The 56,027-nt window shown below is 70.5% G+C and carries 55 protein-coding genes and 2 pseudogenes (1 of these 57 only partly in view); 35 read left to right on the top strand and 22 right to left on the bottom strand.

The window, feature by feature from the left end; translation table 11 throughout:
- Positions 1–265 carry the 3' portion of a DUF3467 domain-containing protein gene (locus tag HF576_RS04430; protein ID WP_168911528.1) on the top strand. The gene continues 56 nt to the left of window position 1, outside the view, so only the last 265 of its 321 coding nucleotides appear in the window; its start codon lies beyond the left edge, outside the window; it ends in the stop codon at positions 263–265.
- Positions 266–450: 185 nt separating this feature from the next.
- Here HF576_RS04430 and upp read toward each other — a convergent pair whose 3' ends face one another.
- Positions 451–1,083, bottom strand: a complete 633-nt coding sequence (gene upp, locus HF576_RS04425) for a uracil phosphoribosyltransferase (RefSeq protein WP_168911527.1) — start codon at positions 1,081–1,083, stop codon at positions 451–453.
- Between the two features lie 234 nt (positions 1,084–1,317).
- Here upp and HF576_RS04420 point away from each other — a divergent pair, with 234 nt between their 5' ends.
- Both HF576_RS04420 and HF576_RS20255 read left to right on the top strand, forming a co-directional pair.
- Complete coding sequence (locus HF576_RS04420; RefSeq protein WP_168912071.1) at positions 1,318–1,749, top strand: nucleoside deaminase; 432 nt, start codon at positions 1,318–1,320, stop codon at positions 1,747–1,749.
- 105 nt (positions 1,750–1,854) lie between these two features.
- Positions 1,855–2,571, top strand: coding sequence for a DUF2306 domain-containing protein (locus HF576_RS20255; RefSeq protein ID WP_168911526.1), 717 nt, complete (start codon positions 1,855–1,857; stop codon positions 2,569–2,571).
- A gap of 19 nt (positions 2,572–2,590) precedes the next feature.
- Here the strand turns inward: HF576_RS20255 and HF576_RS04410 are convergent, their stop codons facing one another.
- The 5 genes from HF576_RS04410 to HF576_RS04390 all read right to left on the bottom strand — a co-directional run bounded on the left by HF576_RS04410 (position 2,591) and on the right by HF576_RS04390 (position 7,002).
- Positions 2,591–3,517: a TIGR03560 family F420-dependent LLM class oxidoreductase gene (locus HF576_RS04410; RefSeq protein ID WP_168911525.1), complete on the bottom strand. Its 927-nt coding sequence runs from the start codon at positions 3,515–3,517 to the stop codon at positions 2,591–2,593.
- A gap of 88 nt (positions 3,518–3,605) precedes the next feature.
- Positions 3,606–4,571 (bottom strand): cation diffusion facilitator family transporter, encoded by a 966-nt coding sequence (locus HF576_RS04405; protein ID WP_168911524.1) that lies wholly within the window; start codon positions 4,569–4,571, stop codon positions 3,606–3,608.
- A gap of 36 nt (positions 4,572–4,607) precedes the next feature.
- Entirely contained in the window at positions 4,608–5,720 is a 1,113-nt protein-coding gene (locus tag HF576_RS04400; RefSeq protein ID WP_168911523.1) for an alpha/beta hydrolase, read from the bottom strand.
- 159 nt (positions 5,721–5,879) lie between these two features.
- Positions 5,880–6,554: an SRPBCC domain-containing protein gene (locus HF576_RS04395; protein ID WP_168911522.1), complete on the bottom strand. Its 675-nt coding sequence runs from the start codon at positions 6,552–6,554 to the stop codon at positions 5,880–5,882.
- A 1-nt stretch (position 6,555) separates the two neighbouring features.
- The gene (locus HF576_RS04390; RefSeq protein WP_168911521.1) at positions 6,556–7,002 is read right to left on the bottom strand and encodes an ArsR/SmtB family transcription factor; all 447 of its coding nucleotides are present in this window, start codon (positions 7,000–7,002) and stop codon (positions 6,556–6,558) included.
- A gap of 69 nt (positions 7,003–7,071) precedes the next feature.
- On the opposite strand from HF576_RS04390, the gene proC reads away from it, so the two are divergent.
- Positions 7,072–7,914, top strand: coding sequence for a pyrroline-5-carboxylate reductase (gene proC / locus HF576_RS04385; protein ID WP_168911520.1), 843 nt, complete (start codon positions 7,072–7,074; stop codon positions 7,912–7,914).
- A gap of 27 nt (positions 7,915–7,941) precedes the next feature.
- On the opposite strand, the gene HF576_RS04380 is transcribed toward proC, so the two are convergent.
- Positions 7,942–8,613, bottom strand: a complete 672-nt coding sequence (locus HF576_RS04380) for a potassium channel family protein (protein ID WP_168911519.1) — start codon at positions 8,611–8,613, stop codon at positions 7,942–7,944.
- A complete protein-coding gene (locus tag HF576_RS04375) occupies positions 8,606–10,018 on the bottom strand; it encodes a TrkH family potassium uptake protein (protein WP_425522981.1) in 1,413 nt (470 codons plus the stop codon). The genes HF576_RS04380 and HF576_RS04375 overlap by 8 nt, the downstream gene beginning before the upstream one ends.
- Positions 10,019–10,111: 93 nt before the next feature.
- On the opposite strand from HF576_RS04375, the gene HF576_RS04370 reads away from it, so the two are divergent.
- Positions 10,112–10,516, top strand: a complete 405-nt coding sequence (locus HF576_RS04370) for an ArsR/SmtB family transcription factor (protein WP_168911517.1) — start codon at positions 10,112–10,114, stop codon at positions 10,514–10,516.
- A gap of 171 nt (positions 10,517–10,687) precedes the next feature.
- On the opposite strand, the gene HF576_RS04365 is transcribed toward HF576_RS04370, so the two are convergent.
- On the bottom strand, positions 10,688–11,509 hold the full coding sequence (locus tag HF576_RS04365; RefSeq protein ID WP_168911516.1) for an ABC transporter permease: 822 nt from the start codon (positions 11,507–11,509) through the stop codon (positions 10,688–10,690).
- On the bottom strand, positions 11,506–12,438 hold the full coding sequence (locus HF576_RS04360) for an ATP-binding cassette domain-containing protein (RefSeq protein WP_205834710.1): 933 nt from the start codon (positions 12,436–12,438) through the stop codon (positions 11,506–11,508). Before HF576_RS04360 ends, HF576_RS04365 begins: the two co-directional genes overlap by 4 nt.
- Positions 12,439–12,544: 106 nt before the next feature.
- On the opposite strand from HF576_RS04360, the gene HF576_RS04355 reads away from it, so the two are divergent.
- The 5 genes from HF576_RS04355 to HF576_RS04335 all read left to right on the top strand — a co-directional run bounded on the left by HF576_RS04355 (position 12,545) and on the right by HF576_RS04335 (position 14,601).
- Entirely contained in the window at positions 12,545–13,474 is a 930-nt protein-coding gene (locus tag HF576_RS04355) for a TetR/AcrR family transcriptional regulator (protein WP_168911515.1), read from the top strand.
- A 114-nt stretch (positions 13,475–13,588) separates the two neighbouring features.
- Positions 13,589–13,780, top strand: coding sequence for a helix-turn-helix domain-containing protein (locus tag HF576_RS04350; RefSeq protein ID WP_019182077.1), 192 nt, complete (start codon positions 13,589–13,591; stop codon positions 13,778–13,780).
- A gap of 83 nt (positions 13,781–13,863) precedes the next feature.
- Positions 13,864–13,962: a 30S ribosomal protein bS22 gene (locus HF576_RS04345; RefSeq protein WP_003792170.1), complete on the top strand. Its 99-nt coding sequence runs from the start codon at positions 13,864–13,866 to the stop codon at positions 13,960–13,962.
- A gap of 64 nt (positions 13,963–14,026) precedes the next feature.
- Entirely contained in the window at positions 14,027–14,320 is a 294-nt protein-coding gene (locus tag HF576_RS04340; protein WP_168911514.1) for a rhodanese-like domain-containing protein, read from the top strand.
- 35 nt (positions 14,321–14,355) lie between these two features.
- Positions 14,356–14,601 carry a glutaredoxin family protein gene (locus tag HF576_RS04335; protein ID WP_168911513.1) on the top strand — a complete coding sequence of 82 codons (246 nt, stop codon included), beginning with the start codon at positions 14,356–14,358 and terminating at the stop codon, positions 14,599–14,601.
- Positions 14,602–14,763: 162 nt separating this feature from the next.
- Here HF576_RS04335 and aspS read toward each other — a convergent pair whose 3' ends face one another.
- Positions 14,764–16,104, bottom strand: a complete 1,341-nt coding sequence (gene aspS / locus HF576_RS04330; protein ID WP_168911512.1) for an aspartate--tRNA(Asn) ligase — start codon at positions 16,102–16,104, stop codon at positions 14,764–14,766.
- 181 nt (positions 16,105–16,285) lie between these two features.
- On the opposite strand from aspS, the gene HF576_RS04325 reads away from it, so the two are divergent.
- From HF576_RS04325 to ccsB, 6 genes are all read left to right on the top strand, one after another.
- On the top strand, positions 16,286–16,891 hold the full coding sequence (locus HF576_RS04325; RefSeq protein ID WP_168912069.1) for a DedA family protein: 606 nt from the start codon (positions 16,286–16,288) through the stop codon (positions 16,889–16,891).
- A 42-nt stretch (positions 16,892–16,933) separates the two neighbouring features.
- Entirely contained in the window at positions 16,934–17,563 is a 630-nt protein-coding gene (locus HF576_RS04320; RefSeq protein ID WP_168911511.1) for a histidine phosphatase family protein, read from the top strand.
- Positions 17,560–18,171: a TlpA family protein disulfide reductase gene (locus HF576_RS04315; RefSeq protein ID WP_168911510.1), complete on the top strand. Its 612-nt coding sequence runs from the start codon at positions 17,560–17,562 to the stop codon at positions 18,169–18,171. Before HF576_RS04320 ends, HF576_RS04315 begins: the two co-directional genes overlap by 4 nt.
- Positions 18,168–19,034 (top strand): cytochrome c biogenesis protein CcdA, encoded by an 867-nt coding sequence (locus tag HF576_RS04310; protein WP_168911509.1) that lies wholly within the window; start codon positions 18,168–18,170, stop codon positions 19,032–19,034. The genes HF576_RS04315 and HF576_RS04310 overlap by 4 nt, the downstream gene beginning before the upstream one ends.
- 22 nt (positions 19,035–19,056) lie before the next feature.
- Positions 19,057–20,703 (top strand): cytochrome c biogenesis protein ResB, encoded by a 1,647-nt coding sequence (gene resB / locus HF576_RS04305; RefSeq protein WP_168912068.1) that lies wholly within the window; start codon positions 19,057–19,059, stop codon positions 20,701–20,703.
- Between the two features lie 110 nt (positions 20,704–20,813).
- Positions 20,814–21,887: a c-type cytochrome biogenesis protein CcsB gene (ccsB, locus tag HF576_RS04300; RefSeq protein WP_168911508.1), complete on the top strand. Its 1,074-nt coding sequence runs from the start codon at positions 20,814–20,816 to the stop codon at positions 21,885–21,887.
- Between the two features lie 66 nt (positions 21,888–21,953).
- On the opposite strand, the gene HF576_RS04295 is transcribed toward ccsB, so the two are convergent.
- Together HF576_RS04295 and HF576_RS04290 are read right to left on the bottom strand one after the other, a co-directional pair.
- A complete protein-coding gene (locus tag HF576_RS04295) occupies positions 21,954–23,987 on the bottom strand; it encodes a YhgE/Pip family protein (protein ID WP_205834694.1) in 2,034 nt (677 codons plus the stop codon).
- Positions 23,984–27,028, bottom strand: a complete 3,045-nt coding sequence (locus tag HF576_RS04290; protein ID WP_168911507.1) for an MMPL family transporter — start codon at positions 27,026–27,028, stop codon at positions 23,984–23,986. The genes HF576_RS04295 and HF576_RS04290 overlap by 4 nt, the downstream gene beginning before the upstream one ends.
- Positions 27,029–27,167: 139 nt before the next feature.
- Between HF576_RS04290 and HF576_RS04285 the strand changes: the two genes are divergently transcribed.
- Positions 27,168–27,854 (top strand): TetR/AcrR family transcriptional regulator, encoded by a 687-nt coding sequence (locus tag HF576_RS04285; RefSeq protein ID WP_168911506.1) that lies wholly within the window; start codon positions 27,168–27,170, stop codon positions 27,852–27,854.
- Here HF576_RS04285 and HF576_RS04280 read toward each other — a convergent pair.
- Entirely contained in the window at positions 27,832–28,839 is a 1,008-nt protein-coding gene (locus HF576_RS04280) for an o-succinylbenzoate synthase (RefSeq protein ID WP_168911505.1), read from the bottom strand. The two genes, HF576_RS04285 and HF576_RS04280, sit on opposite strands and share 23 nt — an antisense overlap.
- A 172-nt stretch (positions 28,840–29,011) precedes the next feature.
- Here HF576_RS04280 and HF576_RS04275 point away from each other — a divergent pair, with 172 nt between their 5' ends.
- From HF576_RS04275 to HF576_RS04260, 4 genes are all read left to right on the top strand, one after another.
- On the top strand, positions 29,012–29,347 hold the full coding sequence (locus tag HF576_RS04275; protein WP_168911504.1) for a PadR family transcriptional regulator: 336 nt from the start codon (positions 29,012–29,014) through the stop codon (positions 29,345–29,347).
- Between the two features lies 1 nt (position 29,348).
- Complete coding sequence (locus HF576_RS04270; RefSeq protein ID WP_168911503.1) at positions 29,349–30,329, top strand: permease prefix domain 1-containing protein; 981 nt, start codon at positions 29,349–29,351, stop codon at positions 30,327–30,329.
- Positions 30,330–30,408: 79 nt separating this feature from the next.
- Positions 30,409–31,209 (top strand): LLM class F420-dependent oxidoreductase, encoded by an 801-nt coding sequence (locus tag HF576_RS04265; RefSeq protein WP_168911502.1) that lies wholly within the window; start codon positions 30,409–30,411, stop codon positions 31,207–31,209.
- A gap of 83 nt (positions 31,210–31,292) precedes the next feature.
- Positions 31,293–35,009, top strand: a complete 3,717-nt coding sequence (locus HF576_RS04260) for a homocysteine S-methyltransferase family protein (protein ID WP_168911501.1) — start codon at positions 31,293–31,295, stop codon at positions 35,007–35,009.
- 93 nt (positions 35,010–35,102) lie between these two features.
- Here the strand turns inward: HF576_RS04260 and HF576_RS20860 are convergent, their stop codons facing one another.
- The 4 genes and pseudogenes from HF576_RS20860 to HF576_RS04250 all read right to left on the bottom strand — a co-directional run bounded on the left by HF576_RS20860 (position 35,103) and on the right by HF576_RS04250 (position 38,646).
- Positions 35,103–36,311 (bottom strand): hypothetical protein, encoded by a 1,209-nt coding sequence (locus HF576_RS20860; protein ID WP_425522980.1) that lies wholly within the window; start codon positions 36,309–36,311, stop codon positions 35,103–35,105.
- Positions 36,312–36,323: 12 nt separating this feature from the next.
- A pseudogene (locus HF576_RS20855) lies at positions 36,324–36,704 on the bottom strand (ATP-binding cassette domain-containing protein); the annotation flags it as partial.
- A gap of 366 nt (positions 36,705–37,070) precedes the next feature.
- Positions 37,071–38,081: pseudogene (locus HF576_RS20850) on the bottom strand (ATP-binding cassette domain-containing protein); the annotation flags it as partial.
- 1 nt (position 38,082) lies between these two features.
- A complete protein-coding gene (locus HF576_RS04250) occupies positions 38,083–38,646 on the bottom strand; it encodes a hypothetical protein (RefSeq protein WP_168911499.1) in 564 nt (187 codons plus the stop codon).
- A gap of 76 nt (positions 38,647–38,722) precedes the next feature.
- On the opposite strand from HF576_RS04250, the gene HF576_RS04245 reads away from it, so the two are divergent.
- Together HF576_RS04245 and HF576_RS04240 are read left to right on the top strand one after the other, a co-directional pair.
- Complete coding sequence (locus HF576_RS04245) at positions 38,723–39,631, top strand: 1,4-dihydroxy-2-naphthoyl-CoA synthase (protein ID WP_168911498.1); 909 nt, start codon at positions 38,723–38,725, stop codon at positions 39,629–39,631.
- Positions 39,632–39,635: 4 nt separating this feature from the next.
- Positions 39,636–40,790, top strand: coding sequence for an AMP-binding protein (locus HF576_RS04240; RefSeq protein WP_168911497.1), 1,155 nt, complete (start codon positions 39,636–39,638; stop codon positions 40,788–40,790).
- 6 nt (positions 40,791–40,796) lie between these two features.
- On the opposite strand, the gene HF576_RS04235 is transcribed toward HF576_RS04240, so the two are convergent.
- Positions 40,797–41,189 carry a VOC family protein gene (locus HF576_RS04235; RefSeq protein WP_168911496.1) on the bottom strand — a complete coding sequence of 131 codons (393 nt, stop codon included), beginning with the start codon at positions 41,187–41,189 and terminating at the stop codon, positions 40,797–40,799.
- A 104-nt stretch (positions 41,190–41,293) separates the two neighbouring features.
- Here HF576_RS04235 and HF576_RS04230 point away from each other — a divergent pair, with 104 nt between their 5' ends.
- Positions 41,294–42,274 carry a 1,4-dihydroxy-2-naphthoate polyprenyltransferase gene (locus tag HF576_RS04230; RefSeq protein WP_168911495.1) on the top strand — a complete coding sequence of 327 codons (981 nt, stop codon included), beginning with the start codon at positions 41,294–41,296 and terminating at the stop codon, positions 42,272–42,274.
- A gap of 182 nt (positions 42,275–42,456) precedes the next feature.
- Here HF576_RS04230 and HF576_RS04225 read toward each other — a convergent pair whose 3' ends face one another.
- Positions 42,457–42,747 (bottom strand): DUF4229 domain-containing protein, encoded by a 291-nt coding sequence (locus tag HF576_RS04225; protein ID WP_168911494.1) that lies wholly within the window; start codon positions 42,745–42,747, stop codon positions 42,457–42,459.
- Positions 42,748–42,846: 99 nt separating this feature from the next.
- Between HF576_RS04225 and HF576_RS04220 the strand changes: the two genes are divergently transcribed.
- Genes HF576_RS04220 through HF576_RS04210 form a run of 3 tightly spaced genes read left to right on the top strand, consistent with a single transcriptional unit; the run spans position 42,847 to position 46,089 of the window.
- Positions 42,847–43,347: a PLD nuclease N-terminal domain-containing protein gene (locus tag HF576_RS04220; protein WP_168911493.1), complete on the top strand. Its 501-nt coding sequence runs from the start codon at positions 42,847–42,849 to the stop codon at positions 43,345–43,347.
- A complete protein-coding gene (gene menD, locus HF576_RS04215; RefSeq protein WP_168911492.1) occupies positions 43,313–45,199 on the top strand; it encodes a 2-succinyl-5-enolpyruvyl-6-hydroxy-3-cyclohexene-1-carboxylic-acid synthase in 1,887 nt (628 codons plus the stop codon). The genes HF576_RS04220 and menD overlap by 35 nt, the downstream gene beginning before the upstream one ends.
- 26 nt (positions 45,200–45,225) lie before the next feature.
- Complete coding sequence (locus HF576_RS04210; protein ID WP_168911491.1) at positions 45,226–46,089, top strand: polyphosphate kinase 2 family protein; 864 nt, start codon at positions 45,226–45,228, stop codon at positions 46,087–46,089.
- 30 nt (positions 46,090–46,119) lie between these two features.
- Here HF576_RS04210 and HF576_RS04205 read toward each other — a convergent pair whose 3' ends face one another.
- Entirely contained in the window at positions 46,120–46,878 is a 759-nt protein-coding gene (locus HF576_RS04205) for a class I SAM-dependent methyltransferase (RefSeq protein ID WP_168911490.1), read from the bottom strand.
- A gap of 81 nt (positions 46,879–46,959) precedes the next feature.
- Here HF576_RS04205 and HF576_RS04200 point away from each other — a divergent pair, with 81 nt between their 5' ends.
- The 5 genes from HF576_RS04200 to HF576_RS04180 all read left to right on the top strand — a co-directional run bounded on the left by HF576_RS04200 (position 46,960) and on the right by HF576_RS04180 (position 51,852).
- Positions 46,960–47,352 carry a PadR family transcriptional regulator gene (locus tag HF576_RS04200; RefSeq protein WP_168911489.1) on the top strand — a complete coding sequence of 131 codons (393 nt, stop codon included), beginning with the start codon at positions 46,960–46,962 and terminating at the stop codon, positions 47,350–47,352.
- On the top strand, positions 47,349–48,242 hold the full coding sequence (locus tag HF576_RS04195) for a permease prefix domain 1-containing protein (protein WP_168911488.1): 894 nt from the start codon (positions 47,349–47,351) through the stop codon (positions 48,240–48,242). Before HF576_RS04200 ends, HF576_RS04195 begins: the two co-directional genes overlap by 4 nt.
- Before the next feature lie 63 nt (positions 48,243–48,305).
- Complete coding sequence (locus tag HF576_RS04190; RefSeq protein ID WP_168911487.1) at positions 48,306–49,352, top strand: ABC transporter ATP-binding protein; 1,047 nt, start codon at positions 48,306–48,308, stop codon at positions 49,350–49,352.
- Positions 49,349–50,146 (top strand): ABC transporter permease, encoded by a 798-nt coding sequence (locus HF576_RS04185; RefSeq protein WP_168911486.1) that lies wholly within the window; start codon positions 49,349–49,351, stop codon positions 50,144–50,146. The genes HF576_RS04190 and HF576_RS04185 overlap by 4 nt, the downstream gene beginning before the upstream one ends.
- Positions 50,147–50,175: 29 nt before the next feature.
- Positions 50,176–51,852 carry a DUF885 family protein gene (locus HF576_RS04180; RefSeq protein WP_168911485.1) on the top strand — a complete coding sequence of 559 codons (1,677 nt, stop codon included), beginning with the start codon at positions 50,176–50,178 and terminating at the stop codon, positions 51,850–51,852.
- 362 nt (positions 51,853–52,214) lie between these two features.
- Here the strand turns inward: HF576_RS04180 and HF576_RS04175 are convergent, their stop codons facing one another.
- The gene (locus tag HF576_RS04175; RefSeq protein WP_168911484.1) at positions 52,215–53,513 is read right to left on the bottom strand and encodes an isochorismate synthase; all 1,299 of its coding nucleotides are present in this window, start codon (positions 53,511–53,513) and stop codon (positions 52,215–52,217) included.
- A 22-nt stretch (positions 53,514–53,535) separates the two neighbouring features.
- On the opposite strand from HF576_RS04175, the gene HF576_RS04170 reads away from it, so the two are divergent.
- Genes HF576_RS04170 through HF576_RS04160 form a run of 3 tightly spaced genes read left to right on the top strand, consistent with a single transcriptional unit; the run spans position 53,536 to position 56,008 of the window.
- Positions 53,536–54,180: a DUF402 domain-containing protein gene (locus tag HF576_RS04170; RefSeq protein ID WP_168911483.1), complete on the top strand. Its 645-nt coding sequence runs from the start codon at positions 53,536–53,538 to the stop codon at positions 54,178–54,180.
- Positions 54,181–54,190: 10 nt separating this feature from the next.
- Positions 54,191–54,943 (top strand): class I SAM-dependent methyltransferase, encoded by a 753-nt coding sequence (locus tag HF576_RS04165; RefSeq protein ID WP_343234160.1) that lies wholly within the window; start codon positions 54,191–54,193, stop codon positions 54,941–54,943.
- Positions 54,944–54,952: 9 nt separating this feature from the next.
- Positions 54,953–56,008, top strand: coding sequence for a polyprenyl synthetase family protein (locus HF576_RS04160; protein WP_168911481.1), 1,056 nt, complete (start codon positions 54,953–54,955; stop codon positions 56,006–56,008).
- Positions 56,009–56,027 lie beyond the last annotated feature (19 nt).

Genomic DNA, 56,027 nt, shown 5'->3' with positions numbered 1-56,027 from the left:
CGGCGCGTATGCGGACTTCGCCAACGTCTGGCACACGCCCACCGTGTTCGTCATGGACTTCCTGACGCTCGCGCAGCCGCCCCGGGAGCAGGTCGACACCGACACCGGGCAGCGGCACACGATCGTTCCGGCCCGCGTGGTCAGCCGCATCCGGATTCCCCCCGAGCAGGTGTTCGAGCTCGCGAAAGCCCTCACCCAGCAGCTGGAGTTCTGGGAGCAGGAGACGGGCAGGCGTTCGTCGCAGGAGCCTCCGCTCGGCGATTGAGCCGATCCGGCGGTGCGCCGCGCCGACCCCTAGACAACTGCCCTGGTCGTGTCAACCCCGTTGGGCGGCTGATATCGCGCGCGTAGCCTGACGAAGCGTCGAGGGGCGTGGGTGCGGCATCCGTTCGGCGAGGGGCGGATGTCGCGCCCGCGCTCCTCGTTCGCATGGGGCCGGGCGAGGCTTCGTCAGACGGTGCCGTAGAGCCGGTCGCCGGCGTCGCCGAGACCTGGAACGATGTAGCCCTTCTCATTCAGGCGCTCGTCCATTGCCCCCAGCACGAGCGTCACGTCGCGGCCGTCGACCTGCTTCTCGATCGCCGCGACGCCCTCGGGCGCGCCGAGCAGGCAGATGGCGGTGACGTCCTGCGCTCCGCGCGCGAAGAGGAACTCGATCGCGGCGCCGAGGGATCCACCCGTGGCCAGCATCGGGTCGAGCACGAAGCACTGCCGGTCGCTGAGGTCATCGGGAAGACGCTCGGCGTATGTCGACGGCTCGAGGGTCTCTTCATTGCGCACCATGCCGAGGAATCCGACCTCGGCGGTGGGGATGAGCTTGACCATGCCCTCGAGCATGCCGAGCCCGGCGCGCAGGATCGGGACGACGAGGGGGCGGGGCTCGCTGATCTTGACGCCCATCGTCGTGGTGACGGGTGTCTGGATCTCGATCGGCGACACGCGCACGTTGCGCGTCGCCTCGTAGGCGAGCAGCGTCACCAGCTCTTCGGTCAGCTGGCGGAAGACCGGCGATGATGTGCGCTGGTCGCGCAGCACCGTGAGCTTGTGGGTGATGAGTGGGTGATCGGCGACGTGCAGGCGCATAGGCCAAGGGTAGTGCGTGCCGTCCGGTTCCTCCGCGTCGGTCCCCTGTGCGAAAACACCAGCCGAGAGCGGCGACACGCCGGCGGCGGATGCCTCGGCCCGGCGTGTCCCGTGACCGACTGGTGTTTTCGCGACGGAGCGGTGGGACGTGGGCGGGGACGTGGATGGGCCGGGATGAGACGGGGTGGGGGATAGCCTCGTGCTGTGAACCTCGACCCCGCCGATCTCGCCGCGATGGACCGGGCGCTCGCGCTGGCCGCGGCCGCGGGGGAGTCGGGGGACGTGCCGGTCGGCGCGGTGGTGACGGATGCCGCGGGCCGCGCCATCGGCGAGGGCCGCAACCTGCGTGAGGCCACGCATGACCCGACCGCCCACGCCGAGGTCGTGGCTCTGCGCGCGGCCGCGGAGGCGACCGGGTCGTGGAACCTGGAGGGCTGCACGCTCGTGGTGACCCTCGAGCCGTGCCTCATGTGCGCGGGCGCGGTGCTGCAGTCCCGCATCTCGCGGCTCGTGTTCGGCGCGTGGGACGACAAGGCCGGCGCGGCCGGTTCGATGTACGACGTCGTGCGCGATCGGCGCCTGCCCTACCGTGCCGAGGTGGTCGCCGGCGTGCGCGAGGCCGAGGCATCCGCTCTCCTGCGCGCCTTCTTCGACGACCGGCGCTGAGCGCGCCGCGTCGGGACGGCGCGCACCGGGGTGGGGGTTGACCGCCGGGGATCGGGGGGCCTGCCCCCTGCCGGGCCCGTGCGCGCCGCCCCTACCGTGACAGGCGTGACCAGGCTCATCGAACCCGTCCGCACCGGCCCCGTCGTGGCACGACCGGGTGGCACCCGCTCCCGCATCGGGTGGGTGTTCGTGCTGCTCACGGCGCTCGCGATCGTCGCATACGCCGCGGTGCCGTACTTCACCGCCTCGCTTCAGGATCTCGCCGCGAGCGGTACGGCGGGACTGGCAGAGGCATACGCCGACAAGCCCGCCTTCGTGCAGGGCGCCCTCTACGTCCACATCGCGGGCGGTGCGACGGCGCTGGCGCTGGGCGCGCTGCAGTTCTGGCGCGGCCTGCGCAACCGGGCACCTCGTGTGCACCGGTGGACCGGCCGGGTCTACCTCCTCGCCGTCGCCGCGGGCAGCGTCGGCGGGCTCGCGATCACGCCCTGGAGCACCGCCGGCTACGTCGGAGTCTTCGGCTTCAGCGCGCTCGCCGTGCTGTGGCTGATCACCGGCTGGCGCGCGTACCGCGCGATCCGCCGCCACGATGTTCGCAGCCACCAGGCGTGGATGATCCGCAACTATGCGCTGACGTATTCGGCGGTGACGCTGCGCATCTGGCTGCCGCTCCTGCTGCTCGCGCCGCTCGCGTTCGGGCAGGAGCCCGACTTCGCGAACGCGTACGCCGTCGTCCCGTTCCTCGCGTGGCTGCCGAACCTCGTCGTCGCCGAATGGCTGATCCGGCGGCGCGGGCTGCCGTCGTACCGGCTGCCGGTGTGAGCCGGCGCGACGCCCCGGCTCACACCGGAAGGTGCGGCAGCACCTCCGCGCCGAGGTACTCGACGTGGTCGACATCCTGCAGGTCGAGCAGCTGGAAGTACACCCGCTCGATCCCGAAGGCCTGATACGTGGCGATGCGCTCCGCGATCTCGTCCGGCCCGCCGACGATGTTGGTCCCGTCGCGCACGTCCTCGAGGGTCTTGCCGATGCGTGCGGCCCTCGCGGCGACTGCGGCCTCGTCCTTGCCGGCGAACGTCGACATCGCGATCGACAGGCGGATGGTGCCGGGGTCGCGGCCGACGCGGTCGCACGCGGCGAGGAGGTTGTCGATCCGCTCCTGGATCTGGTGATCCTCGGGAAAGCCGATGTTGTATTCGGTTCCGAACCGCGCGACCAGCTCGGGAGTGCGGCGCTTTCCGCCGCCGCCGATGATCACGGGCACGCTGCTTTGCACCGGCTTGGGCAGGGCGGGCGCCTCGACGAGCGTGTAGTCGCGCCCCTCGAACGAATACGTCTCACCCACCGGCGTCGACCAGAGTCCGGTGAGGATGGCGAGCTGCTCTTCGAGAAGGTCGAATCGGCGATCCGGGAACGGGATGCCGTAGGCCGCGTGCTCGCGGGCGAACCAGCCCGCACCGAGCCCGAGTTCGACGCGTCCGCCAGACATCTGATCGACCTGTGCGACCTGGATCGCGAGGATCCCGGGGTGGCGGAAGGTCACCGGCGAGACGAGCGTCCCCAGGCGCAGTCGCGTGGTCTCGCGGGCCAGCCCGGCGAGCGTCGTCCACGCGTCGGTGGGCCCGGGGAGGCCGTCGCCCATGCCGCTGAGGAAGTGGTCGGACCGGAAGAAGCCGTGAAAGCCGAGCCGCTCGCCGGCCTGCGCGTAGGCGAGCTGGTCGGCGTAGGTCGCGCCCATCTGGGGTTCGGTGAACAGGCAGTACTGCACGGTGTCCTTTCGTTGCGGGCGGAGGTCGCGCGGATCCGGCGGCCGGCACGCGCGGCGGCCGGACCCCACGGGCCTCGCGGCCGACGGGTCAGTCGGTCGACTTGATCACGAACTCCGACGTCGGCGGCGTACGGTCGTCGCCCGGCCGGTAGATGTCGGGTTCGAAGTAGATCACGCGCGCCGCAGGAACGGCCTCGCGCACGCGGTCCTCGATGCGGTCGATGTCGGAGGCGACATGCGCCAGGGGTGCGTCGGCCGCGAAGCCGAGCTTGGCCGCCACCATGAGCTCGTCGGGGCCGAGATAGAGGGTCTTGATGTGGATGAGCTTGTGCACCTCGGGCCCTGCGTGGATGGCGTCGACGATGCGCCGGTGGTCAGCATCCGTCGCCCCTTCTCCGACGAGCAGACTCTTGGTCTCGATGCCCAGGGTGACGGCGACGAGGATCAGCAGCGTGCCGATCATGAGGGTGCCGATCGCGTCGAAGAGCGGGTTGTGCGTGATCGCGGTGAGGCTGACCGCGGCGAGTGCGAACACCAGACCGGTGAGGGCGGCGATGTCTTCGAGCAGCACGACCGGGAGTTCGGGCGCCTTGGCGTGCCGCACGAACGACACCCAGGACTGACCCTTGAGTCGCACGTGGTTGCTCTCTTGGATGGCGGTGCGCAATGAGAACGACTCCAGCACGATCGCGACGATGAGGACGCCGATCGGGATCCACACGTTCTCGAGCTCATGCGGGTGGGTCAGCTTGTCGACGCCTTCGTAGATCGAGAAGAGGCCACCGACCGAGAACAGGATGATCGACACCACGAAGGCGTAGACGTACCGTTCGCGTCCGTATCCGAAGGGGTGCTCGCGGTCGGCGGCGCGCTTGGCGCGACGGCCGCCCAGGAGGAGCAGCAGCTGGTTTCCCGAGTCGGCCACCGAGTGGATGGCCTCGGCGAGCATCGACGCGGAACCCGACAGGAACCACGCGATGAACTTCGCGATCGCGATGCCCATGTTGGCCAGAAACGCCGCGATGATCGCCCTGCTGCCGCCCGAAGCACTCATGCGACGAGTCTACGGATGCGGCCGCCTCTCAGAAGCTCAGTCCGAGGAGCGGATGATGATCGCCTCGGTCGACGGGGCGGGGTCGATCGGATGCCCGACGTAGCCGATCGCCTCGAGGAGTGCATGGCGGAACTCGACGGGCCGCTCCAGGTGCGGCGAGTGCCCGACGCCTTCGAGGCTCAGCTCGGTGACCTCGCCTCCAGCGGCGACATACCGCGAGAGGACGTCGCGGGTCTGCGAGACCATCTCCTGAGCCGGGGCGACGTCGTCGCCGGGCCACCCCGGGATCACTCCGAGCTTGCCCAGATTGTTCAGGTCGTAGAACGAGGTGTCGGACACGATCGCGTCGAGAGTGCCGTGGATCCACAGGATGGGGGGCTTGTCGGCGAGGTCGACGATGCCCGACACATCGAAATGCCCCGGCGTCATCGTGTTGAGCACGCCCACGTCGCCGGCGGCGAAGCCGGGCCAGCTCTCCGACGCGACGGAGTCGCCGGGGTAGTTTCCGGTCGCCGTCGAGGTCGTGAGCATCGACTCCACCCACACGTCCTCGTGCTCGCTCTGGTAGCCGGCGGCGACGTAGCCCGAGCGGAAGACGCTGCGCGGCGAGGTGGGGGCGTCGGCGGTGCGATCGTGGTCGATGAGCCGCTGCACGAAATCCGGGTTCGCGCCCCCGCCCCCGCAGCCGGCGTCGTCGTCTGTCAGGCGGGAGCCGTCGCGCCGCGTGCCGCCGAAGCCGTACGGCGAGACCGGTGCCTGCAGGGTCAGGCTCAGCACCGGGTGATCGAGCGCGTACTGCAGGATCACGCCGCCGCCCATCGACCATCCCACGAAATGCGCCGTCGGGATGCCGAGCACGGCCAGCGTCGCGCGCACGTCGTCGCTGAAATCGCGCACTCCGCGCGTCGCGTCGATCGGGGCGTGCTCGGTACCGCCGAAGCCGCGCAGATCGATGGCGAGGACGCGTAAGTCCGGCGGAAGATCCTGCATCGTCTCTTGCCAGAACAGCGACGACGACACGTTGCCGTGGATGAACACCACCGTGCGGTCCGCGGGGGTCTCGGGGTCGTCGCCGGCCCGCTCGAGGACGTTGACCATCAGTCGAGGGGTCTCGATCATTCGTGCCGTGATGCCGTCGAAGAGCGTCATGTCGGTCCTCCCCAGGTCCGGGCCGAGGCGCCCGTGCCTCCGCTGCTTCGAGGATAGCGCCGCGCCCGCGCGGCGCACCCCCTGGCAGACGACGACGGGACACGGCCCGCCGGGCTCGAGCCCGAGGCGACGTGTCCCGTCGGCGAACGGCGTCGAGGTTCAGGACTCCGGCATCTCGACCGGAAGCTGACCCGTGTAGAAGCCGAACGTGTTGTCGGCCGCACGGGCGGCGTCCTCGGGGTCTGCCCCGCCGGCGGCGTGGGCGACACCCCATGCGGTCGCGGCCGCGCGGTAGAAGGCCTTCCCCTCGTCGGTGGACGCCCACTCCTCGGCGGCGCCCGGCGGGAGCTCGCCGCTGCCGCTCAGGTGCAGCGCGAGTCCGAGGAGCCCGCCGTCCCAGCCGACCCCGGTCGCGCCCGGGCCGAACTGCTCCCAGAACCCGGGGGGCACGTCCGCGGCGTGCGCGGTGTGCTCCAGCTCGAGGCGCGTCGTGTCGTCGCCGGTGGAGACGAGGCGCACCGCCACCCAGCTCACCCCGCCGCCGTACTCCCACGTGATGCGGTAGCCGGCGGCTCCGTCCTTCGGCGGGTCGCACTGCAGCACCTGGCCGCCGGCGTTGCCCTCGAGCTGGTAGCGCCCGCCGAGCTGAAGCTCACCCGAGACCGGCAGGAACCAGCGGGGGATGCGCTCGCCGTCGGTGACGGCATCCCAGACGTCGTCGATCGGGCTGGGGTACTCCTGCGTCAGCGTCTGCACGTGCGACGGCTCGCCGTCCACGTCGACGGTGCGGACGCCGCGCGTCACGGCGTCGATCTGTGCGTTGACATCGACCATCTCAGTTCTCCTCTGTCGTGTGGGGGTCGGGGTCGTCAGGATCGGTGGCGGGGGAGTCGGATGCCGTGGCCTCCGGCTTCTCGTCGGCCTTCGCCGGCTCCGGCGAGTCGCGCTCTGCGGCGAGGCGCCGCTGCCGTCGGCCGCGCGCGAGCTCGGTGCCCAGCGCATCCAGGTGCGGCTGCCAGAACCGGCGGAAGGGGTCGAACCACGCCGCGGCGGTCTCGAGCGGCTCGGGGTCGAGTGCGTACAACCGGCGCGTGCCCTCGGGGCGAACGCTCGCGAATCCCGAGTCGCGCAGGACGCGCAGGTGCTGCGACACGGCGGGCTGCGAGATGCCGAACTCACGCTGCACGACCTCGCCGATGTCGCCGGCGCTGTGCTCGCCCTCCGCGAGGAGTTCGAGGATGCGGCGGCGCACCGGGTCGCCGAGGACGTCGAGCGCGTGCATGGCATTTATATTTGCACCGCTACTTATATAAGTCAAGACTCAATAAACAGAGATCGTACGATGGGCGGCATGACCGACGACACAGCCCTCCCGCCCCTGGCCTTCCTCGGCGCCGGCTCGATGGGCGGCGCCATCGTCCAGGGGGTCGTGCGCTCAGGCCTCGCGACGCGGGTGACCGCGACCAACCGCACCGTGGCGAAGGCCGAGGAGCTCGCGGGCCTGGACCGCGTCACGAGCGTCGCCCTCGAGCGGGAGCCGGCGGCGAACGCGGAGGCCGCAGCCGCCGCCGAGATCGTGCTGGTGGGCGTCAAGCCGGCGATGGTGCCCGACCTCCTGCGCGAGATCGCTCCGGTGCTGCGACCGGGCACGATCGTGATCAGCCTCGCGGCCGGCGTCACCATCGCGACATTCGAGAGCATCCTGGGACCGAGTATCCCGGTGCTCCGGTCGATGCCGAACACTCCGGCGCTCGTCGGCCGGGGAGTGACGGGACTCGCCTCGGGCACCACGGCGGGACCGGATGCGGTCGCCCTCGCACATCGCCTGTTCGAGACCGTCGGCACGGTCGTCGACGTGCCCGAGGGCCGGATCGACGCCCTGTCGACGATCTCCGGCTCGGGTCCCGCCTACTTCTTCCTGCTCGTGGAGGAATTCACCAAGGCCGCGATCGGCAAGGGCTTCTCCGACGCGGAGGCACGTCTCATGGCCGAGCAGACCTTCATCGGCGCAGCGGCGCTGCTCGAGGCATCCGGTGACGACCCGGCCGAGCTCCGACGGCGCGTCACGAGCCCGAAGGGCACCACCGAGCGGGCCGTCGAGGTCCTGCACGACGCGCGACTGGACGACGTGTTCGCCCGGGCGACAGACGCCGCGCTGGCCCGCGCGAAGGAGCTGGCCGACCTCGGTCGTTGAGCGGGAGCGAAGCGACGAGACGAGACGTCAACGGTCGAGCGCCGCGAACCTCTCGATGTCGACGTTCGTGCCCGACACGATGATGAGGTCGTGGTTGGTCACCACGGTGTTGGCCTCGGCGTAGCGGAAGGGCTTGCCGGGGCTCTTCACCCCGACCACGGTGACGTTGTACTTGGTGCGCACGCCCGACTCGTTCAGGCCGATGCCGCGGACGAACTTCGGCGGATACATCTTGGCCAGCACGAAGTCGTCGTCGAAGCGGATGAAGTCCAGCATCCGCCCGCTCACGAGGTGCGCCACGCGCTCGCCGGCCTCGCGCTCAGGGTAGATGACGTGGTTCGCGCCGACGCGGGCGAGGATCTTGCCGTGCGACTGCGACACCGCCTTCGCCCAGATCTGCGGGACCTTCAAGTCGACGAGGTTGGCGGTGATGAGCACGGATGCCTCGATCGACGAACCCACGGCGACCACGGCGACCTGGAAGTCCTGCGCGCCGATCTGCTTGAGGGCGTCGATGTTGCGGGCGTCCCCCTGCACCGTGTGCGTCACGCGCTCGGACCACTTCTGCACCAATTCGAGGTTGTCGTCGATCGCGAGCACCTCGCGGTTCAGCCGGTCGAGCTCGCCGGCACAGGCCGCGCCGAAGCGTCCCAGACCGATCACGAGGACGGGGGCGTCGCTTCTGATCCGCTCAACCAACGATGGGCCTTTCCACGGGCAGCGAGTAGAGCTGCGAACGGGATGTCGCGGCCACGGCCGCGGCGAGAGTCACTGTACCAATGCGGCCCATGAAGATCGTCACGGCCATCACGTAGACGGCGGGGTCCGACAGCTCTGCCGTGAGGCCGGTCGACAGGCCGACGGTCCCGAACGCCGAGATGACATCGAAGAGCACGTCGGCGATCGGCTCCTGGCTGATCTGGGCGATGACGATCGTCGAGAGCGCGACGATCGTGGCACCCCACGCGACGACCGACAGTGCCACGCGCTGGACGTCGCTGGGGATCCGGCGGCCGAACACCTCGACCGACTGGCGGCCCTTCGCCTCGGACCAGACCGCGAGGGCCAGCACCGCGAGCGTCGTCACCTTGATGCCGCCGGCCGTCGACGCCGATCCGCCGCCGACGAACATCAGCATGCTTCCGACGATGAGCGACGATCCGTACAGCTCGCCGATGTCGACGACGGCGAAGCCGCCGGAACGGGTCATCGCTGACAGGAAGAACGCCTGGAACGTGGTGTCCCACGCGTCCATCGAGCCGAAGGTCTTGGGGTTGTTGTACTCCAGGGCGAGGAACGCCGCGGCCCCGGCGATGAACAGCAGCACCGTCGTGATGATCGTGAGCTTGGTGTGCAGCGGCCACCGGCGCACGTGCCAGTAGTGCTTGAACAGGGCGTAGATGACGGGGAAGCCGATGCTGCCGAGGAACACGCCGACCATCAGGGTCGTGAGCAGGAAGTAGTCGTCGGCGAACGGCTCGAGGCCGCCAGGGTTGGGGGTGAAGCCGGTGTTGGTGAACGCCATCGCGGCGTAGAAGGGCGCCTCCCACAGCGCCTCGAGGGCCCCGATGCCTGCCATGACCAGTGCAGGGTAGAGGGCGATCGCGACGAGGGCTTCGATGAGGAGCGTCGAGAGGGCCACCGTCCGCAGCAGCTGGCCCACCTCGCCCAGACGCACCGTCTGACCCTCGTTGACGGGGCCGCCGTGCGTGCGGAGCGGATTGGAGTCGCTGGCGGCGATGAGCTTGGCGCGCAAGCCGAGCCGCTTCGAGATCACGAGGCCCAGGATCGACGCGAGCGTCAGCACACCCATACCGCCGATGTTCACGCCGACGAAGATCACGACCTTGCCGAATGCGGAGAACGTCGTCGCGATGTCGACGGTCGTCAGGCCCGTGACGCAGATGGTGGACACCGCGGTGAAGACCGCGTCGGCCAGCGGAACGCGCCTGCCGTCTGCCGCGGAGGCCGGCAGCGACAGCAGCGCGGTGAAGACGAGGATGAGCGAGACGAAGACGAGGACCGCGAAACGGGCAGGCGAAGATGTCGTGAGGTTGCGCAGACCGTCCCACCAGCCGCGGAGCGTCGTGGGGATACGCCGCATGAGCGACCCAGCCGGGTCCGTCGCCATGCGTGCCCCTTTCGCTCTGAGACCCGTGTCATGGTACTCCGATGGGCTCCCGACTAATCTGAGCACATGGCGGACATCTTCGACGTGATCGCGGACGGCACGCGTCGCGACATCCTGCGACTTCTGCTCGATCGCTCATCCGCCGGAGAGCAGGGCACCAGCGTGTCGCACATCGTGCACGAGCTCGGCGCGAGCCAGCCCACAGTCTCGAAGCACCTGAAGGTGCTGCGCGACGCGCACCTCGTCTCGGTGCGCGAGGAGGGCCAGCATCGCTACTACAGCCTCTCGGCGGCGCCGCTGGACGAGGTGGACGACTGGCTGGTCCCGTTCCTGGACGAAGCGGCTGAGGTGCCGGCGGTGCCGTCCTCCCTCCCCGAGCCTGCAGCGCACGCGGCCGAAGTGGTCGGCCGTGCCGCAGCATCCGCCAAGCACGCCCTCGAGAACGCCCTCCGCAAGCTCCCCGGCCGCTGACCGTCGTCGGGTTGCGCGGGTGCCGGCCCGACATACCTCTGCCGTGCTCCGGTCGTTGAGCGAGCGAGCGCCAGCGAGCGAGACGAAACGCCTCGAGCCACCGTTCGACGGCTGTGCAGTGCGTTTCGTCTCGCTTCGCTCGCTAAACGAGCGGGAGTCATCGCGCCGGAGTCAGCGGCGACCGGCCTTGCGGCGGAACAGCCACGCGCCCCAGATGAAGGCGCCGACGAGGATCGCGAGGCACCAGGCCACGGCCCAGCCGACGTAGTCGTCGACCGGTGTGCCCATGAGCAGGCCGCGGATGGTCTCGATGATCGGCGTCACCGGCTGGTACTGGGCGACGCCCTGCAGCCACTCGGGCATGGTCGCCACGGGGACGTATGCGCTCGAGAGGTACGGCAGGAACAGGATTATGAAGCCGTAGCCGTTGGCTCCCTCGGGGCTGCCGGAGGCGAGTCCGATGGCGGCGAACAGGTAGGTGATCGCGAGGATCCACAGTGCGATCACCGCGACCGCGCCGATCCATCCCCACACGTCGGCGGTGGGCCGGAATCCGACCAGGAGCGCGACGCCGATCACGATGCCGGTCGCGATCAGGTTGCGCAGCAGGCTGGCGACGACGTGCCCGGTGAGGACGGCGCTCGCGCGCAGCGGCATCGTGCGGAACCGGTCAATGATGCCGGCCTTCATGTCGCCGGCGACGTAGACCGCGGTCGCCGACGCGCCGAACCCGGCGCACGTCAGGATCACGCCCGGCACCACGTACTGGACGTAGTCGCCGGTGGGGTCGATGGCGCCGCCGAAGACCCACGTGAACATGAGCATGAGCATGATCGGCAGCATGATCGCCATGAGGAGCGATTCGCCGTCCCGGAGCGAGTGCAGCATGCTGCGTCCGACGAAGACGCTCTCAGCGGTGAGGCCCGAGACGCGCGGGCGCAGGGCCGGCGGTGCCGGCGGGGCCGGCCGTGCCGGCGGGGCGATGGTGGTCATGCGAGCTCCTTCACGGAATCGGCGGCGGTGGGCTGGGGCTGAGTGGCGGCGCTGCCGCCGGTGAGGGCGAGGAACACGTCGTCGAGGCTCGGGCGACGCAGGGTGACGGTGCCCTCGGCGCCGGACTCGTCGAGCACGTCGAGGGCTCGACGCAGCCCCGACACGGTGCCGTCGGTGGGCACCTCGCGCAGCAGGTCGCCGTGGGCGTCGTGCAGCTCGACGGTGTCGCCGCCGATGCGGCTCTTCAGCTGCGCGGCGGTTCCGGTCGCGACGATGCGGCCACCGTCGAGCACCGCGATGCGGTCTGCGAGCTGGTCGGCCTCCTCGAGGTACTGCGTGGTGAGGAACACCGTGGTGCCCGCTTCGGCGAGCGAGCGGATGACATCCCACAGCTCGCGGCGGCTGCGCGTGTCGAGCCCGGTCGTGGGCTCGTCCAGGAACAGCACCTCGGGGGTCACGACGAAGCTCAGGGCGAGGTCGAGCCGGCGGCGCATGCCGCCCGAGTAGGTGCCGACGCGCTTGGCCGCGGCATCCGTCAGATCGAAACGTGCCAGCAGCTCGGCCGCCTTCTTGCGCGCCGCACGGATCGACAGACCCGACAGGCGCGCCAGCATGACGAGGTTCTCGGTGCCGGTCAGGACGTCGTCGACGGCGGCGGCCTGACCCGTCAGGCTGATGCGCTGTTTGATGGCCTGCGGGTCGCGCACGACATCGATGCCCGAGATCTCGGCGGTTCCGGCATCCGGGCGCGTGAGGGTGGTGAGCACGTTGATGGTGGTGGTCTTGCCGGCGCCGTTCGGGCCGAGGAGCGCGAACACCTCGCCCCTCCGGACCGTGAGGTCGAGGCCGTCGAGCACGGTCTGGCGACCGAACTTCTTGCGCAGGCCCCGCACGGCGATGGCCGGCGGCGCGATGGTCGGGTCGTTCATCGAGGCATCCCTTCGAGTGGTGTGTACGTGAGAAACTGTTTAGCGCAGTAACTGTTTATGACGGTAACACACTGTTTACGAGATATACAGACCTAGACTTGGCCGCATGACCGACGTGCCAGAGCCTGAGCTTCCCCGCGGCATCGCTCTCGCGTGGGGCGTGGCGGCGAATCCGCAGCGCGGCCCCAAGCGCGAGATGAGCGTCGAGCGCATCGTCGAGGCGGCGGTCGAGATCGCGGATGCCGACGGCCTGGGTGCCGTGTCGATGGCAGCCGTGGCCGCACGCCTGGGCTTCACGCCGATGTCGCTCTATCGATACGTCACGGCGAAGGACGACCTCGTGCTGCTGATGCAGGAGGAGGCCACCGGGCTGCCGAGCGAGGAGGCCACGAGCGCCGGCGGTTGGCGGGAGCAGCTCACGGCGCTCTACAACGAGCAGGTGCAGATGTACCTGCGCCACCCGTGGGTCCTCGACATCCCGATCAGCGGATCCCCGGTGACCCCGAACAGCGCCGCGTGGATGGACGCCGGCCTGCGGGCGCTCGCCGAGACCGAGCTCACCTACGAGGAGCGCCTCGCCGTCGTGCTCATGGTCACCGGCACGTCACGCTGGACCGGGACGGTGCTGGCCGGATACGCCCGCACGGAGCGTGAGCGTGGGATCCGCGGGCACGACATCACCGTCCAGGAGGACGCGCTCTTCCGCGCCCTGATCAGCGCCGACGGCTACCCGGAGCTGCGCGCGGCCATCGAGGCCGGCGTCTTCCTCGACGAATCGGACCCGTTCCTGTTCAACCTGGAGCGGAGTCTCGACGGGGTCGCCGCCTACATCGACCGCGTGACGTCCGAAGGGCGCGGACCGCGGTCGCCGTGGGCGCGGCTGGACGACTCCGAGATCATGGACGACAAGAAGTTCCGCGAGGCGCAGAAGGCCGTGCGCGCGGCCGAGAAGACGCTGCGCGACGCCCGCAAGCTGGAGCGCCAGGCCGCCCGGATCGCACACGAGCACCGCGCGCGGCAGCGTGGCGATGCCTGAACCAGCGGCCCCGCTTTCTCACAGGTCACACCGGTTTACATGCGCCCCGTGTTTACACGCACACCGCGCGGGATCTAGAGTGTCGTCAACACTTCTGGGGAAGGAATGACACAAATGGCGGAGCTGCCCGACGTGCGCTTCCTCACCGTCGCCGAGGTCGCAGAGCTGATGCGCGTCTCGAAGATGACGGTGTACCGGCTCGTCCACTCGGGCGAGCTCCCGGCGGTGCGGTTCGGGCGCAGCTACCGCGTCCCCGAGTCCGCGGTCACCGAGGCCCTGCAACGGCCGATCGCCGACGTCGGCTAGACTGTCCCGAGGCATTTTTCGCATCTGCCCCGATCCCGGGCGCGCACATGTTGCGCCCAGACCCCGACATAGTGAGGTTTTCCGTGGGTTCTGTCATCAAGAAGCGCCGCAAGCGCATGGCGAAGAAGAAGCACCGCAAGCTGCTTCGCAAGACTCGCCACCAGCGCCGCAACAAGAAGTAAGCGGCCACCACACCAAGCGCCTGTCCATGGACGGGCGCTTCGTGTTCTGCCGCGGGAGGAACCGATGAAGTCCATCACCGTCCAGCAGCTTCGCGATCGCGTCGACGTGCCGCTCATCGACGTGCGCGAAGTCGACGAGTTCGCCGCCGGGCACGTGCCGGGCGCCGTCAACATCCCGATGTCGGCCATCGGCGGCCGGCTCGACGAATTGCCAGAGGGCGCGTTCGACGTCATCTGTGCGATCGGTGGTCGCTCGGGCCGGGTGGTCGAGGCGCTCGAGGCGCGCGGCTACGACGCCACGAACGTCGACGGCGGCACCAACGAGTGGATCGCCGCGGGCTTTCCGGTCGAGCGCTGAGCCGCAGCATCCGTCGGCGCTCCTAAACTGAAGCGGTGACGACGCTCACCCTCATCGGCAAGCCCGACTGCCATCTGTGCGATGTCGCGCGCGAGGTCGTCGAGACCGTCGTCGCCGAGCTGCCCGAGGATGCCGTCGACGTCGAAGAGCTGTCGATCGCGGATGACCCCGCGCTCTATGCCATGTGGTGGGAGAAGATCCCGGTCGTGCTCATCGACGGCGAGTTGCACGGCCACTGGCGCGTGTCGCCCGACCGCCTGCGCTCCGCACTCACCGGCTGACCCCCGACGCTCCGGGGCCAGGCCAGGCGCGTGCCGGGTTGCGAAAACACCAGTCGGTGACGGCGACACGCCGGTGACGCACGCCTCAGCCCGGCGTGTCGCGCGACGGACTGGTGTTTTCGCACGAGGGAACCGGATGACGTCGACCGACGCCGGCGGAAACTACGGGGCCAGGCGCGTCGGACCGCGGAACAGGTAGGTGACCTCGCGGATCGAGTCCTGCCCGAGCAGCAGCATCATCACGCGCGCGAGGCCCATGCCGAAGCCGCCGTGCGGCGGGGCGCCGTAGCGGAAGAAGTCGAGATAGAAGTCGAGGTGCTCGGGCTCGAGGCCCTTCTCCTTCGCCTGCTCGATCAGCACGTCGACGCGGTGCTCGCGCTGCGCGCCGGTCGTGATCTCGACACCCTTGAAGAGCAGGTCGTAGCTCTTGGTGAGCCCGGTCTCCTCGTCACGCATGTGGTAGAACGCGCGGATCTCGGGGTGGTAGTCGGTGATGAAGACGAACTGGTGTCCGTAGGTCTCCTCGACGTAGGCCGAGATCTGACGCTCGCCTTCGGGGTCAAGGTCGCCGTCGGTGCGGGGCACCTCGTAGCCGCGGCTCTTGACGATCTCGAGCGCCTCGGCGAGCGGGATGCGCGGGAACGGGATCGCCGGAACCTGCACCTCGAGGCCGAACAGCTCCTCGATCTCGGCGCCGTGCTTGTCCTTCACCGCCTGGAACGCGGTCGCCAGCAGCTCTTCCTGCATCTTGGCCACGTCTTCGTGCGAGTCGATCCAGCTGATCTCGGCGTCGATCGACGTGAACTCGGTCGCGTGGCGCGACGTGAACGAGGGGTCGGCGCGGAAGGCCGGGGCGATCTCGAAGATCTTGCCGAAGCCGGCGACCTGCGCCATCTGCTTGAAGAACTGCGGTGACTGCGCCAGGTAGGCGGTCTGGTCGCCGAAGTACTCGAGCGAGAAGAGCTCGGCATTGGATTCGGATGCCGAGGCCATGAGCTTCGGCGAGTGCACCTCGATGTAGTCCCGCTCGATCCAGTACGAGCGCATCGCGTGCTCGAGCGTGGTCTGCACACGGAAGATGAGGTTGTTGCGACGCTGGCGCAGGTCGAGGAAGCGCCAGTCCATGCGCTTGTCCATGCCGGAGTCCGCGGCGATCGGCGTCTCGGGCAGCGCCGCGGCGGCGATGTCGAGCGATCCGATCTTGATCTCGACGCCGCCGAGCTTGACCCGCTCGTCGTGCTTGAGTTCGCCTCGCACGGTCAGGAAGGTCCCGGTGGCGAGGTTCGAGATGAGGTCGGTGAGGGCGAGGGCTGCGGCATCCTGTTCGGTGCCGTCCTCGGCGGGCCGCGTCGCCGGATTGACCAGCTGCACGGCGCCGGTCTCATCGCGAAGGATGACGAACTGCACCTTCTTCTGGTCTCGGACGGTCTCGACCCATCCCGACACCGAGACGGGGCCGTCGGCGAGACCCTTGAGCTGGCCAATCAGAGCGCGTTCAGTCACGAGGGTCAAGTGTACGTTGACGGCATCCCCCCGCTCGATTCGGGGGCTGGCACCCAGGAACGGTTCACGTCGCTCGCCTAGCGTCGAGGACGTGACAGAGATCCTCGCGACCCCGATCGGCACGACTGCCACCTCTGACGGCTCCTGGCTCAGCGCTCTGGCGGACTGGGCGGTCTCGCTGATGGATGTGATCGGCCCCGCAGGCGCCGGTATCGCCATCGCGATGGAGAACCTCTTCCCGCCGCTGCCGAGCGAGGTGATCCTGCCGATGGCGGGCCTGGCCTCCAGTCGCGGCTCGTTCACGCTGGTCGAGGCGCTGCTGTGGACGACAGCCGGCTCGGTGGTCGGTGCGCTGCTGCTCTACGGCCTCGGGGCGTGGCTCGGCGTGGCACGCCTGCGGACGATCGCGGCCAAGGTGCCGCTGCTGCGGCCGGCAGACATCGACCGCACCGTCGCGTGGTTCGGTCGGCACGGGGGAAAGGCCGTCTTCTTCGGGAGGATGATCCCGATCTTCCGGAGTCTGATCTCGATCCCGGCGGGGATCACGCGGATGCCCCTGTGGCGGTTCGTGCTGCTCACCGCGACGGGAAGCCTCATCTGGAACTCGATCTTCGTACTGTCGGGGTTCTTCCTGGGGGAGGCGTGGCACATCGTCGAGCGCTACGCCGACATCCTTCAGTACGTCGTGATCGGGGTCGCCGCGCTCGCCGTCGCCTGGTTCCTGTTCGTGCGCATCCGGAGCCTGCTGAACGACCGCGACACCGGGCCGCAGCCCGAGGCGGACTGACGCTCAGCCGCCCCACAGAACCAGCCGCCGTAGACTGGGGCGGTGCCCGCCGATCGCCTCCATCTCGTGCGCCATGGGGAGGTCCACAATCCTCGCCGCGTGCTCTACGGGCGACTCCCCGGTTACGGGCTCAGCGCGGACGGGCGGAACATGGCCCGGCAGGCGGCCGAGTTCGTGCACGCGATGCAGCGACCGGTCGCGACGCTCATCTGCTCGCCGCTGCAGCGCACGCGCGAATCGTCCGAGCCGTTCACGGCGCTGTTCGGCATCGAGCCCGTCATCGACGAACGCGTGATCGAGCCGACCAACGTCTTCGAGGGCAAGCGCATGATGCGCGCCCTGGTCAATCCCTGGAACTGGCGCCACCTGCGCAAGCCGGCGCTGCCGAGCTGGGGGGAGCCGTATGCGGACGTCGTGGGTCGCATGAATGCGGCGATGACGCAGGCGTGGGATGCCGTGGACTCGGGCGATGTCGTCATCGTCTCGCATCAGCTGCCGATCTGGGTGACCCACCTCGCGGTCGCCGGACTGGCGCTCCGCCACGACCCGCGCGACCGCCGGTGCGCGCTGTCGAGCGTCACGAGCTTCGAGATGGTGCAGGGCAAGTGGACCGAGACCGCCTACGCCGAGCCGGCGTCCACGGCGGGAGCAGTGGACGTGGGGGCGGTATGACCAGGACCGGGCGCAGGCTGCGGGGCGCGGGGACTGCTCTGCTGGCCGTCGGCCTCATCGCGGGGCTCGCCGCGTGCACGAACGACCCCCTCGCCGACCAGTACCGCGAGGGCGACAACAAGGGCTTCATCGCGGCCAGCGGGTTCGAGGTGGAGGAGATCCCCGCGAACGAGCGCACCGAGCCGATCGAGTTCGAGGGCGTTCTCGACATCGGAGGCACCGCCACCAGCGCCGACTACGCCGGCGACGTGCTCGTCGTGAACTTCTGGTACGCCGCGTGCGCCCCGTGCCGCGTGGAGGCGGAGCAGCTCGAGGACGCGCACGAGACGTTCGAGGGTCAGGACGTGTCGTTCCTCGGAGTCAACCTGTACGACGGGGCGGAGGCGTCGCGCGCGTTCGCCGACAAGTACGGCGTCACCTATCCGAGCGCCCTGGCGACCGAGGACGGCTCGATCAAGCTCGCGTTCGCCGGGCAGACCCCGCTCAACGCGGTGCCGGTCACGCTCGTGCTCGACTCCGAGGGCCGCGTCGCGGCACGCATCATCGGGCAGCTCGACGACGCGTCGATCCTCGAGGCGCTCGTGCGCGACGCGCTGGAGGAGGCGTGAACCTGGGGGCGCTCGTCGCCGACGGGTCGCTCCTGGTCGCGATCCCGATCGCGGTGCTCGCGGGGCTGGTCTCGTTCCTGTCGCCGTGCGTCCTTCCTCTCGTGCCGGGGTACCTCGGCTTCATCGGCGGCGCGGTCGCGCCGCGCCAGACGCTGGTGCGCGCCCGGGGCGTCTCAGCTCGCTTAGCTCGCTCGACCACCGGTGGGTCTCGGTCCGTGAGCGAGGAGCGCAGCGACGAGACGCATCGCGCGGTGACGACGACGGATCTCGCAGCCGGGGCGCCCGCCCGCGGCCGGCTCGTGCTGGGCGTGCTCCTGTTCATCGCGGGGTTCACCGTCGTGTTCGTGAGCATCGCCGTGCTCGGCGGAACCATCGGCCGCTTCCTGTTCGAGTACCAGGACCTCATCACCCGCATCCTCGGGGTCGTGGTCATCGCGATGGGGCTCGTCTTCGTCGGCGCGTTCGGCTGGATGCAGCAGATCGCCCGCCCGCAGGTGCGCTCGAACCTGGGCCTGGTCGGCGCCCCGCTGCTGGGCATCGCGCTCGGCATCGGGTGGGCACCGTGCATCGGCCCGACTCTCGCGGTGATCCTGTCGATGGCGTTCGACTCCGGCTCCGCCGGGCGCGCCGCCCTCCTGGGCGTCGCGTATTCGCTGGGGCTCGGCATCCCGTTCCTTCTCCTCACCCTCGGCTTCGGGTGGGCTACGCGTTCGGTCTCGTTCGTCCGCCGCCACATCCGCGTCGTGAATCTCGTCGGGGGCGCCCTGCTCATCCTCGTCGGCCTGCTCATGGTGACCGGCGTCTGGACGGCGATCATGGCTCAGCTGCAGGGGGTGTTCGCGAGTGTCCCGGCCCCGCTCTGACGTGTCGAGCGCCGGCGACCCGATGCGTCCGGCGGACCATGCCGACGCCGCCGAGCCGTCGGGCGACGTCAACCAGCCCGCTCTCGGCTTCGTCGGTTGGCTGCGGTGGGGATGGCGTCAGCTCACCTCGATGCGCACGGCGCTCGTGCTTCTGCTGCTGCTCGCGATCGCCGCGGTGCCCGGCTCGCTCGTGCCGCAGCGCAGCGCCGATCCCAACGGCGTCACCCAGTACTTCACCGACAATCCCGAGCTCGCCCCGGTCCTCGACAACCTGAGCATGTTCGACGTGTACACGTCGCCCTGGTTCTCGGCGATCTACATCCTGCTGTTCGTCTCGCTCGTGGGTTGCGTCATCCCGCGCACCAAGCACCACTGGAAGGCGCTGCGGGCGACACCGCCGCGCACTCCCGCACGCCTGTCGCGCCTGGACGTGCACCGCACCGAGACCCTCGAGTACACCGACGATCAAGCGGCCGCGGCTGCGGCATCCGCGTCGATCGAGGCCGCGCAGCAGCAGCTCAAGAAGGCCGGCTACCGGGTCGCGCGCGACGACTCCCGCGGCGTGCTCTCGGTCTCGGCCGAGCGCGGCTACATGCGCGAGACCGGCAACCTCGTGTTCCACGCGTCGCTCGTCGGCGTGCTGCTCGCGGTCGGCATCGGCGGCGGCTTCACCTACACCGGCCAGACCGTGATCATCGAGGGCCGCACGTGGGTCAACACGATGCTCGACTACACGTCGTTCAATCCGGGGCGTTTCGTCGACGAGAACTCGCTCACCCCGTACGCGCTGACGCTGGACCGCTTCGACGTGACCTACCAGCCGCGCGGCACGCAGGGCGAGGGGCAGGCGGGGGACTTCGTCGCGAACCTCACGACCCAGCGCGCCGGCGGCGCCCCCGGCTCCGGCGAGGTGCGCGTCAACCACCCGCTCGAGATGGCGGGCGACCGCATCTACCTCATGGGCAACGGCTACGCCCCCACGCTCACGATCCGCGACGCGGCCGGCGAGGTCGTGTTCTCGGAGTCCGTCCCGTTCCTGCCGCAGGACACCAACATGACCTCCCTCGGCGTCGTGAAGGTGCCCGACGGCCTCGACGAGCAGATGGGCCTCGTCGGATTCTTCTACCCGACGCAGGTCCAGCGCCAGGACGGGGCGTTCACTTCGGCGTACCCCGCTCTGACGAATCCTGTCGTGACGCTGGACGTCTACACCGGGGACCTCGGCATCGACGGCGGCGTGCCCCGCTCGGTGTACACGCTCGACACCGGCGAGATGGACAAGCTCACCGGCCGGGGCACCGACGTCGAGTCGATCGAGATCGCGCCGGGCGAGACCGCCGAACTGCCCGGCGGACTCGGCTCGATCACGTTCGAGAACGAGGCGCCCGACGGCGCGAGCGGCTACGACGAGTCGGTCAAGCGCTATGTGTCGCTGTCGGTGCACCGGGATGCCGCGGCCACGTGGGTGCTGGTCTTCGCGGTGCTCGCCACGGCGGGCCTGCTCGCGGCGCTGTTCGTCCCGCGCCGCCGCATGTGGGTCAAGGCGACCCCGCAAGGCCACACGGTGCAGCTCGAGTACGCGGGTCTCGCGCGCGGCGAGGACCCGACACTGGATGCCGCGGTGGAGCAGTTCGTGCAACGGCACCTCGCCTCGCTGCCCGACGGCTGACGGCATCCCCACCCTGTTTCGAATCGCGCACTTTGCACGATTTCGGGGTTCCGGGTTGCCAAGTGCGCGACTCGAAACGCCGATGACGCCCCCGACGTAGACTGAGAGCCATGCCCGAGTCCTCTGCCCTGACGCTCGAATCGGTATCGGTGCTCCTGGTGTGGACGGCCATCGCCATCTACGCGCTCGCGTTCGTCGCGTACGCGGTCGACCTCGCCCGCCGTGGCGCCGTGGCCGTGGATGCCAAGGGCGCCGCGAAGACCGAAGACGCCCGCGAGCTCGTCGCGGCCGGGAGCGGATACGCCGGCTCCACCGGATCGCGAGCCGGAGTGATCGCCGCGATGCGTGCACAGGAGGAGGCCTCCGAGGCAGCCCTCAACGCCCCCATCGGGCGCCGGGAGCGCCTGGTGTGGGCGCGGATCGGCACGTCACTGACGGTGCTCGCCTTCCTGTTCCATCTCGGCGGCGATGTCACGCGCGGCATCGCCGCGGGACGCGTGCCGTGGTCGAACATGTACGAGTTCGCCCTGACGGGCACGCTGCTCGTCGTCGCGGTGTACCTCGGGGTGCTCTTCCGGTACGACCTGCGGTTCCTCGGCTCGTTCATCACGGGTCTCACGGTGGTGCTCCTCGGTGCGTCGGCGCTGAGCTTCTACGTCGAGATCACGCCCCTCATGGACCCGCTCAAGTCGGTGTGGCTGGTCATCCACGTCTTCGTGGCATCCCTCTCGACAGCCCTGTTCGCACTGGCGTTCGGCCTGTCGGTGCTGCAGCTGATGCAAGCCAGGCGCGAGCGCGTCCTCGCGGCCGCGCCCGACGCCGACGGACCGACGGTGAAGAGCGGTCCCGGCTTCCTGCGCACGCTGCCGGGCGCCGACGCACTCGAGGCGCTCGCCTACCGGTTCGCCATCCTCGGCTTCATCTTCTGGACCTTCACGCTGATCGCGGGCTCGATCTGGGCGAACGACGCGTGGGGTCGCTACTGGGGCTTCGACACGAAGGAAGTCTGGACCTTCGTCATCTGGGTGCTCTACGCCGGCTACATCCACGCACGCGCCACGCGCGGCTGGCGCGGTGCGCGTTCGGCGTGGCTGTCGATCATCGGGTTCACCGCGGTGATCTTCAACTTCACCATCGTGAACATGTTCTTCAAGGGCCTCCACGCCTACTCCGGACTGGAGTGACGGACCCGCGACCGCACCGCGGCCGCCCGGGGAGCTGCTTCCCCAGCCGCATGCGGTTCGGCGGACTCAGGCCGTGGCCGGCCCCGCCTGCAGCAGGGCGCGTGCCGTGATCGTGCGACGCCGGGCGACCGCGATGATCGTGACCACCAGGGCGCCGAGCGACCAGATGATCAGTCCCGCGAACGCGGCGCCGAGCCCGGATGCCGAGGTCAGCGCCGCCAGCATGCCCTGGTAGGCGGGGGTGGTCGGCATCAGGCCGGCGATATCGCTCAGCACACCAGGCGCCGTCGAGACGACGCCGGTCGCGACGCCGAGCACGCCCACCAGCGCGGCGATCCAGCGCCCCGCGCCACCGAAGACCGCCACCAGCGCCTGATTGACGGCCGCGAACGCGACGCCCGCCACGACGCAGACCGCGGCGAACACGGACCATTCCGCCCACGAATACGACGCGGCCAGCTGCACGACTCCGGCCACGAGCAGACCCTGCGCGACACCCAGCCCGGCTGCGGGCAGCAACGAGCGCAGCGCCAGCACGGCCGAGGGAGCGCGCGAGGTGAGAGCCCTGCGCGACACCGCCTGCAGCGCGATGAAGGTCCCGAGACCCCCGAACCACAGCGCGAGCATCGCCAGCAGGGGCACCGCCGATGCGCCGAACAGCGACGTTCCGATGCCCTCGGCCGCGACCGGGTCGGCCACGACGCCGGCGAGGTCGGTTGCTTCGTCGTCGGTGTACGAGGGAATGGAACCGGATGCCGTCGCCAGGCCGCTCGCGAGCTCTCCGGTGCCGGAGGCGAGTTGTGCGACGCCGTCGGCGAGGCTCGTGGCGCCGTCGGCGGCCTGCCCGGCGCCCGTTGCCAGCTGCGAGGCGCCGTCGGCGAGACCGTCGGCACCGTCACGGATGCCCGACGCGCCGGTGGCGAGCTGGCCTGCGCCGGCCGCCGACTGGTCGATGCCGCCGGCGAGCTGCGTCAGTCCGCCGCCGAGAGCCGCGACGTTGCCGCCGATCGTGCGGAACTGGGCGGCGAACGTTGCAGTCGCGCCGGCATCGAACTCCCTGAGGCCGGCTGAGGTGCCGGTTGCCGCGGCTTCTGCCCTCGTCGCGACCGCTGCGGCCTCGGTCAGCTGCGCGCAGAAATCCGGTGTCGCCGCGGCCGCACAGTTGGCGACCAGCTGGTCGAGGCTGTCAGAGACGCCGGTCGAAAGAGCCGCCGAACCGTCGGCAGCGGCGTACAGTCTGTCGTCCACGACGCCGGTCTGTTCGAGCTGCGCGGCCCCGCCGTTCACGCCGTCGGCGAGCTGCTGCGCGCCTCCGGCCGCCTCGCGGGTCTTGCCGGCGATCGTCGCGAGCCCGGACTGCAGCGACGTCGCGCCGCCGGCGAGCTGACCCGCACCGTCGGCGAGCTGACCCGCACCGCTGGACAGCTGCGACGCCCCGTCGCCGAGCTGAGCGATGCCGCCCGGCAGCTCGGCCGCGCCGTCGGCGGCCTGCTGCGCGCCGTCGGCGAGCTGGGTCGCACCGTCGGCCGCGGTGCCGAGCTCGTCTCCGAGCGTCGTGAACCCGAGGAGCACGTTCTCGAGGTACACGCTGGAAAGCTCGCTGCCCATGGTGGACGCGGCGGCGTTCGCGACCTGCGCGGTGATGGCGTCGTCGACGATGAGGCTGTCGGGCGGCGTCTGCACCTCGATGGTCGCCTGTTCCGGAACCTCGCCGGGTCGGGTCGAGGTCGCGGCGGCCGAGAAGTTCTCGGGGATCGTGATGACCGCCGCGTATGTGCCGTCGGCCAGACCCGACGCCGCGTCGTCGGCGTTCGAGATGGTCCAGGTGAGATTGCTGTCGAGCTCGTCCGAGCCTTCGACGAGGCCCGCCGTCAGCTGGCGACCGAGAGGCACCGTCTGCCCGTCGATCGTGACCGGTTCGTCGTCGTTCACGATCGCCGCGGTGAGGCTGTCGAGTCGCTCGACGGGGTTGTAGAGCGCCGCGACGAGGATGCCGCCGATGACGACGGGGAGCAGCAGCACGCCGACGATCGTGATCCACGTGATGGGCCGGCGCGAGCGCGAGCGCTCGATGGGCAGGGTCAGGGCGTTCGGAGTCATGCGGTCATCTCTGCGGTGGTGGTGGTCTGAGTCGTTCCGGCGCGCAGCGCGAGCGAGCTCACGTCCGCGCGGTGCGCGTCTGCGAGAAGCGCCAGGACGGCACTCTCGCTGCGGGTGGTCACGACGAGCGTGAGCCGCGCACCCGCGTCGGACCCGGTGCGCAGGGCCTCGGCGCTGTCGTGCAGGAGCGCGGCAGCCTGATCGCGCTCGGCGGCGTCGAGCACGTCCGCGCCGTCGATCACGACGAGCCGTGCACGGCTGCCGAGTGCGCGACGCAGCGCCTGCACACGGTCCTCGGCGTCGGCCAGCAACGCGACTCCGACATGCGCACGCACCCACGCGGCCCGTTCGGGCAGCAGGTGTCCGCCGACGCGCAGGCGGCCCTCGCTGGGTGTGAGGCGACCGGCGATGGTCAGCGCGAAGGCGCGGGCCGACCGCGGGTCGCCGATGGCGATGAGCGTGCCGCCCGGTTCGACGCGGAAAGCGGCGTCCTCGAAGAGCACCACCTCGCCGAGCTCGCGCCCGCCGTCGGCACGCACGGCAACGCCGTCGCCGACGAGCGCCGCCGTGGAATGCGGCTCGGGCCAGTCAGCGAGCGAGAGCTCGCGCTCCACGGCCTCGCCCTCGATGTCGAAGTGCGGGAGGACGCGCTCCAGCCAGCGGGGCATCCACCATGCCTTCGCCCCGAGGAGGGCCATGACGGCCGGGACGAGGGTCATGCGCACCAGAAAGGCGTCGACGGCGATGCCCACCGCGAGTCCGAGGGCGATCGGCTTGATCGAGGAGTCACCCTCCGGCACGAACGCCGCGAACACCGCGAACATGATGACCGCTGCTGCGGTGACGACGCGAGCGGAAGCCGTGAAGCCCGACCGCACCGCGCCGAGCGCGATGTCGCGAGCGCTGCGGGTGGGGTGGCCCGCGGCGGCGCGCCGGGCGTGCACGTAGTCCTCCCGCATCCGGCTGACCAGGAACACCTGGTAGTCCATCGCGAGCCCGAACAGCACGCCCATGAGGATGATCGGCATGAAGCTGATGACCGGGCCGGTGCGCGTCACGTGCAGCAGGTCGGCGAACCAGCCCCACTCGAACACCGCGGCCACGACGCCGAACGAGGCGGCGACCGACAGCAGATAGCCGAGCGCGGCCGTGACCGGCACCCAGATCGAGCGGAACACGATCATGAGCAGGATCAGCGACAGCCCGACCACGAAGATCCCGAACGGCAGCAGGGCGGCGCCGAGGCGGTCGGAGATGTCGATGCCGACGGCCGTGAACCCCGTCACCTTCAGGTCCACGCCGTACTCGTCCTGGAGTTCCGGGGCGAGGTCGCGCAGCGCTCGCACGAGTTCCGCGGTGGCCGGGTCGTCGGGTGCCGTCTCAGGCACGATCTGGATCAGACCCGTATCGGCGGTCTCGTTGGGTGTCGCCAGGGCGATCTCCTTGACGCCGGGAACCTGCTCGATCTCGTCGGCCAGGTCCGCCATCAGGCCGAGAGGGTCGGTGGAGGTGACGATCGTCCCCGTCATGATGAGCGGACCGTTGGCACCCGGACCGAAATGCTCGGCCGTGAGGTCGTACGCCTGCCGCGCCTGGCTCGACTCCGGCTGCACACCCGCGTTCGGCAGCGCAAGAGCGAGGCTCGCCGCCGGAATCGCCATGACGCCGAGGGTGAGGACGACGGCGACGGTGGTGAGGAGGGGGTGTCGTGTTACGAGGGTGACCCACTTGTTGGTCTTCTGATGAGCGGCGTGCGTTGGTTGCCGGGCTTCGTCGGGATTCTGTTCGCGCGTGTCGGCGGCCAGAGTGGGCGCTCCCGCGTGCCCTGAGGTGTGCTCGAGACCGGCATGTGCCCAGGCGGAAGCGGTGCCCGCGTCGTCCGCGCTTCGAGGCTCATCGGGGTCGGTGGCTGTGGGGGAGCCGGTCGTTGAGAGAGCGAGGGACGAGCGAGACGAAACGCGCTGGATCTTGCGAGATCGCCGTGGCAGCGGCATCCCGGCACTTGCCAGCTTGTGGCCCCAGCCGACCACTCGGCCCTTCGAGAAGCCGAGGAAGGCGGGGGTCAGCGTGATGGCGACGACCACGGCGATCGCGACAGCCACCGCGGCGGCGATGCCCATCGTGGTCAGGAACGGGATGCCGGCGAATCCGAGGCCGATGAGGGCGATGAGCACGGTCACACCGGCGAACACCACGGCGGAGCCGGCGGTGCCGGTCGCACGGGCAGCGGATTCCTCGGGGTCGACGCCGGCGCGGACCTGATCCTGATGTCGCGCGACGATGAACAGGGCGTAGTCGATGCCGACCGCGAGTCCCAGCATCACCGCGAGCATCGGGGTCGTCGACGAGATGGAGGCGAACGCGGTCGAGAGGTAGATGAGGGCGATCGCGAGTCCGACGCCAATCAGGGCCGACGCGAGCGGGAACCACGCCACCGCGAAGGAGCGGAACGTGACGATCAGCACGAACAGTGCGATGAGGACGCCGACCGCCTCGATGATCGACAGCGCGGGGACGGATGTCGAGAACAGGTCACCGCCGAGGGCGACCTGAGAGCCCTCGGGCAGCGAGCCGCGCAAGTCGTCGGCGACCTCCTCGAGAGCGCTCGTCGTCTCGTCGGTGACGTCCGTGGCCTGTCCGTCGAACTGCAGCCGGATGATCGCGGCCGACTCGTCGTCCGAGACGAGGCCGGTCACCATCTCGTCGAAGGGATCGGTCACGGCGATCACTCCGTCGAGATCCTCGAACTCGGCGATCGAGTCGGCGATGCCCGACGCGTACGGATCGACGTCGACGGCATCGCCGTCGGCGGCCACCACGACGAGCTGCGCACTCGTGCCGCTCGCCTGCGGAAAGCTGCGCTCGAGCAGCTCGATGCCCTCCTGCGCCTCGGTCCCGGGGATCGAGAACGAATTGTCGGTGCCCTTCATGAACAGCGCAGCACCGCCGCCCGCGATGCCGAGCAGCAGCACCCAGGCGATCAGCACGCGCCACGGGCGGCGGTAGGACCAGCGTCCGAGGGCATACAGGAGAGTGGACACAGCGCCTCCGGGTTCACGGATGAGAAGAGCGAGAACTGTCGATACAGCGCTGTATCGGATACATGAGTGTATCGTAGGCCGCGCAACGAGCTTGAACCTGAGTTGTCCGTGTGAAGATGGGCGAGAGGAGGTGCGGTCGATGGTCGATGCACAGACGGTGGCCGGCGCAGGCGCCCCCAGCACTGTCCCCACCAGTGCTGTCACCTCCCGCCGCCGGGAGGCGACCCGGCAACGGCTGCTGGATGCCGCCGCGCAGGTGTTCGCGGAGGTCGGCCTGGACGCGGCATCCGTCGAAGCGATCTGCGAGCGCGCCGGTTTCACGCGCGGAGCCTTCTATTCGAACTTCGAGAGCAAGGACGAGCTGTTCCTCGAACTCGCGGGCGCCGTCGCGCGGGAGAGGGTCGAGAGCGTTCGCATGCGTGTCAGCCAGCTCGAACGCGACGGTGCATTCGATGTCGCACATGTCGACGCGCTGCAGGTGATCCGGCAGGTGCTCGACCTCTCGGCCGACGACCGGCTGGGCGTGCTGCTCATGAGCGAGATCCGCATCCACGCGCTGCGCAGTCCGGCTCTGGCGGCGGCGTATCTCGCGCAGGATGAAGAGATGCGCCGCAGCGTGGCGCAGATCATCGACGACATCGGCCGCGCCAACGTGCTGCGGTTCCGCCTGCCCGCGTACGACGCCGCTCGTCTGATGCTGACCGTGTGGGAGGGATCGGCCGTGCGGGCCGCGATGGCGGGCCTCGACTACGAGGAGATGTGCCGCCGCACCAATGAGGAGCTCGCGCGAGTCGCGCAGCTGATCATCGAGACTCCCGGGCGCTGAGCGCCTCGTAGCAGCGGGCCACGCGCTCGAGCCACCACGTCCGACGGTCGCCGCCGGCCGCGTTCGCGTCGAGCAGCGCCGCGTCCGGGTCCACCCTGCCGACGGGCAGTGCGCCGGCGCGGGGCGTGAGCGGCGGGTCGACGATGTCCGCGGTGAACAGCGACGCCGTCCCCAGCCCGCAGTCGTAGTCGAGGTTCGGCAGGGCGGCGGCCAGCGCGACGCCCATCGCGAGTCCGACCGACGTGTCGAGGGCACTCGAGACCACCGCCGGCAGGCCCGCGTCGGCGACGATGTCGAGCGCGCGCCGCACGCCTCCGAGCGGCTGCACCTTCACGACGAGCAGGTCCGCCGCCCCGGCGCGCGCCACGGCGAGCGGGTCGGCGGCCTTGCGCACGCTCTCGTCCGCCGCGATCGGGATGCCCATGTACTTCACGCGGCGGCGGAGTTCGGCGAGCTCATCGACGCTCGCGCACGGCTGCTCGGCGTACTCGAGGTCGAATTCGGCGAGGGCGTGGATCGCGTGCTCGGCCTCATCGACGTTCCACGCGCCGTTGGCGTCGATGCGAATACGTCCCTCCGGGCCCATCGCCTCGCGCACCGCGCGCACGCGCTCGACGTCATCGGCCAGACGCTGGCCGGGCTCGGCGACCTTGACCTTCGCGGTGCGGCAGCCGCCGAAGCGCGCGAGCACCGCGGGGACGGATGCCGCGGCCACCGCCGGCACGGTGGCGTTCACGCCGATGATGTCCCGGCGGGCCTCGGGCTGCGGCATCCATCCCCAGTCGATGGCCGCGGCGAGCCACGTCGCCGCCTCCGGGTCGTCGTATTCGACAAACGGCGAGAACTCGGTCCACCCCTGCGGCCCCTCGAAGAGGACGGCTTCGCGCACGTCGACGCCGCGGAACCGCGTCGCCAGCGGCAACGCCACGACGCGCGCCGTATCGAGGATCTCGTCGAGGGTGGGGAGTCCGGCGTCGTTGCTCACCCTCTCATCCTTCCCCCTCCCGTTCGTTCGTCACCTATGTACGCGATTCGGCGCGCCGGGCGTGCACAGGTGACGAATGAGCCGCAGGAAAGCGGGGGATCCGATACGGAAGGAGCTCGGGACGACAATGTGCGGTTGACGATAGTGTGTGACGCACAGTACAGTGTGAGACATGAGCGAATCCGAGATCCTCGAGACGCACCTGCAGGAGCTGCGGCGCGGCACGATCGTGCTGGCGTGCCTGCGGCTCCTCGAACAGCCGGGGTACGGGTACGGGCTGCTCGAAGAGCTGGGCAAGCGAGGCTTTCCCACCGATGCGAACACGCTGTACCCGCTGCTGCGCCGGCTCGAGAAGCAGGGGCATCTCACGAGCGAGTGGAACACCGACGAGGCCCGGCCCCGCAAGTTCTATCGCACCAGCGCCGCCGGCTCGCGCCTGGCGGCATCCCTCACCGACGATTTCCACTCGATCGCCGCCGCGATCGACGGCCTTCCGAAAGAGAACTGACATGCACGCCACCTCCTCCACCTCCGCCACGACCCTCACCGACCGCTACGTCGACGCCGCGATGCGCACCGTGCCCGAATCGGGTCGCGGAGACCTCGCCGACGAACTGCGCGTTTCGATCGACGACCAGATCGACGCCCGCGTGGACGGCGGCGAGCCCCGTGACGTCGCCGAGCGTGCGGTGCTCACCGATCTCGGCGACCCCGAGAAGCTCGCGGCCGAATACACCGGCCGCCAGCTCTACCTCATCGGCCCGCGCTACTACCTGGAGTGGTGGCGACTGCTGAAGCTGCTGCTGTGGATCGTGATCCCCACCGCTGGGCTCGGCGTCGCGCTGGCCCGGACGCTGACCGGATCGGGCATCGGCGAGATCATCGGCGGCACGGTCGTGACGCTCATGACCGTGGCGTTGCACGTCGTGTTCTGGACGACGCTCATCTTCGTCGTCGTCGAGCGCGGCTGGGATCGTGGCGCGCGCAGGCCGTTCACCGAGTGGACGGTCGATCAGCTGCCCGAGCCGCGACCGCAGGGTGTCGGGTTCGGCGACATGGTCGCATCGCTGGTGTTCCTGGCGATCACCGCCGGGGCCCTCATCTGGGACCAGGTCATCGGGTTCGTGCCCACGGAACCGGGTCTGGCGTTCCTGAACCCCGCGCTGTGGCCCTGGTGGGTCGGCGGCCTGTTCGTGCTGATGGCGCTCGAGGGCGCACTCGCGGTCGTGGTGTATCTGTTCCGCGGCTGGACCTGGACGCTCGCGATCGTCAACGCCGTGATCGCGCTCGCCGTCGCGATTCCCGCGCTGGTGCTGCTGGCGCAGGGCATGCTGATCAACCCGGAGTTCTTCCCGGCCGTCACCGGGGGCGCGGCAGCGTCCGACCCGAATCTCGCAGGCATCCTGAGCGTCGTGTTCGGGTTCATCATCGCGGGGATCGCCGTGTGGGACATCACGGACGTCTTCGTCAAGACCTACCGCACGCGCTGACCGCCCGGAGCCGCGGGAGGGACGTCATCGACGGACCTCCCGCGGCTCCGGCGTTCCGGCCGCCTCTAGGCTGATCTGCATGCCGCTTCTCGACACTCCTGTGCGCCTCGGCGTGCAGCTGCAGCCCCAGCACGCCCCGTATCCGGCCTTCCGCGACGCGGTGCGCCGGCTCGAAGACATGGGCGTCGACATCCTGTTCAACTGGGACCACTTCTTCCCGCTGTCGGGCGATCCCGACGGACTCCACTTCGAGTCCTGGACCATGCTCGCGGCGTGGGCCGAGCAGACCGAGCGGGTCGAGTTCGGCGCCCTGGTCAACTGCAACAGCTACCGCAACCCGGATCTGCAGGCCGACATGGCCCGCACGGTCGACCACATCTCGGCGAAGAACGGCGGCCAGGGCCGCTTCATCTTCGCGACCGGCGCGGGCTGGTTCGCCCGCGACTACGAGGAGTACGGCTACGAGTTCGGCACCGCCGGGTCGCGCCTGGACGACCTCGCGGCCGGGCTGGAGCGCATCGAGACGCGGTGGCAGAAGCTCAACCCGGCGCCCACCCGCGAGATCCCGGTCATGATCGGGGGCAAGGGCGAGCAGAAGACGCTGCGTCTGGTCGCCCGTCACGCCGACATCTGGCACAGCTTCGTGCGGCCCGACGAGCTGGCGCACAAGCTCGACGTGATCGAGCGGTGGGCCGACCGCGAGGGGCGCGACACGTCGGACCTCGTCATCTCGAACGAACTCCACCAACGTGGCGAGGACTTCGCCGACGACCTGTACGCGGCCGGCGTGCGCCTGTTCACGCTCGCCTTCCACGGACCCGACTGGGATTACGACGTGGTCCGGTCGTGGCTGCGCTGGCGCGACGCCAAGAACGCCTGACGCGAGCGGGACGGATGCCGCAGCGCGGCGTTTTGTGACGGCCGCGGAGTGGCCGCGGGTCGGGGCTTACTAAACTCGCGCGGGTGACCGCCGCCCCTCCCGCACCCCGGTTCGCCCTCGACATCGACGGTGTGCCGCGTCCGGAGCGCTCGCAGCGGCTGCTGGATGCCGTGCGCGAGCGCGTCGTGATCGCCGACGGTGCGATGGGCACGATGCTGCAGCAGTACGACCTGTCGGTCGATGACGACTTCCAGGGCCTCGAGGGCTGCAACGAGATCCTCAACGTCTCGCGACCCGATGTCGTCGGCGCGATCCACGACGCATACCTCGCCGTCGGCGTCGACGCCGTCGAGACGAACACGTTCGGCGCGAACTGGTCGAACCTCGACGACTACGGCATCGACGATCGCATCTCGGAGCTCGCTGAAGCCGGCGCGCGCATCGCGCGAGAGCGCGCCGGGGCGGCGGAGACCGCCGACGGGCGGACACGGTGGGTGCTCGGCTCGATGGGCCCGGGTACGAAGCTCCCGAGCCTCGGCCACACCACCTACGACCACCTCAAGCAGACGTTCGCACTCCAGGCCGAAGGACTCATCGACGGCGGAGCCGACGCGTTCCTCGTCGAGACGTCGCAGGACCTGCTGCAGACCAAGGCGGCGATCAACGGCTGCAAGCAGGCGATCGTGGGCCGCGGCATCCGTCTGCCGATCTTCGTCGAGGTGACCGTCGAGACCACCGGCACCATGCTGATGGGCAGCGAGATCGGCGCCGCGCTGACGGCCCTCGAGCCGCTCGGGGTCGACGCGATCGGACTCAACTGCGCGACCGGTCCGACCGAGATGAGCGAGCACCTGCGCCACCTGTCGAGGCACGCCGCCGTGCCGATCGCGTGCATGCCCAACGCCGGTCTGCCGGTGCTCACCGCCGACGGCGCCCACTATCCGCTCTCGCCCGCCGAACTGGCGACCGCGCACGAGCAGTTCGTGCGCGAGTTCGGCCTGGGACTGGTGGGCGGATGCTGCGGCACCACGCCGGATCACTTGGCCGCGGTCGTCGAGCGGCTCGGTCCCCGGTCGTCACGCGAACCCCGGTCGTTGAGCGAGCGAAGCGAGACGAAACGCGCCGATTCTTCTACGGAAGCCCGAGGCGTTTCGTCTCGCTCGTTCCTCGCTCGCTCAACGACCGCGGATCCCGGGGTCGCGTCGCTCTACCAGCACGTCTCGTTCCACCAGGACGCCTCGTACCTGGCGATCGGCGAGCGCACCAACGCCAACGGATCGAAGGCCTTCCGCGAGGCGATGCTCGAGGAGCGGTGGGACGACTGCGTCGAGATCGCGCGCGATCAGATCCGTGTCGGCGCGCACCTGCTCGACGTGTGCATCGACTACGTCGGGCGCGATGGTGTCGCCGACATCCGCGAGGTGGTCTCGCGCTTCGCGTCGGCTTCGACGCTCCCGCTCGTCGTCGACTCCACCGAACCCGCGGTCATCAGTGCGGGCCTCGAACTGATCGGCGGGCGCCCCGTCGTCAACTCGGTGAACTACGAAGACGGCGACGGCCCGGCATCCCGATTCGGCAGGATCATGCCGCTCGTCAAGGAGCACGGCACAGCGGTCATCGCGCTGACCATCGACGAGGAGGGGCAGGCGCGCACCGCCGAGGGCAAGGTGCGCATCGCGTCGCGCCTGGTCGACGAGCTCGTGCACGACTGGGGCATGCGGGTGAGCGACATCATCGTCGACTGCCTGACGTTCCCGATCGCCACGGGCCAGGAGGAGACGCGCCGCGACGCCATCGAGACGATCGAGGCGATCCGTGAGATCTCGCGGAAGTACCCGGGCATCCAGACGACGCTCGGCGTCTCCAACGTCTCGTTCGGGCTCAACCCCGCCGCGCGCAGCGTGCTCAACTCGGCCTTCCTGCACGAGGCCGTCGAGGCGGGTCTGACCTCCGGGATCATCGATGCCGCGAAGATCGTGCCCCTGGCGTCGCTGTCGGACGAGCAGCGCAAGGTCGCGCTCGATCTCGTGTGGGACCGCCGTGAGTACGACGCCGACGGCAACGTCACCTACGACCCGCTGGAGCGCATGCTCGACCTCTTCGCCGGCGTCGACACCGCGGCGCTGCGCAACCAGCGCTCGGCCGAGCTGGCCGCGCTGCCGCTGGGCGAGCGGCTCGAGCGCCGCATCATCGACGGCGAGGGAAAGGGACTCGAGCCCGACCTCGACCTCGCGCGGGCCGAAGGTCTGACCCCGCTGCAGATCATCAACAATCACCTCCTCGAGGGCATGAAGGTCGTCGGCGAGCGGTTCGGCGCGGGCGAGATGCAGCTGCCCTTCGTCCTGCAGTCGGCCGAGGTCATGAAGACCGCGGTCGCCCTCCTCGAACCGCATATGGAGAAGGCGGATGCCTCGGGCAAGGGCCGCATCGTGCTCGCGACCGTCCGCGGCGACGTGCACGACATCGGCAAGAACCTCGTCGACATCATCCTGACCAACAACGGCTACGACGTGATCAACCTCGGCATCAAGCAGCCGATCGCCGACATCATCGCCGCCGCCGAGGAGCACGACGCCGACGTGATCGGCATGTCGGGGCTGCTCGTGAAGTCGACGGTCGTCATGAAGGAGAACCTCCAAGAGCTGCAGTCACGTGGCCTCGCCAAGAAGTGGCCGGTCATCCTGGGGGGCGCCGCGCTCACCCGCGCCTACGTCGAGGACGACCTCGCCGGGCTCTTCGGCGGCGAGGTCCGCTACGCGCGCGACGCGTTCGAGGGGCTCGCGCTCATGGAGCCGCTGGTCAAGATCGCGCGCGGCGCCGATCCGGCCGAGGTCGGCCTGCCGGCGTTGAAGAAGCGCCGCCACGCCGCGGGGTCCAAGCTCACGCTGACCGAGCCCGAAGCCATGCCGGCGCGTTCGGACGTGGCATCCGACAATCCCGTCCCGGCACCGCCGTTCTGGGGCACCCGCATCGTCCGCGGCATCGCGCTGCACGACTACGCCGCGTTCCTCGATGAGCGCGCGACCTTCATGGGGCAGTGGGGTCTCAAGCCCGGCCGCACCACCGACGGCGCCTCATACGAGGAGCTCGTCGAGACCGAGGGGCGTCCGCGGCTGCGTTACTGGCTCGACCGGATCCTCGGCGAGGGCATGCTCGACGCCTCGGTCGCGTACGGGTACTTCCCGGTCGTCTCAGACGGCGACGACGTCGTCGTGCTCCACCACGGCGACGATCGGGAGGGTGTCCTCGGTGTGCCGGGGCTGCTCGCGCCCGACGGCGGGTCCGGAGGCGCGGTCGGGTCGGACCGGCTGCGGTTCCACTTCCCGCGCCAGCGCCGCGACCGGCACCTGTGCCTCGCCGACTTCGTGCGCTCGCGGGAGTCGGGTGTCGTCGACGTCCTGCCGGTGCAGCTGGTGACCGCTGGAGCGCGCATCGACTCGGTCACCGCCAAGCTGTTCGCCGAGGACAAGTACCGCGACTACTACGAGCTCAACGGGCTCGTGATGCAGCTGACCGAGGCGCTCGCCGAGTTCTGGCACGCCCGCATCCGCTCCGAGCTCGGCTTCGCGGGCGAGGACCCCACCGAGACGGCCGGCCTGTTCAAGCTCGAGTACCGCGGCGCCCGCTTCTCGCTCGGCTACCCCGCCTGCCCCGACATGGAGGATCGCCGCAAGGTCGTCGAGCTGCTGCGCCCCGAGCGCATGGGCGTGGAGCTCAGCGAGGAGCTGCAGCTGCACCCCGAACAGTCCACCGACGCCTTCGTCTTCCACCACCCCGAGGCTAAGTACTTCTCGGTCTGACGCGGGGGGCGGCGGAGATCGCGCGTGCCCCTGGTATGCGGCATCCGTTCGCTCGCGCCTGCTTCGCAGGAGAATCGACCTTGCGCAGGACGTTCAGCCCCGCAAACCTCCTGCGGAGGGCACCTTCTCCTGTGGAACCCGCGCGGTGAGGACCGGCGCTGGTGCAGCCGACCGTTCGCGGGGTTGCAGCGGCTTCGCGCGGCGCAGTGCGGCGAGCACGGGGCGGCCGATGACGAGGATGCCGACGACCGAGGTGATCGCGCGGAGGGAGTCCCACGTGAGCGTCGAGGTGACGAGCGAGTACACCAAGAAGCTCGAGAGGTTCGTGCCGAGCGGGGCCGCGCCGTCGTACGAGATCCCGGTGCCGTAGCCCACCGCGAACGGCCAGAACCACAAGTTCATGAGCAGCCCGAAGGCGTACGACGCGATGGCGCCGTAGACGCACAGCATCGCGATCTCGGCCGCCGGCCCGATGCGGCGGGGGAGGAGGCCCGCGACTGCGCCGACCCACGCGCACGCGAACATCTGGAACGGGGTCCACGGTCCGAAGGTGCCGGTGACCACCGTCGACAGCGCGATCGTCGCGATGCCGAGCAGCAGGCCGAACCGCGCGCCATACGCGCGCCCGGCGAGGATCAGCAGGATGAACACGGCCTCCACGCCGCCGACGCCGGTGCTCGCGACGCGCACCGCAGCGCCGATCGCGGCGAGAGTTCCGAGGAGCGCCAGCATGTGGGCACTCCGCACGGTGCCATCGAGCGTCGCCACCACGACGAGGGCCGCGAGCGGCGCGAGGGCAAGAGCCGCGACCGGCACGGCGGCGGAGGCCTGCGTGGGAACCGCTGTCGCGAGCAGCGGCCAGCAGAACGCGCCGAGTGCGACGAGGTTCGCGGCGATGAGTGCGACGTGGGGGAGCCGCCAGGCCGATGGCGCCCGAACGGCTCGGTACTCCGAATGAGCGGCGATCACGGGGGTACGGGGCGCGGATTCGCGCGGGAGAGGGGCGGGCTCATCCGTAATTGCGGCACGGCCGGCGCGCATCCCCGGCGCCTCCTCGACGGGGAAGCCGGACGAACGCACAGCACCGAGGTCTGTGTCAGCCGGCGCGAGGACGCCGCCGCGCAGGGCGAGCGTGCGGTCCGCGGCGGCGGCTGCCTCCGGCTCGTGTGACGCGATCAGCACCGCCGTGCCGCGCCTGGCGAGCGACGCGAGCGCCGTCCACACCAGAACGCGGGCCGCCGGGTCGAGGCCGCGGGTCGGTTCGTCGACCATGAGCACCGCGGGGTCGCCGGCGAGCTGGATCGCGAGCGCCAGGCACCTCCGCTCGCCGACGGAGAGATCACGCGGATGCCGCGCCAACCGCGCCGCGAACTGCGGGCCTGCGGGGTCGAGCCCGAGGAATCCGGCGAACCGCGCGGCCGTTGCGGCGTGATCTTCGCGGCGGGCCGTGGCAGCCCGGCGGTCGGCGCGGCGGCACTCCGCGGCGACCGTGTCGTACACGAACAGGTCGTCCGAGGCATCCGGAACCAGGGCTGCACGACCCGCAACCTCGACGCGCGCGTCCCTCTGCGGAAGCGCGAGTGCCCCGAGGAGGCTCGACTTGCCGGCGCCGTTGGGTCCGACGAGCGCCACGATCTCGCCGGCGCGGAGCACGAGCGATGCCCGGTCGACCGCGAGGGTGCCGCGATGCCGCACGGTCACGTCGGTGGCACGCAGCGCGATCGTCCCGCCGCCGGCTTCTCCGCGGCCGGGATCCGCAGCGGATCGCGAATCGCAACGGCGGCCCGCGCGAATCACGTCGAGGTCGGATACCCGGGCGACGGACGGCTCCGGTTCGAAGCCGGCCGGCACCACCTCGCGCCCGGCGATGCGCAGTTCGGCGTCGGCCAGCGCGCGCAGCGGCTCGGTGCGGTGCTCGGCGACCACGATGCACATCCGTGCGTCGTCGGCGAGCACCCGCAGCAGCCGTGCGGTCCGCACGCGCGCGTCGGCGTCGAGATCGGCCAGCGGCTCGTCGACCAGCAGCAGCACCGGCTCGTCCACGATCGCCGCCGCGAGCGCGACGAGCGTCGCCTCGCCGGCCGACAGGCCGCGCGTCGTTCGCCCGAGCAGGGACGCGATGCCGATCCGGTCCGCGAGGTCGGCGACGCGGGCCGCGACCAGCTCGGGAGCGACGCCGCGCAGCTCGAGCGCCAGCCCGATCTCGTCGCGCACGCGCTCGGTCGCGAAGGCATCGCGCGGGTTCTGCAGCACCACTCCGATGCGCTGCGCAAGATCGCGTGGTGGCACCGCCGCACGGTCGTGGCCCGCGATGCGCACCGTGCCCGACGTCCACCCGCCGTCGACGTGCGTGTGCAGCCCCGCCAGCGCCCGCAGCACCGTCGACTTGCCGGAACCGGTCGGCCCGGTGAGCAGGGTCAGGGCACCTGGTGCGAGCTTCAGGGATTCGATCCGGATGCCGCGGCCCCCGGCATCCGGCACGATCCCGAACCCGATCTCGGCGTCGTGGATCTCGACGACCGCGCCCGCCTCGTGCTCCTCCGCCGCCACCGCGGGGAGGGGCGAGGCCGCGAACCCGCGCAGTTCGAGCGCCGCCGCCACGGCGCCGGCGCGTTCGAGGGTCCGCTGCAGCAGCGGCAGCAGCATCCGGGCGCCGCCGCGCTCGCCCCGAAGGCGCTGGGCGAACCGGACCGACCGTGCCGCATCGGCGAGCGAGGGGAGCGTCGCCCACGCGATCGCCAGCGCCCGCGCGACGCCGCGGAGCGGGCCGCGGCGGGAGGCGCGCGCGAGGATGCGGGCGACGTCGACGAACGCGTTGAGCACCCCGAACACGACGATGCCGAGCGCGATGGGCAGGGCGCTCGCCGCGGCATCCGTCAACCCGTCGATGGTGACGGGACCGAACAGCACCACGTGCGCGAAGGGCGCAGGCAGCCGCAGCTCGGGCAGCGGCAGAAGGACTGCGCCGGTGCCGTCCGCGCCGTGGAACAGGACGCGGTAGAGCACCCGGACCACCACGAACCCGGTGGCGAGCACCACCGCGGCGCGCAGGGGGCCGGGCCGGATCGTCATGTCACGACGTCGGCGCGGCGGGCTCGCCGTGGAGGGTGAACAGCAGCCCGAGCGCGTCGCCCGGTTCGAGCTGCAGCGTCGGCAGTCCCTCCTGCGCGTAGGCCCACTCGCCGCCGGCGGGCCGCACCCACAGCGACCAGTAGGCGAACGCAGCGGGCATCGCCTGGCACGTCTCGAAATAGTCCGAGCCGTCCTCGGCAGGGATCGCCTCGTCCTCCGCGGGCAGTCCGTCGACGCGGCACACGACCTGGTCGCCGTACTCCTCGGTGCCCTCGGTCTCGATGCCCGCGAAGACGAGGGCATCGCCGGCGGTGACGGCTTCTTCGGTGATGAGGCACCGTTCCTGCGGCTCGCCGCCCTCCAGCGCGGTCGCGTCGACCACGAGCGTCACGCCCTCGTCGCCGTCGCACGCGGTCTGCGTCGTGATCGACACGCTCGTCTCGCCCGCTGCACTCTCGGTGGGCGCCGGCTCGGGCTCGGGGGCGCCGCCCGCGCAGGCGGCGAGTGTGAAGACGAGGGCGACGGATGCCGCGGCGACGGCCATGGCGCGAAGAGTCGAGGTCACCGCTACAGGGTAGGGCGCGCGCGGTCGCCCGCCCCGCCAGATGACGTTGTGGGTCGCGCCGCCGTAGGCTGGCCGGGTGAGCGTATCGGAGCTGTTCGACGAATCCGAGTGGGCCTCCGCGCCCGGACAGCCCGAGGGCGGCTACACCGACATCACGGCCCACGTCTCGAAGGACGGCCGCATCGCCCGCATCGCGTTCGACCGGCCCGAGGTGCGCAACGCGTTCCGCCCGCACACCGTCGACGAGCTGTACCGGGCGCTCGATCTCGCCCGGCAGGACCCGCGCGTCGGCGTGGTGCTGCTGACAGGCAACGGGCCGAGCCCGAAGGACGGCGGCTGGGCGTTCTGCTCCGGCGGCGACCAGCGCATCCGCGGTCGCGACGGGTACAAGTACTCCGACGATGCTGCTGCTGTCGCAGACCCCGCGCGTGCCGGTCGTCTGCACATCCTCGAGGTGCAGCGTCTGATCCGCTTCATGCCCAAGGTCGTGATCGCCGCGATCCCCGGCTGGGCCGCTGGGGGAGGGCACTCGCTGCATGTCGTGTGCGATCTCACGATCGCCAGCGCCGAGCACGGCCGGTTCAAGCAGACCGACGCGGACGTCGGCTCGTTCGACGCCGGTTACGGCTCGGCCTACTTCGCCCGCCAGATCGGGCAGAAGTTCGCGCGCGAGGTGTTCTTCCTCGCCGAGGAGTACTCGGCGCAGCGCGCGTATGAGATGGGTGCCGTCAACCGCGTCGTGCCGCACGCCGATCTCGAGCGCGAAGCCGTCGCGATGGCCCGAACGATCCTGACGAAGTCGCCGACCGCCATCCGCATGCTGAAGTTCGCGTTCAACGCCGTCGACGACGGACTCGTCGGCCAGCAGGTCTTCGCGGGCGAGGCGACGCGCCTGGCCTACGGCACCGACGAAGCCGTCGAGGGGCGTGATGCCTTCCTCGAGAAGCGCGATCCCGATTGGTCGCCGTACCCCTGGCAGTACTGACGCCATGAAGCTTCAACCCGTCCTCGGCGACGACCCCCGCGAGATCCTCCGGGCGCTGCGCGGTGCGCTGCACGGTGCGGGGCCGGCCCTCGCGCTCGGCATGGTCGGCGAACTGCCCGACGAAGTCCGCGCGGGCACTGCGGTCGTCGTCACGACGTCCGGATCGACCGGCATCCCCAAGAGCGTCGTCCTCAGCCGCGACGCCCTCACCGCCGGAGCCCTGGCCACCGCTGATCGCATCGGCGACGGCGCGTGGCTGCTCGCGCTTCCGGCGAGCTACGTCGCCGGGCTGCAGGTGCTCGTGCGCTCACTCGTCGCCGATCGCGAGCCGGCCATCCTCTCGGGCGCCTTCACGCCGCAGGCATTCGCGGCGGCGGCGTTGATGATGGCCTCGTCCGAGGGTGGGAATCGCGTCCCGAGCTTCACCTCGCTGGTGCCGGCCCAGCTCTCGAGGCTGCTGGATGCGGCCGAGCACGACAGCGCCGTGCTGGCGGCATTGCGCTCGTTCGAGACGATCCTTGTCGGTGGTCAGGCACTGCCGCCGGCGACGCTCGAGCGCGCCGAGGCCGCCGGCGCCCGCATCGTGCGCACCTACGGCTCGACCGAGACCAGCGGCGGCTGCGTCTATGACGGGGTGCCGCTGCGCGGCGTGCGCCTGCGCATCGAGCACGGCGAGGTGCAGGTGGCCGGCCCGGTGCTGGCCGACGGCTATCTCGGCGAAGTCGAAAGGACCTCTGCGGCGTTCGTCCGCGATCACGACGGCACGCGGTGGTACCGCACAGGCGACGCGGGGCTCCTCGAGGACGGCGTGCTGCGCGTGCGCGGGCGCCTCGACAACGTCATCGTCTCGGGCGGCGTGAACGTCTCGCTCGACCGGGTGGAGCGCATCGTGCGGGCCGTGCCGGGGCTCGATCTCGCCGTGGTGGTCGGGATCCCCGACGAGCGCTGGGGTGAAGCATCCGTCATCGTCGCTTGCCGGGGAGAGGCTCTGCGCCGCAGTGAAGCGGTGCAGCTGGAAGAAGCCCGCGACGCCGTGAAAGCCGAGATCGGGGCGCACGCCCGGCCGACACGGCTGATCCTCGTCGACGAGCTCGCGACGCTGCCCTCGGGAAAACCCGACCGTGAGGCGATCCGCCGTGCGGTGCTCGCTCTGCACTGAGCCTTGTCACTCCTCGCGGTCGGGGTCCTCGGTTCCCACGTCGACCACGCAGAAGCGGTTGCCTTCGGTGTCTTCCAGCACGATCCAATCGGCGTCCGGCGGGTAGCCGTGCCAGTCGACCTCACGCGCACCGAGGCTCAGCAGCCGCTCGATCTCGGCGGACTGGTCGTCGGCGTATAGGTCGAGGTGGATGCGGGGCGGGTAGTGCTGCGGGTACCCCGTGACAGACAGCGCGAGGCTGGTGCCGGGGTCGCGCCAATGCGTCTTGCTCGGGGGGTCGAGGATCACCCAGTCCTCGCTCGGCTCGCGCCGGTTCACGTACCCCAGCGCCGCTCGCCAGAAGTTCCCGGCGCGCTCGATGTCTTCCACGGTCAGCACGATCGATCCGATGCTCAACATGCCGCCATTGTGTGCGGCATCCGTCATCGGTCATAGCCCCTTGCGCAGGCACGCGGGGCGGAGCCGCCGACGGATCAGAGCCGGGGGTCTTAGGATGTGCTCTCGTGGCAGGCACCTCCAGCAAGAAGCGCAAGCGTCCGACTCCGAAGAAGCAGCCGGCGCGCGGCAACCCGCAGAAGCCGCGCGTCTCCGGCGACCCCGCACGCGTCGAGAAGGCGACGGCGCGGGACTGGATCGGCGCGGCACGGCTGCGCACGCTTCCTCTCGCGATCACTCCGATCCTCATCGGAACGGGCGCCGCGATGCTGGTCGTCGACGAGTTCCACTGGGTGATCGCGCTCTTCTGCCTCATCGTCTCGGTGGCGCTGCAGATCGGCGTCAACTACGTCAACGACTACAGCGACGGCATCCGGGGCACGGACGATCACCGCGTCGGCCCGGCCCGGCTCACGGCGTCCCGCAGAGCGAAGCCGCGCACCGTACTGCTCGTGGCCCTCGCGTTCTTCGCGATCGCGGCCCTCGCGGGGCTGGCGATCACGATCCGCACGCAGCAGTGGTGGCTCATCGCCGTCGGTGCCGTCGCGATCCTCGCGGCGTGGTTCTACACCGGCGGCAAGCGACCGTACGGGTACTACGGGCTGGGCGAGCTGTTCGTGTTCGTCTTCTTCGGACTCGTTGCCACTCTCGGCACCACGTGGGTGCAGGCGCTCGCGCTGCCGCAGGAGGCGTGGTTCGGCGCCGTCGGCGCGGGGCTTCTCGCGTGCGCCGTGCTGCTGGCGAACAACCTGCGCGACATCGACCAGGACCGCGCGGCCCGCAAGCGCACTCTCACGGTGCTCATCGGCCGCACGGCGACGCGGTGGCTGTTCACGCTCTTCGTGCTGGCGCCGTTCGGCATCGCGGCGTTCCTCGCGCTGTTCTATCCGATCGCCTGGCTGACGCTGCTCACCCTGCTCCCCGGACTTGCCGCGATCCTCATCGTGTGGACCTACCGGCAGCCGCGCGAACTCGTCGTCGCTCTGGGCCTGACGTCGCTCACGTCTGTCGCCTACGGCGCGTTCCTCATGTGGGCGTTCCTCGGCTGACCTCGCTGCCGCCGCACTGCGGATGCTTGAGCTTGAGAAACCACGCGGAGGTTGAGAAACCACGGCGCGTCCGGTTTCTCAACCTACGTGTGGTTTCTCAACCTGGATGCGATGTCTCGCACGCGGCCAGGACCAGCAGCGAGGGCGCGCAGGAGCGGGACGGATGCCGCGACCCGGCCGGGTCAGGAGCGGTCGGGCCGGTCGGTGGTCGCGGCGTCGGCTGCGGCATCCTCGACGGTCTCGTCGCTGGCGGCCGCACGCGCCTGCGCGCGGCGCTCGGCCAGGCCCGCGGTCACCTCGTCGAGCGGCTTGCGCAGGAACAGCAGCGACAGGCTCAGCCCGATGAGGGCGGCGAAGATCGCCGCGAGCCAGTAGAACTCCCGCATCACCGGGAACAGCATGAGGATGCCGAACGGGACGAGGAACGCCAGCAGCCGCAGAACCGTGTAGACGATGGCCGAGCGCGCTTTCACCCGACAATCCTACGTTCGCGCGGGCGGGCGCCGGCGACGGTTGGGTCACGAGAGGATCCGAGGCGCCCGCGCATCGCGCCGCCCGCCTAGGATGGGGTAATGGCGAGGGGACTGCTGATACTGGCCCTGGTGGCGGCCGTCTTCTGGGTGTTCACCATCGTCGACTGCGCCGTCCAGCCGCCCACCCGGCACCGTGGCGTGAGCAAGGGCGTCTGGATCCTCATCGTCGTGCTGCTGCCCGTCCTCGGCGGCATCCTGTGGCTCGTCGTCGGACGCACACGCAAGTCGGTGATCGCCCAGCGCAAGGCTCCGGACGACGACCCCGAGTTCCTCGGGCGCATCGGCAGCATCAGCGACCAGGACGAGCGGATCCGTCGCCTCGAGGAGGAGCTCGCGCAGCTCGACTCCGAGGACGACGACCCCCGGTTCCAGCCGCCGGCCCGGCCTGCGGCATCCGATGGTCCTGCCGACTCCGCGTCGGACGGATCCACCCTCGACGCTCCGGCCGCAGACTCCGGCACGCCGCCCGCGCCGAAGCCGCCGTCGCATCCCGCCGACGGTGAGGATGACACCCGGGGTCAGCGCGGAGCCGTCGGCTGACGTGACGGAGCCGAGAAGCGCCGACGGCGCGACCGAGCCCGCCGGCGCGCCCGTCACCGCTCTCGCCCCCGCACCGGCGACGGACGCCGCCGCTGCACTGCTCGGCCGTCTCGTCGAACTCGGCGTCCGGCACATCGTGCTGAGCCCCGGCTCACGGTCGCAGGCTCTGGCACTCGTCGCCGCAGAGCTCGAGCGCCGCGGCGTCATCCGCCTGCACATCCGTGTCGACGAGCGCGTCGCGGGGTTCACGGCGCTCGGCATCGGGCGCGAGACACGGATGCCGGCAGCCGTGGTCTGCACATCGGGCACCGCCGTGGCCAACCTGCTGCCGGCCGCACTCGAGGCGCATCACTCCGCCGTCCCGCTACTGCTCCTGACGGCCGATCGGCCTCCGGAGCTGCGTGGCGTCGGCGCGAACCAGACCACGCGGCAGCCGGGCATGTTCGCCCCCACCGTGCGGTTCGAAGCCGATCTTCCGGTGCCCGACCAGACGGACGGCGACGGATGCGGTGAGCACAGCGCCATGCTGCGGTCGGTCGCCGACGAGGCCGTCGCCGCATCGCTCGGCGCGGGCGTGCGCGCCGCCGGTCCCGTGCACCTGAACCTGCCCTACCGGGAGCCGCTGTCGGGCGCCCTGCCGTCGTGGCTCGGCGTGCCGTCCGTCGAGCTGGGAACGCGCCCCGACCGCGACCCAGATGCGGCGCCGGCGGACGCACCGCCCGAGGACGAGGCATCCGGTGCGCTGTACCAGGGTGGCGGCGGCATCGGCGAGGCCGACGTGCCCGCCGAGCCCGAGGACCCGTTCGTGCTCGTGCGAGGACCCCGTACGGTCGTGCTCGCGGGAGCGGATGCGGGACCGGATGCCGAGGCGCTCGCGCACGCGGGCGGATGGCCGCTCATCGCCGAGATCGTCAGTGGCGCACGGTTCGGCCGCAACCTCGTGCACGGCTACCGCGCGCTCCTGTCCGACCCCGACCTCGGCGGCCGGATCGAGCGCGTCGTGGTGCTCGGGCATCCGACGCTCAGCCGCGAATCGTCCGCGCTGCTGTCCGACCCTGCCGTCGAGATCGTCGCACTCCGCGGCACCGGCGAACCGCTCAATCTCAACGCGGCCACCATCGCCGCCGACACGGTCGCCGTCGCGTCCGGCGACGCCGACCGCGCGTGGCTCGGGGCCTGGCTTCAGGCCTCGCGCGCGGCATCCGTCGACCTCACACCGCCCGCCCCCGACGCCGACGCGCTCGCGTCCGCCGTGCCGCAGGAGCGACTCGGCGCCATCGCGGCGGAGCTCGAGGTGATCCGCGCTCCGCTCGACCGCGCCGGCCTGGTCGACGCGGCGTGGCGAGCGACGTGGCCGCACGATCGCCTGGTGTTCGGCTCGTCGCGGCTCGTCCGGGTCGCCGACGCACTCCTGCCCGGCAAGAAGGTCCCGGTGCACGCCAATCGGGGACTCGCAGGCATCGACGGCACCGTCGCGACGGCGCTCGGCATCGCCCTCGCGAGCCAGAGCGACGGCCGACCGGGGGTGACCCGCGTGCTGTTGGGCGACTTGGCGCTGCTGCACGACGTCGGCGCGCTGCTGCTGCCACCGCGCGAGGAGGAGCCGCGCATCCAGGTTCTGGTCGGCAACGACGGCGGCGGCACGATCTTCGACGCCCTGGAAGTGGCGGCCGTCGCCGATCCCGAGGTCATGGATCGCGTGCTCTACACGCCCCATGCCGTGCAGCTGGCGCAGCTCGCGCGAGCGTACGGCTGGGAGTATCACCGGGTCACGACGCGCTCAGAGATCGACCAGGTGCTGACGTCGCCCGTGACGGGCCGCCAGCTGATCGAGGTCCCGCTGGAGCGCTGATCCCCGGCATCCGCCATGATGGCACCATGATCGCCAAGAGCCAGAAGCACTGGACCGGGGACGTGCACGACCTGCTGCGCGTCGGGGACGGGTTCGTGCTCGCCGACGTCGACCCCCGAGAGACCCCGGGCTACATGAAAGACAAGGTGCACGCCGCCGACGATCTCGCGGCGGGAAGCGTGCAGCTCGACGAGTACCAGGAGCGGCTCTTCGCGCGCAGCCGGGTGGATGCCACGAACGCGTCGGTGCTGCTCGTGCTGCAGGCCATGGACTCCGCCGGCAAGGGCGGCATCATCCGGCACGTGGTCGGATCGGTCGACCCGCAGGGTGTCGCGCTCGCCGCGTTCAAGAAGCCGACGCCGGAAGAGCTCGAGCACGACTTCCTGTGGCGTATCGAGAAGCGCCTTCCCGAGCCGGGCATCATCGGCGTGTTCGACCGCTCCCACTACGAGGACGTCCTCATCGGCCGCGTGCGCGAGCTCGCGCCGGCGGATGAGATCGAGCGGCGGTACAGCGCGATCAACGAGTTCGAGAAGAAGGTGGCGGATGCCGGAACCCGCATCGTCAAGGTGATGCTGCACATCTCACCCGATGAGCAGAAGGAGCGGCTCATGGAGCGGCTCGAGCGCCCCGACAAGCACTGGAAGTACAACCCCGGCGACGTCGACGAGCGCGAGCTGTGGCCGAAGTACATGGCGGCCTACCAGACGGTGTTCGAGCGGACCTCGACCGAGCACGCGCCGTGGTACGTCGTGCCGGCCGACCGCAAATGGTACGCACGTCTGGCGGTCCAGCACCTGCTGCTCGAGGCGCTGGAAGACATCGACCCGCAGTGGCCGGCCGCGACGTACGACGTCGAGGCCGAGAAGAAGCGGCTCGCGGCGAGCTGACGCGCGACGGATGCCGGGGATCCGGCGCCGTTAGGGCGCGATCCCGCGAGCGGCCCACGCGGTGCCGGTGACCGTGAACGAGCCGTCGCCCCAAAGCTCGCGGGTACGGGTTCGTACGCGCTCGACGCCGTCGGCGTCGAGCCCCTCGAGTACCGACGCGGCAACGCCGACCCGGATGTTCGTCGACTCCCACCATTCGTCGAACGAGGCGAATTCCGACTCGACGGTGAGCTCGGTCTCGGAGACATCGTGACATCCGGCGTCCTCGAGCAGTTGCACGAGGTCGCCCCGGCGGGTGCCCGCGCGGAGGGGTGGCGCCGGCGCACCGGTCTCGGCGGTCGCCGCGCGCAGGAAGACGGCGTGCGGCGCGCGTGCGTTCTCCAGATCCCACACGCACGCCGCGACCACCCCGCCGGGTCGGGTGACGCGGACCATCTCGCGAGCGCCGGCCGCGGCATCCGTCATGAAGTGCATGACGAGTTGGGCCAGGGTCGCTGCGAACAGATCGTCGTCGAAGGGCAGCGCCTCGGCGGTCCCGTGGCGAACGTCGGCCCACGGCAACCGGGATGCGGCGGCCTCGACGAAACTCGCGGACGGATCCACCCCCGCGACCTCGGTCTCGCCGAAACGCCGGGCGAGCACGCTCAGGAGCGCACCCGTGCCGCATCCGACATCGAGAGCACGGCCGTCTCTGGGAAGCCGTGCCCAGTCGGCGAACCGTTCGGCCAGCGGCGCCGAGAACCTGCCCATGAAGGCGTCGTATGCCTCCGCGGCCACATCGAACGACATGGCGGGGAGTCTACTCGCGCCGAGATCTATGCGGTATAGATGCATGCCGCGTGGAGTACTGGATGTGATATAGTACCTGTCATGACACAGGACGACGCGTTCGCGGCCGATCTGCTGCGCGGCCACACCGACACGATCGTGCTCGGCGTGCTCCGCCGCGGCGACGCCTACGGCTTCGAGATCTACAAGGCGATCCGCGACGCCACCGGCGGTGAGCACGAGATCAAGGAGGCCACTCTCTATGCGACCTACCGCCGCCTCGAGAAGGACGGGCTCGTCGAGTCCTACTGGGGCGACGAGACGCAGGGCGGCCGCCGCAAGTACTACCGCATCACCGACGCCGGCCGTGCGGTGTTCAGCGGCAACGTCGCGGCATGGGTCGCGACACGGCATGTCATCGACTCTCTGCTCGATGTGAGCAGCGCTCCTCCCCAGAACCCGAAGGACACCCCCGCGAAGGGCACCGCGAAATGACCGAGAACATCCATATCCACCGCCTCCTCGACGAGGCCTTCCACGGTGTCGACATGACGCCCGACGCACAGGACCTGAAGGAAGAGGTGCGGGCCAATCTCATGGCGCGCGCCGCCGAGCTCGAATCGACCGGGCGGACGCCGGCGGATGCCGCGCGCGAGGCTGTGACCGAACTCGGCGATGTGCGCGACCTGCTTGAAGACACGGGCCCCTCGTCCCCAGGTCGCCTGGACGGCTACGCGGCCCTCCAGCAGCGGTACCGCGTGCGACCCAAACCCGGCTATGTGGTGCGGGTGGTGGTGTGGTCGGCCGTGGCCGTGGTCGGCATCACACTCGGCATCCTGAGCGCCGTCGGCGTGCTGCCTCTCGTGGTCGGCGGCGAGATCGCGCTGTTCGGCTTCGCATCGACAGCCCTCGGCATGCTCGTGGGCGATTCGCTCGCGCAAGAGACCACCACCAACCACCCGATGCCGCAGAACCGCGCCGGCGGATATGCCGGGGCGACGTTCCTGGGCGCGTTCGGCCTCGGCTTCGGCGGCCTCGTGGCGCTGGGGGCGCTGCCCATGTGGGGCGTCGTGTTCGCGGCGCTCGGCATCATCGCGTCGATCATCCTGTTCGCCTTCCTCGGCGCCAGCCAGACCAACCGCCACAAGGCGTGGACCCGGCAGGCGTACCAGAACGAACCGCAGAACAGATTCGAACGCGAGCCCGAGGCGGCCGCACGCTTCGGCATCTACACCGTCGGCATCTGGACCCTGACGTTCGCCGCGATCGCCGTGCTCGTCTTCACCGTCGGCTGGTGGTGGGCGCCCGTCGCGTTCGCCGTCGGCTTCGCGCTGTGGATGTTCGTGCTGGCGCGCATGCTCTTCGGCTCCGACAAGTCCGCCTGACGCCGGCCATCGCGGCTGCGGCCGCGTCCTGATCGACCCACTCGAAGGAAGGGATGCTTCGCCATGCCTGAAATCTCCACCCCCGGCACACCGGCCATCGTGGCCAGCGACCTCGTGAAGGTCTACCCGGGCCGCGGCCGGCGCCCCGCCGTGCACGCGCTGGACGGACTCGGCTTCGAGGTGCGCGCCGGCCGCGTGTTCGGTCTGCTCGGACCCAACGGGGCGGGAAAGTCCACCACCACGAAGATCCTCACGACGCTGTCGCGCCCGACGAGCGGTACCGCCCGCGTCGCCGGCTTCGACGTCGCCCGACAGCCCGACGCCGTGCGTTCGGCCATCGGGTACGTGTCGCAGGGCTCGAGCACCGATCCGCTGCTGACCGCGACCGAGAACCTCGAGATCGCGGCGCGCCTGCGCGGCGTCGCCCGCGGCGACGCGCGGGGACGGGCGCGCCGGCTCCTGCAGGAGTTCGGTCTGGCCGAGGCATCCGCCCGCCCTGTCAGCACGTTCTCGGGAGGCATGCGGCGACGGCTCGACGTGGCGGCCGCGCTCGTGCATCGCCCACGCGTGCTGTTCCTCGACGAGCCGACCACCGGCCTCGACCCCGAAGCGCGCGCTGCCATGTGGGCCGAGATCCGCCGCCTGTCGGGCGAAGAAGCACTCACCGTGGTGCTCACGACGCACTACATGGAAGAAGCGGACCGCCTCGCCGATGAGCTGCTGCTGGTGAACCGCGGCCGTGCGGTCGTGCAAGGCACCCCGGCAGAGCTCAAGGCGGGACTCCACGGCGACTCCGTGAGGGTGAGCCTCATCGAGGCCGATCCGGCGGCCGTCCGAGCCGCGATCGTCGGGATCCCCGGACTGCGCGACGTCGTGGTCGAGGCATCCGGCATCGACGGCGTCCTCGCCGCGCGCACCGACGATGCGTCCGCCGCGGTCGGCGCGATGATCGCCGCACTGGATGCTGCGGGCGTGCGCTTCGGCCAGGTCTCGGCATCCCATCCCACACTCGACGACGTGTACCTGCACTTCGTCGGTCACACGTTCGGGCCTTCGACCGCTCACGGCGCCGGTGAACCGGCCGCCGCCACGAAAGGACTCGCGGCATGACCACGATCTTGGCTCCCGCCCGCGCGGGATGGTTCTCGCAGACCTCGCAGGTGCTGCGCCGCTGGCTCATCGCCGCGGTCCGGCAGGTGTGGGGACCGGCGATGTCGCTCATCCAGCCGGTCATCTGGATCGTGCTGTTCGGACAGGTGTTCCAATCGCTCGGGGCCCTGCCGCAGTTCGGGGGAGCCGGCTATATCGACTATCTCGTCCCCGGCATCCTGATGATGACGGTGCTGTACTCCGGGGCGTGGGCGGGCACCGGCTTCATCGACGACATCGACTCGGGGGTGATGGACCAGTACCTCACGTCGCCGGTCGCTCGGTCGGCGATCGTCACAGGGCAGCTCGCTCAGCAGCTGGTGATCAACCTCGCCCAGTCGCTGGTCGTGCTGGGCATCGGCTGGCTCGCCGGCGCGCGGTACCCGGGAGGTGCCGGGGGGCTGCTGATCGCACTCGGCGTGGCAACCGTCCTCGCCACGATCTTCTGCTGCGCGTCGACGGCGGTCGCGCTCATGTCGCGCAGCCAGATCGCGCTGATCAGCCTGTCGCAGCTCGTCGTGCTGCCGGCCACCTTCCTGTCGACGACCATGATGCCCGCCGAACTCATGCCGCAGTGGGTGCAGGACGTCTCGCGCTGGAACCCCATGACCTGGGCGGTCGAGCTGGGCCGAGGCGGCCTGGCGGGCACGCTCCCCGCCGACGGCTGGTGGCAGCTCGGCGGTCTGGCGGTGCTGGCCGCCCTGTCGTTCGGGTGGGCGATGCGCTCCATCGGCGCCTATCAGCGCTCGATCTGACCCTGGCGGCGCGCACGTACCCTGGATCGGTGAGTCACCCGGATCCCGTGCGCGCCGCCGCCGACGCCTATGTGCGCATACTCGCCCGCCACGAGCCTGACGCCGCGCTGGCGATCGGCGTCGATGCCCCGCCGCTGCCCGATCTGAGTCCCACGTGGCTCGTGCGCAAGTACGACGTGCAGGGCGAGACGCTCGAGGCCCTCGATGCCGCGGGCGAGGGCGATGAAGGGCTGCGGGCCGCGCTGCGCGAGCGTCTGCAGCGTGAACGCCTGCTCTTCGAGACCGGCTTCACGCCGCGCCTGGTCGCAGGACTCGCCACCCCGGTGCATCTGGTGCGCTACGCGATCGAAGGCTTGACGGTGACTCCGGATGCCGCGGGCGAAGCGCTCATACGCCGGCTCGAGGCCACCCCGGCCGCCGTGCGCCAGTACATCGCGGCCCTGCGCTGGGCGCGCGACAATGCCGATCGGTTCACCGGCACCGGGGTCGCACCGGTTCGGCAGCTCGACACCCTCGCCGAGCAGGTCGAGGCCTGGATCGACGGCGACTGGTTCGGACAGGTTGCTGTCGAGGGCGGTGTGGACGCGGTGGCACGCCGACGCGTTCGCGCCGCAGCCGACGAGATCGCCCCGGCCCTCGGTGAGCTCTTGACGCTGCTGCGCGCCGAGCTGCGTCCGGTCGCGCCGTCGGCGGACGGCGTGGGGGAGGCCGTCTATCCCGACCTCGCGGCCGGCATGCTCGGCGCCCGGATCGACATCGACGACACCTATGCCTACGGGTGGACGGAGCTCGAGCGTCTCGTCACCGAGGCTCGCGAGCTGGCCGGGCGGATCGCCGGGCCGGAGGCCGCCGCGAGCGAGGATCCGGTGCGGGCTGCGGCATCCGTCCTCGACGACGATCCGCGATACCGGCTCGAAGGGGTCGACGCGATCAGGTCGTGGCTCGCCGAGCGCGTCGCCGAGACGATCGAGGCCGTGGGTGAGGCGTTCGATCTGCCCGCGTCGGTGCGACATGTGGAGTGCCTCGTCTCGGAGGCCGCCTCGGGCGTCGTGTACTACACGCCGGGCGCGCCCGACGGCTCGACGCCGGGCCGCGTGGTGTGGACCATTCCCAGCGGCGTGCCGGTGGCGGCGTCGTGGCAGGAGGTCACGAGCGTCCACCACGAGGGCGTGCCCGGGCATCACCTGCAGTTCGTGCTCACCGCGTCGTATCCGCAGCTGCACCCGTGGCAACGGCACCTGTGTCATGTCCACGGGTACGCCGAGGGCTGGGCGCACTACGCCGAACAGCTCGCCGACGAGCTCGGACTCATCCGCGACGACGCGGAGCGGCTTGGACTCGTCCTCGGCCAGATCTGGCGCTCGGTGCGCATCGTCGCCGACATCGGGCTGCACACCGGCCGGCCCATCCCGGCGAACTCCCTCGTGCCGGAGCGGGAGTGGACGCCCGAGCTCGCGCGCCGCATGCTCGTGGAGCTGGCGCTCGTCGAGCCGGCGCTGGCGGGATTCGAGGTGGATCGCTACCTCGGCTGGCCGGGCCAGGCGCTCGCGTTCAAGGTCGGAGCGCGGCTGTGGCGCGAGGCACGGCAGGAGCGGCAGGCCCAGCAGGGCGCGTCCTTCTCGCTCCGCGACTTCCACCGCGACGCCCTGGCCCTCGGCCCGATGGGCCTCGACCCGCTGCGCGAGCTGCTCGCGCGGGACGCGTGACGTGCGCCCCGGAGCGGTTGAGGTTGAGAAACCGCATCTAGGTTGAGACACCGCCCCGCGCGTGGTGTCTCAACCTCTACGTGGTGTCTCAACCTCTACGTGGTGTCTCAACCTCTACGTGGTGTCTCAACCTCTACGTGGTTTCTCAACCTCTACGTGGTGTCTCAACCGGCGCGTGGTGTCTCAACGTTGCTTGAGGTTGAGAAACCGTGTGTAGGTTGAGACACCGCCCCGCGCGTGGTGTCTCAACCTCTACGTGGTTTCTCAACCGGCGCGTGGTGTCTCAACGTGCGCGTGGTCTCTCAGACCCGAACAGGGGGAGAGGCGAGGAGGTGTGCACGAGGCGAGGCAGGAGGCGAGCGTCAGGCGAGGGCATCGACGATCGGGCGGAACTTCACGCGGGTCTCGAGCAGCTCGGTCTCGGGATCGCTCGCGGCGACGATGCCCGCCCCTGCGTGGGCGACGACGGGCACCGTGTCGCTGAACTCCGCGTAGCCGCGCACCGGCCCGCTGCCGATCTGGGCGCAGCGCAGCGCGATCGCCCACTCGCCGTCGCCGGTGCCGTCGACCCAGCCGACGGGGCCGGCGTACCGGCCGCGGTCGAAGGGCTCGATCCGGCGGATCACCTCGATCGCGGCATCCGTCGGCGTGCCGGCCACTGCCGCCGTCGGGTGCAGCGCGGCGACCAGGTCGAGCGACGACGCGTGGTCGGCGATGTCGCCGGCGACGTCGGTCGCGAGGTGCCACAGATTCGGCAGCTCGAGGGTGAACGGCTCAGCATCGGCACGCAGGTCGCGCACGTGCGGCCCGAGGGTGTCGAGCACGCTGCGCACGGCGTAGCGGTGCTCTTCGATGTCCTTCGCGCTGTGGGCGAGGGAGTCGGATGCCTCGGCGTCATCTGTCGCGTCGGCACCGCGCGGGATGGTTCCGGCGAGCACCCGGGCCGTCACCGCGCCGCGCGAGACGGTGACGAGGGTCTCGGGGCTGGCGCCGATCAGGCCGTCGACGGCGTAGGTCCAGGTGTCGGGGTAGTCGTGGGCGAGCGCCCGCACGAGTCGCCGCAGGTCGGCGCCGGCGGGGATCGTGCCGACGAGGTCGCGGGCGAGCACGACCTTGTCGATCTCGCCGGCTGCGATGGCGTCGACGGCGGTGCGCACGGCCGCCTGGTACGCCGCGGGGGCCAGCGATCCCGGACCGAGCGTGCCCGACCAGTACGGGCCGTAGGGGATCGGCTCGACCGCTGGTTCGCCGAGATCGGCGGTGATGTTGCGGATGCGGGTGACCCAGGAGCGCCCGCGATGGCGTCCGACCACGGCCTGCGGGATCACGAGCCGGCTGGTCGCGGTGGACCGCGTGTCGAAGGCGAAGGTGCCGAAGGCGACCAACCCGGTGCCCGGCAGTCCGACCGGATCGTCGACCTGTGCCGAGGCCGCCTGCAGCCGCCAGGATTCGGCGGGCGACGGCATCCGTTCCGGGTCGACTCCGGGGGGCAGGCGTGGTCCGCGCTCGTATCCACCCACCTCGCCGATGCCGACGATGCCGTCCCCGCGGCGCAGCCATGCCAGCGGCGAAGCAGGGGAGGTGAAGGCGAGCAGATCGTCGACCGGCTCGATCTCGCGGGTCTCGACCACGAGCCGAGGCAGGCCGTACGCGGATGTCACTCCTCAAGCCTAGACTCGCCGGGTGACCGACGACGCGCCACAGGACCTCGCCGCCCCAGCGCCGGAACGGCCCACGCCCGGGACCGCCCTGCAGTTCCGCTGGCGCAAATGGGACGGCGGCGCGCACTGGGTGAACGACTGCGTCTACCTCGGCAGCGACGAGTGGGGCGACTGGCTCGGGCAGCCCACCGGCTGGCGAAACGCCCGGCCGGGACGCGTGTTCCCCGCCGAGACGCCCGCGGTCATGCTGATTCCGCCCGCCGGGGACTACGTGCTCACCGTGAACGCGGCGCCGCACCGTGTGCGCATCTACATCGACATCGCGTGGGACGTCCGCTGGCAGCACGGCGAGCCCCGCGGCATCGACATGGACCTCGACGTGGTCAGGGCCACCGACGGCCGTGGCCTGTTCATCGACGACCGCGACGAATGGGACGAGCATCGCGTGGCCTACGGCTACCCGCTCGAGCTCGTGGCCCGTCTCGAGGAGCTCGCCATCGACCTCGAGCGGCGGGTCGGTGCCGCCGAGGCGCCGTTCGACGACGCGACACCGGATGCCTGGCTCGCCCGCCTGGCCGCGCTCGAGCCCGTGGCGCCGCCGGCGCCCGTGGGGTTCGGCGACCATGGCACCGGCACCGGCACCGGCGGACCAGGGACCGCGGCCTAGACTCGAAGCCGTGGCATCCCACCCCTCCGAGCACGAGCCCAACCGCGCCGACCTGCGCAAGGATCCGTCCCGCGTGAGCGGCATGTTCGATCAGGTCGCCGCCGGCTACGACCGCACCAACACCGTGCTGAGCCTCGGCAACGACCGGTTCTGGCGCGCCGCGATGACCCGCACGGTCGCACCGCGTCGCGGTCAGCGGATCCTGGATCTCGCCGCCGGCACCGGGGTGTCGAGCGCGTCGCTGGCTCGCAGCGGCGCCGACGTGGTCGCCGCCGACTTCTCGCCCGGGATGATCGCCGAGGGGCAGCGGCGTTACGGCGCAGGAGCGCCGGGCGGCGGCATCCCGAATCTGTCGTTCGTGCAGGCCGATGCCACTGCGCTGCCGTTCGGCGACGAGGAGTTCGACGCCGTCGCGATCTCGTTCGGGCTGCGCAACGTGAATGATCCGAAGAAGGCCCTGCGCGAGATGCTGCGCGTGACCAAGCCCGGCGGACGTCTGGTCATCGCCGAGTTCTCGCATCCGCCGTCGGCGGTCTTCGGCGGCCTCTACCGCATCTACAACGGGGTCGTCCTTCCGGTCGTGGCCAAGGTCGTGAGCTCGAACGCCGACGCCTACGACTATCTGAACGAGTCGATCCGCGACTGGCCCGACCAGGCCGGGCTGTCGGCCTGGATCCGCGAGGCGGGCTGGACGGATGTCGCGCACCGCAACCTCTCGATGGGGATCGTCGCCCTCCACCGGGCCACCAAACGCGCCCGGTAGGCTGAAGGCGTGACTCCCACAGCGCCGGGCTCGCGCATCGCGGGCAAGCTGGGCCTCACCGATCGAATCTTCGCGGGCCCGCGGTCCCGCAAGCTCTACGCCACGGTGGAAGCGGGCCTGAAGCGCGTCGACAGCGCCCTCGAACGCGAGTTGCGCGTGACCGACGCGCTCGCCGACGCCACGAGCCGCTACCTGTACGAGGCGGGCGGCAAGCGGGTGCGTCCGATGCTGGCGCTGCTCACCGCGCAGCTGGGCGACGGCACCACCGAGGACGTGATCGACGGGGCGACGGCCCTGGAGATGACCCATCTCGGCTCGCTCTACCACGACGACGTGATGGATGCCGCAGACAAGCGCCGCGGGGTGCCCAGTGCTCACGCGGTGTGGGGCAACAGCGTCGCGATCCTCACCGGCGACCTGCTGTTCTCCCGTGCGAGCCAGATCATGGCGCGCCACGGCGACCGCGCCATCCACCTGCAGGCCGACACCTTCGAGCGTCTCGTCCTGGGGCAGATGCACGAGACCGTGGGGCCGAAGGAGGGCGACGACCCGGTCGAGTTCTACCTGCGGGTGCTCTCCGACAAGACCGGATCGCTCATCGCGGCGGCCGCGCAGGCGGGCGTGATCTTCTCCAACGGCCCGACCGAGTACGAACAGGCCATGATGACCTTCGGTGAGAAGGCGGGGGTGGCCTTCCAGCTGCTCGACGACGTCATCGACCTGTCGGCCGATCCCGATGAGACCGGCAAGGTGCCCGGCACCGACCTGCGTGCGGGTGTGCCCACGATGCCCTACCTCGTGCTCGGGCAGCGCAAAGACGCCGCCTCGGCCGACCTGCGCGCCCGCATCGACGACGGCGTCGCGCGGATCGCCGACGGTGCCGACCCCGTGATCCTCGACGAGCCGCTCGCACAGCTTCGCGAGCACGAGGCGACCGATGCGACGCTCGACCTCGCCCACGCGTGGTCGCAAGAGGCGATCGACGCCCTCGCGCCCGTGCCGGACGGACCCGTCCGAGAGGCATTGACACGGTTCGCCCAGGCCGTGGCAGACCGTTCCAGTTAGCGCCCCCCGCGTTCCGTCG

This window comes from Microbacterium salsuginis, from assembly GCF_012524205.1.
GTDB lineage: Bacteria > Actinomycetota > Actinomycetes > Actinomycetales > Microbacteriaceae > Microbacterium > Microbacterium salsuginis.
This window is presented reverse-complemented; position numbering and strand designations above follow the sequence as displayed.

What these genes read in the sequence shown, in the direction of transcription:
- proC (WP_168911520.1), top strand. Translation starts at nt 7,072, where the DNA reads ATGACCGACGACACAGCCCTCCCGCCCCTGGCCTTCCTCGGCGCCGGC.
- HF576_RS04340 (WP_168911514.1), top strand. Translation starts at nt 14,027, where the DNA reads ATGAAGTCCATCACCGTCCAGCAGCTTCGCGATCGCGTCGACGTGCCG.
- menD (WP_168911492.1), top strand. Translation starts at nt 43,313, where the DNA reads ATGACACCCGGGGTCAGCGCGGAGCCGTCGGCTGACGTGACGGAGCCG.
- HF576_RS04350 (WP_019182077.1), top strand. Translation starts at nt 13,589, where the DNA reads ATGGCGGAGCTGCCCGACGTGCGCTTCCTCACCGTCGCCGAGGTCGCA.
- HF576_RS04195 (WP_168911488.1), top strand. Translation starts at nt 47,349, where the DNA reads ATGACCGAGAACATCCATATCCACCGCCTCCTCGACGAGGCCTTCCAC.
- HF576_RS04235 (WP_168911496.1), bottom strand. Translation starts at nt 41,189, where the DNA reads ATGTTGAGCATCGGATCGATCGTGCTGACCGTGGAAGACATCGAGCGC.
- HF576_RS04205 (WP_168911490.1), bottom strand. Translation starts at nt 46,878, where the DNA reads ATGTCGTTCGATGTGGCCGCGGAGGCATACGACGCCTTCATGGGCAGG.
- HF576_RS04270 (WP_168911503.1), top strand. Translation starts at nt 29,349, where the DNA reads ATGCACGCCACCTCCTCCACCTCCGCCACGACCCTCACCGACCGCTAC.
- HF576_RS04370 (WP_168911517.1), top strand. Translation starts at nt 10,112, where the DNA reads ATGGCGGACATCTTCGACGTGATCGCGGACGGCACGCGTCGCGACATC.
- HF576_RS04275 (WP_168911504.1), top strand. Translation starts at nt 29,012, where the DNA reads ATGAGCGAATCCGAGATCCTCGAGACGCACCTGCAGGAGCTGCGGCGC.
- HF576_RS04325 (WP_168912069.1), top strand. Translation starts at nt 16,286, where the DNA reads ATGGATGTGATCGGCCCCGCAGGCGCCGGTATCGCCATCGCGATGGAG.
- HF576_RS04210 (WP_168911491.1), top strand. Translation starts at nt 45,226, where the DNA reads ATGATCGCCAAGAGCCAGAAGCACTGGACCGGGGACGTGCACGACCTG.
- HF576_RS04185 (WP_168911486.1), top strand. Translation starts at nt 49,349, where the DNA reads ATGACCACGATCTTGGCTCCCGCCCGCGCGGGATGGTTCTCGCAGACC.
- HF576_RS04365 (WP_168911516.1), bottom strand. Translation starts at nt 11,509, where the DNA reads ATGACCACCATCGCCCCGCCGGCACGGCCGGCCCCGCCGGCACCGCCG.
- resB (WP_168912068.1), top strand. Translation starts at nt 19,057, where the DNA reads ATGCGTCCGGCGGACCATGCCGACGCCGCCGAGCCGTCGGGCGACGTC.
- HF576_RS04240 (WP_168911497.1), top strand. Translation starts at nt 39,636, where the DNA reads ATGAAGCTTCAACCCGTCCTCGGCGACGACCCCCGCGAGATCCTCCGG.
- HF576_RS04395 (WP_168911522.1), bottom strand. Translation starts at nt 6,554, where the DNA reads ATGGTCGATGTCAACGCACAGATCGACGCCGTGACGCGCGGCGTCCGC.
- HF576_RS04400 (WP_168911523.1), bottom strand. Translation starts at nt 5,720, where the DNA reads ATGACGCTCTTCGACGGCATCACGGCACGAATGATCGAGACCCCTCGA.
- HF576_RS04200 (WP_168911489.1), top strand. Translation starts at nt 46,960, where the DNA reads ATGACACAGGACGACGCGTTCGCGGCCGATCTGCTGCGCGGCCACACC.
- HF576_RS04265 (WP_168911502.1), top strand. Translation starts at nt 30,409, where the DNA reads ATGCCGCTTCTCGACACTCCTGTGCGCCTCGGCGTGCAGCTGCAGCCC.
- ccsB (WP_168911508.1), top strand. Translation starts at nt 20,814, where the DNA reads ATGCCCGAGTCCTCTGCCCTGACGCTCGAATCGGTATCGGTGCTCCTG.
- HF576_RS04405 (WP_168911524.1), bottom strand. Translation starts at nt 4,571, where the DNA reads ATGAGTGCTTCGGGCGGCAGCAGGGCGATCATCGCGGCGTTTCTGGCC.
- HF576_RS04360 (WP_205834710.1), bottom strand. Translation starts at nt 12,438, where the DNA reads ATGAACGACCCGACCATCGCGCCGCCGGCCATCGCCGTGCGGGGCCTG.
- HF576_RS04375 (WP_425522981.1), bottom strand. Translation starts at nt 10,018, where the DNA reads ATGCGGCGTATCCCCACGACGCTCCGCGGCTGGTGGGACGGTCTGCGC.
- HF576_RS04295 (WP_205834694.1), bottom strand. Translation starts at nt 23,987, where the DNA reads ATGACTCCGAACGCCCTGACCCTGCCCATCGAGCGCTCGCGCTCGCGC.
- HF576_RS04355 (WP_168911515.1), top strand. Translation starts at nt 12,545, where the DNA reads ATGACCGACGTGCCAGAGCCTGAGCTTCCCCGCGGCATCGCTCTCGCG.
- HF576_RS04390 (WP_168911521.1), bottom strand. Translation starts at nt 7,002, where the DNA reads ATGCACGCGCTCGACGTCCTCGGCGACCCGGTGCGCCGCCGCATCCTC.
- HF576_RS04190 (WP_168911487.1), top strand. Translation starts at nt 48,306, where the DNA reads ATGCCTGAAATCTCCACCCCCGGCACACCGGCCATCGTGGCCAGCGAC.
- HF576_RS04220 (WP_168911493.1), top strand. Translation starts at nt 42,847, where the DNA reads ATGGCGAGGGGACTGCTGATACTGGCCCTGGTGGCGGCCGTCTTCTGG.
- HF576_RS04285 (WP_168911506.1), top strand. Translation starts at nt 27,168, where the DNA reads ATGGTCGATGCACAGACGGTGGCCGGCGCAGGCGCCCCCAGCACTGTC.
- upp (WP_168911527.1), bottom strand. Translation starts at nt 1,083, where the DNA reads ATGCGCCTGCACGTCGCCGATCACCCACTCATCACCCACAAGCTCACG.
- HF576_RS04420 (WP_168912071.1), top strand. Translation starts at nt 1,318, where the DNA reads ATGGACCGGGCGCTCGCGCTGGCCGCGGCCGCGGGGGAGTCGGGGGAC.
- HF576_RS04315 (WP_168911510.1), top strand. Translation starts at nt 17,560, where the DNA reads ATGACCAGGACCGGGCGCAGGCTGCGGGGCGCGGGGACTGCTCTGCTG.